The organism is Luteimonas sp. TWI662, from assembly GCF_039673825.1.
Classification (GTDB): Bacteria; Pseudomonadota; Gammaproteobacteria; order Xanthomonadales; family Xanthomonadaceae; genus Luteimonas.
In genome coordinates, this window is record NZ_JBDJMI010000013.1 from 1 (window position 1) to 57,671 (window position 57,671).

Here is a 57,671-nt window from a genome sequence, read left to right on the forward strand (position 1 = left end):
ACCAACCGCACCTGAAGTGCCATCAGAGGTAGGTCACGCACCCGCCGCGCAGTCGTCTCATGCACCTGCCGGCACCGACTGCCGCAGTGCTGGCAGTACATCATGCGGGCGCTGGGCTTGAGGTAGATCGTCACGGTCCGGCTGCCGCCCTCGGGCCATGCGATGCGCTCCACCCGATAGCCTTCCCACCCGCCCAGCCTCTCGATCATCTTGCGGTCGAACATCCCCTCACCCTTGCGCCCTGGAATCAGGCCTCAAGCGTAACGGTGGCTGGCAAGGGACTCCCCGCTAATCTGCGAAGAACCTTTTTTTTGGTTCTTCGCCGGCGCCGGTCGATTCTGCGTCTTCCCGCAAAACTAAAACCGGGGGCAGAGTGCAATTTCTCAAGACGAAATTGCACTCTGCCCCCGGTTTGTTGCGGGGGAGAGCGGCGTCCGGCTGGTAGGCTGCTGCCCATCCGAAGTGGAACGCCCATTCCGGCGTCCTGTTTCGCACCGACGGCCGCTGTCATGATGGCGGGATGACCGACGATCCACGTACAGCGCTTGATGCGCATGTCGCCCGCCTGTTGGCCCGCCTGCCCGACGATGTGCACGCCGCCCCCGCGGCGATGGCGCGGCTGCATCCGGTCGCGGTCGCCAGCGACGTCGCGATCGACGTGCTGCAGCGCCAGCCCGACCTGCTCGCAGAGCTGCTGGCCGACGACGGCGATACGCCGCCCGCACCGCCGCAGTTGGACGCCGGCAATCGCAGCGACTGGCCGATGCTGCTGCGGCGCTATCGCCTGGCCTGTTCGACCCGGCTGATCTGGCGCGACGTGCATGGGCTGGACGATGTCGAAACGACGCTCGCCGGCAGCACCCAGTTGGCCGAGACCTGCCTGCAGGTCGCACTTGACGCCCTCGAACAGGCTTTCGCCGATCGCCACGGCGTCGTGCGCGACGGCGAGGGCCGCGCGGTGCGGTTGGTCGTGTTCGGGCTCGGCAAGCTCGGCGGTGGCGAACTGAACTTCAGTTCCGATATCGATCTGGTCTACGGCTTCGAAGCGGCCGGCGAGAGCGACGGCGCGCGGCCGTTGGCGGCCGAGGACTACTTCACCCGGCTGGGCCAGCAACTGGCGCGGCTGCTCGACGAGATCACCGGCGACGGCTTCTGCCATCGCGTCGACCTGCGCCTGCGGCCGTTCGGCAACGCCGGCCGGATCGCGTTGAGCTTTGCGGCGATGGAGCAGTACTTCCAGCGCGAGGGACGCGATTGGGAGCGCTATGCCTGGCAAAAAGCACGGCCCGTGGCCGGCGACCTCGCCGCAGGCGCGCGTTTCCTCGACCTGCTGCGCCCGTTCGTCTACCGCCGTTATCTCGACTTCGGCGCGCTCGACGGCCTGCGGCAGATGAAGGACATGATCGCGGCCGAAGTCGCGCGCCGGGAGCTGGCCGACGACATCAAGCGCGGCGATGGCGGCATCCGCGAAGTCGAGTTCCTGGCCCAGGCGCTGCAGCTGATCCGGGGCGGGCGCGAACCGGCGCTGCGCGAGCGACGGCTGCTGCCGGCACTGCGCGCGCTGCATGCGGCAGGGCAACTGGCCGACGAGGCGCTGGCGCGGCTGCAGGCGGCCTACCTGTTCCTGCGCCGCGTCGAGAACCGGCTGCAGATGCTGCGCGATGCGCAAACCCATCTGCTGCCGGCCGATCCGCTCGACCGGCTGCGGATCGCGTCCGGTCTGGGGTACGCCCATTGGGCGGCGCTTGAGACCGAGCTGCGGCGCGAGCGCGGCCACGTTGCGCACGAGTTCGATGCGCTGCTGGCGGTCCGCAGCCAGCAGCGCAGCGTCGACACCGACAGCGATCTGGCGACCTGGTGGCGCGCGCTGCCCGACGGCGGCGATGCGCAGACACTGGCCGAGGCCGGATTTGCCGATGCGCGCGAGGTCGCCGAGGCACTGCGCGACTTCGCGCGCTCGCCGAGCGTGCGCGATCTGTCGGACAATGCCCGCGCGCGGCTCGACCGGCTGATGCCGGTGCTGCTGCAAGCCTCTGCGCCGGCGGATCGGCCGCTGCAGGCGGTGCGCCGCCTGCTGGCGCTGCTGCACAACATCCTGCGGCGTGCGAGCTACCTGGCCTTGCTCGACGAGCAACCGGCTGCGCTGGCGCGGCTGGTGGAGGCGGTGACCCGTAGCGCCTTCCTCGCCGAGCGCCTCGCCGCGCATCCCCTGCTACTCGACGAACTGCTCGACGCCCGGGTCGAAGGGCCATTGCCCGAGCGCGATGGTTTGGCGACCGAGTGCAGCCGTGCGCTGCAGCAGCGCGATCTGGAAGCGGCGCTGCTCGCGCTCAACGAGATCCGCCAGCAATTGAGCTTCCGGATCGCACTGGCCACGCTTGACCGCCGGCTCGATCCGCCGACGGCGACCCGGCAACTGGCCTGGCTGGCCGACGCGGTGGTCGAGGTGGTGCTCGCACTGGCGATGCGCGAACTCGAGCGCGCCCATGGCCGGTTGCCCGATGCCCGTTTCGTGGTGGTCGGCTACGGTAGCCTGGGCGGCGAGGAACTGGGCTTCGGGTCGGACCTCGACCTGGTCTTCCTCTACGACGCGCCCGCCGATGCCCAGTCCGACGGCGCGCGGCCGCTCGATGCCCAGCGTTGGGCGGCGCGTCTTGCGCAGAAGATCGTCGCCCTGCTGGGGACGGTCACCGGCGGCGGCCGGCTCTACGACGTCGACGTGCGTCTGCGCCCGGACGGCGGCAAGGGGCTGCTGGTGTCGTCGCTGGCCAGCTACGCGGAGTACCAGCGCGAGCGCGCATGGACCTGGGAACACCAGGCGCTGGTGCGCGCGCGCGTGGTCGCGGGCGATGCGCCGATGCGCGAGGCGTTCGAATCCGTCCGCAGCGACACACTGGCCCGGCCTCGTGACCCGGCGGCGCTGCGCGAGGAGATCGCCGCGATGCGCCGACGCATGCGCGGCGAACTCGACCGTTCGACGGCCGACCGATTCGACCTCAAGCAGGGCGAGGGTGGGCTGGTGGATCTGGAGTTCCTGGCCCAGTCGCTGGTGCTGCAGGCGGCGGCGACGCACCCCGGACTGCTCGCGCCCAGGGCCACGCCGGCGTTGCTCGAGGCCGCGGCCACGGCGGGTCTGTTGCCGGCCGCCCAGTGTCAGGCGCTCCGCCAGGGCCATGCCTGCCTGTTGGAGGCGGCCTTGACCTGCATGCTCGACCGCCGGCCGCGCATCGCACCGCTCTCGCCGGCGCTGGCGTCGGCGCGGGAGACAATTGCAGGCATCGCCGGCTGGGCCTGATCTTCATCGTGGATTCGCCCGCCTAGGTGCAGGATCGAGTTCCTGAGACGGCTGGCAGCAGTGCCGCGGGCTGTCTCGCTTCTGTGAATGATCCCTGTCCAGGAAGTGCTGGACGTTCCGTAAACGGAACGCTCGGGAACTTCCAGCGGCCTTAGCAGTCATATCTGGAGACTGCTACCATCCCTTTCATGAGCACGCAGACCATGACCCACGCCCTGGTTGCCAACAGCCTGCCGATCCCCAGCCCGCTCGGTTCGCTCGATGCCTATATCGGCGCCGTGCACCAGATTCCGGTGCTGACGGTCGAAGAGGAGCAGGCGCTGGCGCAGAGGTATCGCGATCACGACGATCTCGATGCCGCGCGCGAGCTGGTCCATTCGCATCTGCGCTTCGTCGTCCATGTGGCCCGCGGTTACAACGGCTACGGGTTGCCGCTGGGCGATCTGATCCAGGAGGGCAATATCGGCCTGATGAAGGCCGTCAAGCGCTTCGATCCGGACGTCGGTGTGCGCCTGGTGAGCTTCGCCGTGCATTGGATCCGTGCCGAGATGCACGAGTTCATCCTCAAGAACTGGCGGATCGTGAAGGTCGCCACGACCAAGGCGCAGCGCAAGCTGTTCTTCAATCTGCGCAAGAGCAAGACCCGCCTGGGCTGGCTCAACGCCGAGGAAGTGCGCACCGTCGCCGCCGACCTCAACGTCTCGGAGCGCGAAGTGCTGGAGATGGAGTCGCGTCTGTCGGGCCGCGACATCGGGTTCGATGCGCCCGCGGGCGAGGACGACGACAATGCGCCGCCGGCGCCGGTCGCCTACCTCGTCGCACAGGACGAAGATCCGGCACAGGCGTACGAGCGCAGCGACAGCGAGGCCGACCAGCTCGAACTGCTGCGCGAAGGCATGGCCAAGCTCGACGCCCGCTCGCGCGACATCATCCGTCGCCGCTGGCTCGACGACGAGCACAAGGTGACGCTGCAGGAGCTGGCCGACGAGTACGGCGTGTCCGCCGAGCGGATCCGCCAGGTCGAGGCCAATGCGCTGAAGAAGATGAAGGCGTTGTTCGCGGCCTGAGTCCTGTTCGCCAATGCTGGACCCCGGACGGCCCGCGCAAGCGGGCCGTTTCTGTATGCGCGTTCGCATGCTCTGCAACGCAGGGCCACAAACCCGCCCCCACCCTTCTGAATGCGCAGTGCTTTTTAACCCGACCGTTCGTCGGAAAGTCAATAGATCAGCAGGTCTTTTTGTTGCATTTCTGTTAATTATTAGACTAGCTTCTGCCTTGGTTTTGTTTTTGTTCATGAATGCGCGCAGGCCATGCCGGCGCATCAACCTGAGGAGAAGCAATGAACAAGTGCCACAATCGCGCCAAACCGGTGTTTCGACGTGCCGCATTGAGCATCGCGCTGCTGACCTGTATCGGGGTGGCGACGGCGCAAAGTACTTCGGGAGACATCCTGGGCAGCAATGGTGGCGATCCGGGGAGCCGCGTCCAGGTTCGGAGTCTTGCTTCGGGCGCGACCCGAGAGGCGGTGGTCGGCAATGACGGCCGGTTCCGCATTTCGGCGCTGCCTCCCGGGCAGTATGAGCTGACGGTGTCTGGCAGGACCACTCGGGTCACGGTCATTGCTGGTCAAGCGGTCACGACCTCCCTGGCCGCGGACGCGACCAGCCTGGACACGGTCCGCGTGCGTGGACTGGGGGGCGTCAACAACATCGACCTGACCAGCATCGAAACCCGAACCACATTTACCGCCGAACAGCTCAATACCTTGCCCGTCGCGCGCAACGTCACCGCCGTGTCCTTGCTGACCCCTGGCACCGCGTCGAGCAGCGAGTACTTCGGTAATGCATCTTTTGGTGGTGCTTCAGCAGCCGAGAACAGCTACTACATCAACGGATTCAACGTCACTAACCTGTACGACAACCTTTCGTTCACAGAGGTGCCTTACCAGGCCATCGAGCAGTTGGATGTGCAGACCGGTGGTTACGGTGCCCGATACGGCTTCTCCACTGGCGGCGTGACGAGCGTGGTGGTCAAGCGCGGCAGCAACGAACTCAAGGGAGGGGTGAGTTACACGTTCGCCCCCAACTCGTTGCGGGAGCAGCCTGACCCGGTCACTCTCAAGGACGGCACGATCTGGCGCTCTTATGATCGCAATGAGTCCTCCTCCGACAATCTGAGCTTCTGGACCAGTGGCGCGCTGGTTGAAGACCGGCTGTTCTTCTTTGCGCTAGGGTCATTCAGCAACTGGGATGCGGCCTCCTATGGCGTGCGCGGTAGCGGCTATTCGTCCTCGCCGACCGGCGCCTACACCAGCGCGCTCGGCACGACCGCATACGACTACAAGTCCGAGCAGCCGTACTGGATGGTCAAGTTGGACTGGTACCTCAACGACAACAATCATCTCGAGTACACCGGCTTCGACAATACCCGCAAGCAGACTTACACCAACTACATCGCTGCTTTTGACAGCACCGCGGCAAATGCGCAGGCGAGCAAGACCGATTACACCGGCAAGGAATTCAGGGAGAACGGTGGCGATACCCACATTCTGAAGTGGACCAGCTACCTGAACGACGATCTCACGCTGTCGCTGCAGTACGGGCGAATGCAGAACACGAATTCCAACTACACCGTCAATGCCGATGGTGTGGAGAACAAGTACTACGGCGATGTCGAGAGCTCGCCGCCTTGCCCCTATGTGCTGGATTATCGACCCGACAGCCCGCGCTTCGGCCAAAACATCGGCTGCGCCACGGTGAGCAGCGTCGATGTATTCAACGGTTCCAATGAGCGTAACGCTGGTCGCATCGATCTCGAATGGCGACTGGGGGATCACCGGTTCTCGTTCGGCTACAGCGACGAGCGCTGGAAGTCCTTTCAGGGCACGATCCAGGACCTCCAGTACATCACCACGTCCGATTACTGGCTTGATGCCGACGAGTCTGTCGATATCGTCGATCGCATCAAGTATGCGACCGGCGGTAGTGTCGAAATCGACCAGAAGTCCTGGTACGTCGAGGACAACTGGAACATCACCGACAACTTCATGTTGTATCTGGGCGTGCGCAACGACTCGTTCGAGAACAAGAACAGCACAGGCGTGACGTTCGTCAAGCAGGACAACATCTGGCAGCCTCGTGTGGGCTTCACCTGGGATGTGACCGGCAACGGCGATAGCAAGCTCTACGCTTCAGTGGGCCGCTACTCGCTTCCGATCGCCGCCAATGTGGCGCTTCGTGCGGCATCTGCCTCGTACTACGTGGAGAACTTCTATACCTACTCCGGCGGCCTGGATCCGGTCACTGGCACCCCGGTCAACATTACCGGACCCTATGATGGTGGCTCTCAGGATCGGATCTACAACGGCGAGGACGGGAGCGTGCCCGATCCGCGCGCGGTCGCATCGCGCGATCTCGATCCCTACACCCAGGACGAGGCCATCCTCGGCTACCAGCACCGGCTTGTGTCCGACAACGCCTTCCTTGACGGCTGGACGCTGGGAGTGAAAGGCACCTATCGCCGTGTCGACACCGCGATCGACGACACTTGCGATGCGCGTGCCCTCTACCGGGCCGGCATCGAGGCAGGTTACGACCTTTCGAACTGGGCGGACGAGTGGACGGTGCCGGGTGGCATCCCGGGCTGCTACCTCTACAACCCGGGCAAGGATCTGACCATCACCACCGACATCAACGTCGATGGCAATCCGGTCACACTGACCGTTCCTGCCGACGCCCTCGGCCCGGAGGCCAAGCGCAACTACAAGGCCGTCACGCTGAGCGCGGACAAGGCGACCGAGAACTGGTACCTGAGCGGTTCGTACACATGGTCCAAGCTGACGGGCAATCTCGAGGGCCTGGTCAAGAGCACCAATGGCCAGGACGACACCGGCACCACGTCTGACTTCGATTTCTCGGAGATCATGATTGGCGCCGATGGTTATCTGTTCAACGATCATCGCCACAGCCTGAAGATCTTCGGCAGTTACGCGCTGAGCGAGCAATGGGAGATCGGCTTCAACCTGCTGGCGCAGTCCGGCTCGCCCATCTCCTGCCTTGGCGGTGGTTACGGCAGCTTCGGCACCCAGTATGGCTATACCGGCGTATTCCACGTATGTGATACCGGCGACATCACCACGGGCTCCAACATCGATCGAGCTGAGGACGATGTGGTCAGTCCTGTTGGCTCTGCCGGCCGGACGCCATGGATCATCACGCTCAGCCCGAGCTTGGTCTACAAGCCCAGCTGGCTCGAGGGGTTGCGGGTGAATGTCGACGTGATCAACGCCTTCAACAACATCAAGCCCGTCCAGGTGTACGAGACCAACTTCGCTTATAACGGCCCCAGCGGCTATCGCAATTACTACAACTACGGTCAGGCGAAGTACTTCTCCGATCCTCGCTACGTCCGGTTCCAGATTCAATACGACTTCTAGTATTGCGGTTCGACCGGCATCGCCGGCTTGCGGTCTCGGCCCGCCTCGTTACGAGGCGGGCCTTTTCATGTACGTATACAGCGGTCCTCAGTGCGCGGCGTCTCGAGTGGCAGCACAAGGAATCCGGCGACGGCACTGGGCGTCACGATCGCGACTTGGACATCACCACTTGAACAGCACCAGGCTCAACGCCAGTGCGGCCATGCCGGCGACCAGGCCGTAGACGGTTTCGTGGCCCTTGGCGTAGCGCTTGGCGGCGGGCAGCAATTCGTCGAGTGCGAGGAAGACCATGACGCCGGCAATGAGCCCGAAGACGGCGCCGAACACCGGTTCGGACAGGAACGGGCGCAGCAGCGCGTATCCGATCAGTGCGCCCAGCGGCTCGGCCAGGCCCGACAGCAGGCAGGCCAGGAAGGCGTAGGTCTTGTTGTTGGTAGCGAAGTACACCGGGACCGCGATCGCGATGCCCTCGGGGATGTTGTGGATTGCGATGGCGAACGCCAACGGCAGGCCGACGCCTGGGTTCTCGATCGTGGCGAAGAACGTCGCCAGGCCTTCCGGGAAGTTGTGCGCGGTGATCGCGACCGCCGTCAGCAGACCGACGCGTTTGACGTAGCTGGCGTTGTGCTCGCGGAAGTACGGGTCGTCGACCTCCAGCCGCTCGTGCGGGTTGGGCACCAGGCGGTCGATGGTGACGATGAACAGCACGCCGCCCAGAAACGCCAGCGTGCCCCAGGTGAAGCCGAGCTGCTCGCCGTAGGCGTCCGTGAAGGCGAGAATCGACTTGTCGAGGATCTCGGTCAGCGACACGTACACCATCGCGCCAGCCGCGAATGCGAGCCCGAACGCGAGCAGGCGTGCGTTGGGCTGCTTGGCGAAGATCACCAGCAGGCTGCCCAGGCCTGTGGCCAGGCCGGCCGCGGTCGTGACCGCGAGCGCGATCAAGAAGTTGTGCGTGGAGATATCGAGCATCGTCAGTGCATCAGATCGGGGGAGGCTCAGTCCGGCGCGGCGTCGGGCGCCGGCGGGTGAGCAGCCATGCTATCGGAAGCCTGCAGCGATCGGTCGCGAACCGCTGCATCGGGTCCGACCTCGGGCGCGGGCCCGAAGATGATCCGCGCCGCGCGCCGGTGGGTCCAGTACGCGAGCGTCCAGTTGAGCAGCACCACGACGCGGTTGCGGAAGCCGATCAGGAAGAACACGTGGGCGACCAGCCAGAACCACCACGCAGGCGCGCCCGAGAGCTTGATGCGCCCCAGATGCGCGACGCCGGCCATGCGGCCGATCGTGGCGAGGTTGCCGTAGTCGCGGTAGACGAACGGCGTCCTGGGCTGGCCGCGCAGGTCGGCGAGCAGGTTGGCGGCCGCGTGCTCGCCCATCTGCTTGGCGGCGGGAGCCACGCCCGGGACCGGGCGCCCGCCGCTCTCGACCGCGACCATGTCGCCGATGGCGTAGATCTCGGGATGGCCGGGCACGGTGAGGTCGGTGGCCACCTGCACACGGCCGGCGCGATCGCGCGGCACATCCAGCAGCGCGCCCAGCGGTGAGGCCGCGACGCCGGCAGCCCAGATCACGGTTCGGGCGGCGATGCGACGCTCGCCGATCCGGTAGCCGTCGGCATCGATCTGGGCGACCGGTTCGCCGGTGAGCACCTCCACCCCGAGCTTTTCCAGCTGGCGGCGCGCCTTGGCCGAGAGGTCCTCGGGGAACGAGGCGAGCACGCGCGGGCCGGCTTCGATCAGCCGGACCTTGGCCAGCGCCGGGTCGATATGCCGGAACTCGCTGCGCAGGGTGTGGCGCGCGATCTCGGCCAGCGTCCCGGCCAGCTCGACACCGGTCGGACCGCCGCCGACGATCGCGAAGCTCAGCCACGCGGCGCGGGCCTCGGGATCAGTCTCGGCCTCGGCGCGCTCGAAGGCGAGCAGCATGCGGCGGCGCAGGTGCAGCGCATCGTCGAGCGTCTTCAGTCCCGGCGCGTGCGGTGCCCAGCGGTCGTTGCCGAAATAGGCGTGGGTGGCGCCGGCGGCGAGCACCAGGCGGTCGTAGCCCAAGGTCATGCCGCCATCGAGGGTGAGCGTGCGAGTCTCGGGCTCGATGCCCTCGACCTCGGCCATGCGGACCTCGACATTGCGCTGGCGTCGCAGGATGTGACGCAACGGCGCGGCGATGTCCGGCGCCGACAGGCCGGCTGTGGCGACCTGGTAAAGCAGCGGCTGGAACAGGTGATGGTTGCCGCGGTCGATCAGGGTGATGCGCACCGGGGCGCTGGCCAGAGCGCGCGTGGCCCAGAGCCCGGCGAAGCCGCCGCCGACGATGACGACGCGAGGAAGGTCGGAAGCGGCGGGCATCGCGGCCTCTCGAAGCGGGGACGTTTCGATTCTAGGTCGAACGCCGTGCACACACGCAAAACCGGGGTCAGAGTCGAATTTTCAAGAAACCGGGGTCAGCGTCCAATTGATTCGCCGCGGCCTGATGGATGCGGCGAATAATCGACTCTGACCCCGGTGTTGATCGCGTGAGCGCTACGTGGTCACAGCCGGGCGCGTTGTGCGGCGAGGGCATCGCGTTGTGCGGTCCAGTCGGCCAGGCGTTGACGCTCCTGTTCGACGACTGTCATCGGCGCGTTATTGACGAAGGTCTCGTTCGACAGCTTGCCGTGGCACTTGGCCAGTTCGCCTTCGACGCGCTTGAGCTCCTTGTCCAGGCGCGCGCGCTCGGCATCGAGGTCGACCAGACCCTCGAGCGGGACGTACAGCGCGAATTCGCCGACCAGGGCGGTCGCCGCCGGTGGCGGGTCGCCTTCGAGGCGGTCGATGCGCGCCAGGCGGACCAGGGAACACAGCTGCGAGTCGAAGCGGCGCAACCGCTCGGTCGACAGCGGGTGGTCCTCGCGGGTCAGCAGCACGATCTGGCGCGACGGCGACACGCCCAGTTCGCTGCGGATGCGGCGCAGTGCGCTGACCATCTGCTTGAGCCATTCGACATCGGCATCGGCCTTCGAGTACGCGGCCACGGCTTGCGCGTCGGCCTGCGGATAGGGACGCAGCGAGATCGTCGTGTCGTCGATGCCCAGCCGCGGCGCGACCTGACGCCACAGTTCCTCGGTGACGAACGGGATCAGCGGATGCAGCAGCCGCAGCAGCGATTCGAGCACGTGCAGCAATGTGCGGCGGGTGCTGTCGGCGGCTGCTTGGTCGGTGCCCAACAGCGCCGGCTTGGCCAGTTCGACGAACCAGTCGCAGAACTGGTTCCAGGCGAATTCGTAGAGCGTCTGCGCGAGCAGGTCGAAGCGGTAGCTCTCGAAGTGCGTGCGGGCCTCGTTGGCGGCCTGGTCGAGGCGCGACAGGATCCACTTCTCGGTGTCGGTCACCGGCCAGGCGGTCTCGGCCGGGGCGGCGTCGAAGCCCTCGGTGTTCATCAGCACGAAGCGCGTGGCGTTCCACAGCTTGTTGCAGAAGTTCTTGTAGCCTTCCGCGCGGCCCAGATCGAACTTGATGTCGCGACCGGGGCCGGCGAGCGCGGCCATCGTGAAGCGCAACGGGTCGGCGCCGTGCGCGGCGATGCCTTCGGGGAACTCCTTGCGGGTGGCCTTCTCGATCTTCGGCGCATCCTTGGGCTTCATCAGTCCGGCCGTGCGCTTGGCGACGAGGTCCTCGATCGCGATGCCGTCGATGATGTCCAGCGGGTCGAGCACATTGCCCTTGGACTTGGACATCTTCTGGCCGTCCTTGTCGCGGACCAGGCCGGTCATGTAGACGTCGCGGAACGGCACCTGGCCGACCAGGTGGTCGGTCAGCATGATCATCCGCGCGACCCAGAAGAAGATGATGTCGAAGCCGGTGACGAGCACGCTCGAGGGCACGAAGTGCGCGAAGCCGCGCGCGTCCATCGCCGTCGCGTCCGGCCAGCCCATCGTGCCGATGGGCCACAGCCCCGACGAGAACCAGGTCTCGAGCACGTCGCTGTCCTGGGTCAGCGCCACGTCAGGCCCCAGGCCCGCTTGCTCGCGTGCCTCGGCTTCGGTGCGGGCGACATAGATGTTGCCCGCGGCGTCGTACCACGCCGGGATGCGGTGGCCCCACCACAGCTGGCGGCTGATGCACCAGTCCTGGATGTTCTCCATCCAGTGGCGATAGGTGTTGGTCCAATTGGGCGGGACGAACTTGACGGCGCCGCTTTCCACGAGCGCCAGGCCGCGTTGGGCCAGGCCGTCCATCGCGACGAACCACTGGTCGGTGAGATAAGGCTCGATGACCTGGCCGGTGCGGTCGCCGCGCGGCACCTGCAGCTTGTGCGGGCGCGCCTGCAGCATCAGCCCCTCGGCCTCGAGTTCGGCGAGCACCGCCTTGCGCGCCTCGAAGCGATCCAGGCCCCGGAAGCGCTCGGGCGCCGCGTCGTTGAGCGCGGCGTCGGGGGTGAACAGGTTGATCGTCGGCAGACCATGGCGCTGGCCGACCTGGTAGTCGTTGAAGTCGTGCGCCGGCGTCACCTTGACCACGCCGGTGCCGAATGCACGGTCGACGTAGGCGTCGCCGATCACAGGGATCGTCCGGCCGGTCAACGGCAGCGCCACGGTCTTGCCGATCAGGGCTGCGTAGCGCGGGTCCTCGGGGTGCACCATCACGGCGGTGTCGCCGAGCATCGTTTCCGGGCGCGTGGTCGCCACGACCAGGTGGTCGCGCGTCTCACGCAGCGTCTCGTTGCCGTCGGCGTCGATCTCGATATGCTCGTAGGTCGCGCCGTCGGCCAGCGGATAGCGGATTTCCCACAGGAAGCCGTCTTCCTCTTCGCTGACGACCTCCAGGTCGGAGATCGCGGTCTTGAGCACCGGATCCCAGTTGACCAGACGCTGGCCACGATAGATCAGGCCTTGTTCGTGCAGGCGCACAAAGGCCTCGACCACCGCCTGCGAGGGGTGCGGGTCCATCGTGAACGTCGTGCGCGACCAGTCGCCCGAGGCGCCCAGTCGGCGCATCTGGCGCTCGATCGTGCCGCCCGACTCGGCCTTCCATTCCCAGACCTTCTCGATGAAGCGCTCGCGCCCCAGCGAATCGCGGGTCTCAGTGCTGCCGGCAAGCTTGAGGTTGCGCGAGACCACCATCTCGGTCGCGATACCGGCATGGTCGGTGCCCATCTGCCACAGCGTGCGATAGCCGCGCATCCGGTGATAGCGCACCAGGGCGTCTTGCAGCGTGTGCTGGAACGCGTGGCCCATGTGCAGCGTGCCGGTGACGTTGGGCGGCGGCAGCAGGATCGTGTAGGCCGGGCCGTCACCCTGCGGGGCGAACACACCGCCAGCCTCCCACTCGGCATACAGGCGGGCTTCGAAGGAACCGGGGTCGTAGCTGGGGGAGAGGGGCATGGTGGGAGCGCCGTGATTCGTGATGGGTGATTCGTGATGTGAAGGCGAGTGTCTGGAGCGGAAGTGCATTGCTCGAACCCCCGGGTCCTGGCGTCCGGCCTTCCGTTCACATGTCGTGCTTGGATACCTCGAGCCCGGCCGCCTTGTAGTGGCGCCAGCGCTCGCGCAGCGGGTCGCGGGCCGAATCGTCGGCAGGGACGACTTCGAGCACGCGTTCAAAGCCGCCGTCGACTGCGGCGTCGCGCAGGTTGATGACCAATGCGCGCATCGGGGTGTCGGTGTCGGGGGCTGCGATCAGCACCGGGGCCTGATCGTCCTCGTCGTCGGTCCCGGCGATCTGGTGCGGGATGTAGTCGTCCTCGCCCATGTCCCAGAGCATGTCGTCGAGCAGCTCGGCCTGCGCCATGTCACGTGCCAGCACCAGCGTCCATTGCTGCGCGGCATAGGCCTTGCGCACCAGTTCGCAGACCAGCCGAAGCGGCTCGTCGCGGAAACGGGGCTTGGCGATCAAATAGAAGTCGGCGCGCATGGAAGAGGCAAGGAGATGTCGTCTTAAGCAGGGATCAAGCGAGCGGGCTAAACCGGGGTCAGAGTGCAATTTCGAACGAGGGGCCAGAGTGCGAACTTCGCCTTGCAAAATTGCACTCTGACCCCGGTTCTCCCGGTTTCAGGCCGTGGTGCGGTCGAGCAGCCACTGCGACAGCAGGCCGACGGGGCGGCCGGTGGCATAGGCCATCTTGCCGCTGCCGCTGGCGCTGCCGGCGATGTCCAGGTGGGCCCAGCGCTGTCCTTCGGTGAAGCGCGAGAGGAAGCAGCCGGCCGTGATCGCGCCGCCCCAGCGGCCGCCGATGTTGTAGACGTCGGCGAAGTTGGAATCGAGCATCGACTGGTACTCGTCCCACAGCGGCAGGCGCCAGGCGCGGTCGAAGACGTGCTCGCCGGCGGCCAGCAGTTCGGCGGCCAGGTCGTCGTGCTTGCTCATCAGGCCGGTGGCCTGCGTGCCGAGTGCGACCATGCACGCGCCGGTCAGCGTGGCGACGTCGACCAGGGCGGCCGGCTCGAAACGCTCGGCGTAGGTCAGCGCGTCGCACAGGATCAGCCGGCCTTCGGCGTCGGTGTTGCCGACCTCGATCGTCTTGCCCGACATGCTGGTGAGGACGTCGGACGGGCGATAGCTGTTGCCGTCGACCGCGTTCTCGACCGCCGGCACCACCACATGCAGGTTGATCGGCAGGTCCAGGCCGACCGCGGACACGAACGTGCCCATGACCGTCGCCGCGCCGCACATGTCGAACTTCATCTCTTCGATGCCGCCCTGCGTCTTGAGGTTGACGCCGCCGGTGTCGAAGGTGATGCCCTTGCCGACCAGGACGTAGGGCTTGGCGTCGCCGCCGTTCTTCCAGCTCAGCACGACCAGACGGGGGCGGTTGGCCGAGCCGCGGGCGACGGCCAGCAGTGAGCCCATGCCCAGTGCTTCCATCTGCGCTTCTTCGAGCACTTCGCACGAGGCCTTGTCGAAACGGTCGGCGAACGTACGCGCCTGCTCGGCCAGGTAGGCTGGGTTGCAGACGTTCGGCGGCAGGTTGCCCAGTTCGCGCGCGAACTTCACGCCTGCGGCAATCGCCTTGCCCTGCGCCAGCGCCTGCTCGTCGTCGCCGACGATGGCGATCGAGGTCAACTTCGCCGGCTCGCGCTTCTTGTTGCGCGCGCCCAGCGTGGCGACGTAGCGATAGGCGGCGTGGTCGGCGGCGATCGCCGCCTGGCGGATCTTCCACGCCGTGTCGTGGCCGGCGACCTCGAGGTCGGCCAATGCCAATGCGGCGCTGGCGACCGTGCCGTCCTTGAGGGCGCGGATCGCATCGCCGACGGCGCGCAGGTACTGGGGCGCACCGAACTTGGTGCGCTCGCCCAGGCCGACCGCCAGCACGCGCGGGGCGGTCACGCCAGGCAGGTCGTGCAGCAGAGTGGTGCGCCCGGGCTTGCCGGGCAGGTCGCCGCGCTGGGCGAGCGCCGACAGGCGACCGCCACTGGCGGTGTCGATGGCGGCGGCCGCGCCCGACAGCGGACCGTCGGCAAAGACACCGACGACCAGGCAATCGCTCGACAAAGTGGGGGGCGCGTCGCGGTTCAGGGAGAATTCGAGGGTCATCAACCAGATTCCATGGGGTGATCGGTACACTTCACGGTCCAGCGGGCGTGGCCTGTGACAGGCTGCGCCATCGCAGATGCGTCGTGAAGGCGCGGCTGGACGAACCCCTAAGTCTAAAGCAAAGCCCCCGCGCCCGATGCCGAAGCTCGACCGCTACCTGTTCCGCGAATTTGCCCAGGCGACCTTCGCGGCGCTGGTGGTGCTGATGATCGTCAGCCTCGGCGGGGTGTTTGCCGACGTGCTCGGCGACATCGCGCGCGGCCGGGTGCCGGCCGGCCTGATGCTGGCCCAGTTGGGCCTGCAGGTCGTCAACTACCTGCCCTTGATCCTGCCGCTGGGCCTGATGCTCGGTCTGATGCTGGCGTTCGGGCGGCTGTATCGCGATTCTGAGATGCCGGTACTGACCTCGGTCGGCGTCGGTCCGGTGCGCCTGCTGCGGCCGCTGGCGCTGGTCGTGGTGCCGATGACGTTGTTCATCGGTGCCTGCTCGCTGTGGCTGGGGCCGTGGGCCCGCGCCTACTCGCAGCAGATGATCGAGGCCGGCCAGCGCAGCCTGCTGGTGTCGGGGCTGGAAGCCGGCCGGTTCGTCGAGTTCCCAGGCGGCAACGGCGTGGTCTACGTCAATGCGATGTCCGACGACGGCAGTCGTCTGGGCCGGGTGTTCGTCTATCGCCAGGACGACGGACGCATGGACGTGACCACCGCCCTGAGCGGCGAGTTGAGCGTCGAGGCGGCGGGGCGGTTTCTGCGCCTCGACGAGGGCTTTCGCGTCGAGGGGCCACTCGATGCCGGGCTCGATTACCGGCTGATGCGCTATGCCAGCAACGAAATCCGGCTGCCGGCGGCCGACCTGGGCGCCGATGCCGACGACCCGACCCTGCAGTCCACGCTGACGCTGCTGGGCGACGACCGGCGTGAGGCCCGCGCGCAGCTGCATTTCCGCCTGGCGCCGCCGCTGCTGGCGCTGGCCTTTGCGCTGCTCGCGGTGCCGCTGGCCCGCAGTCCGCCGCGCCAGGCCCGCTACGGCCGGATGATGATGGGCTTTTTGGCCTACGTCATGGGCATGAACCTGATGATGCTGGGCGCCGACTGGGTCGGCGAGGGCCGGATTCCGGTCGCCCTGGGCTTGTGGTGGCTGGTGCTGCCGTTGCTGGGCTTTGGCGCGTGGCTGTACTTCCGCGATGGCCATGTGGTCGCGCCCAAGTGGAGGCGTGCGCGATGAGGCCGTTGGTGCGGATCCATGATCTCTACGTCGCCCGCATGGTCATCATCGCGGTGTTCGCGACCTGGGTGGTGCTGGTCGGGTTGGATGCGCTGATGGCCGGCGTCAACGAGATCGGCGCCGTTGGGCAGGGCAACTACACCTATATGTCGGCAGTGGCGTACATCCTGCAGACGCTGCCGCGCCGCGCCTATGTGATGTTCCCGACGGCGGCCGTGATCGGGTCGCTGATGGGACTGGGCCAGCTCGCCGCGACCTCGGAGCTGATCGCCATGCGCGCGCTGGGGCTGTCGCGGACACGTCTGGCCATTTCGGTCGCCCTGCCGCTGCTGGTGCTCACCGCACTGATGGTGGTCAACGCCGAGACCCTGGGGCCGATCGCCCAGCGCAGCGCCGACAGCATGAAGTCGGCCCAGCGCTCCAACAATATGGTGGTCGGCCGGTACTCGGGGCTGTGGGCGCGCGAGGGCGACACCTTCCTCAATGCGCAGAACGGCAGCGAGGTCGACGAGGCGGGCGGCAGCCGGATCCAGTTGCAGGACGTGCGCCTGTTCGAGTTCGCGAGCGACGGCCGCCTGGAGTCGGTCGCGCATGCCAAGACCGCCGAGCATGGCGCTGACGGCTGGCTGCTGCGCGACGTGCAGCGCACCTGGTTCGAGCCGCGCGCGGTGACCCGGACCGAAGCGCTGGAGGAGCATTGGGCCTCGCAGCTCGACGCCTCCACGCTGGCAGCCAGCGCCAGCAGCATCTGGCGGCCGCGCTACATGCCGGCCAGCGAACTGCGCGCGGGCATCGAGTATCGCAAGCGCAACCAGCTCGATGCCGGCGAGTTCGAGGAGCATTACTGGGGGCGCTGGTTCTATCCTCTCAATGTGCTCGCGCTGTGCCTGGCGGCGATTCCGTTCGCGTTCGGCTCTCTGCGCAGCGGCAATGCCGGCAAGCGGCTCTTCATCGGCGTGGTGTTCGCGCTCGGCTTCTGGCTCATGCAGATGCAGGTGGTGAAGTTCGCCGCCGTCTACCGGATCGATTTCCGCCTGGCCTATCTGCTGCCGCCCAGCGTGATGCTGCTGGTGTCCTGGCTGCTGTTCCGCCGACGCGGCGCCTGACGGGCGCCGCTGTCGCGTTCGTGAGCCGGCGGGGGCGCATGGCCATGCGTCGTCGTGGGTGCGTTGGGCTGAGCCCGGCGCGTGCCAACTGCTGCAGATCGTCCTAGTGCGTCGACCGCTTGGGGTCGCGCACGATCCGGGTGCCGCTTGCCCGGTCGTGCCAGGTCAGGCGGTCGCGGTCGAGCCAGGCCCACCAGAACCCCAGGCCGCCAGCCAGCAGCGACACCGTTCCGATCGCGAAACGCAGCCACAGCGCGCGCGACGAGGGCTGGCCGCCGTCGCGTCCGCGCACCCGGATGCGCCAGGGCCGCATGCCCAGGGTCTGGCCGCCATGGCGCCAGCTCACCACCGCATAGCCGCCGGTTGCGAGCCAGCAGCACAGCCACAGCAGCCACTGCAGCGCGCTCATCGGCGCGATGTTCTCGTGGGGGTCGTGATGCCCGGCGAAGGTGTAGCCCGCGGTGAACAGGGCCGACAGCAGCAGCCATAACGCAAGTGCCGGCCACAGGTCGTAGACCAGCGCCAGCAGCCGCCAGCCGATCCAGGGGCGGGCAGGGGCGGCGCTACATGAAGGCGATGCGGACATCGCGACAGGATAGCGGCAGCGCTGCCGAAGCGCGCCGCAGTCGCCTGCGTTTCGACGGGCCGACGGTGCCGGGCCGGCCGCCAGGCTCTAAGCTGCGTACGATGACGCCTGCCACCGCCACGCCCGCCGAACGCCGCGCCCTCGTGGTCGGCCTGCCGCCACTGCGCGACGACGATCGCCACGCGATCGAGGGCTTTCTCGACGCGTTCTGGGCGGAGACCGGGATCGCCGCGCAGACCGGTACGGCCTACCGGCGCGACCTCGAAGGACTCGCGCGCTGGCGCGACGGCCGCGATGGCGGTATCGCGAATGCCGACCGCGCCGCGCTGTTCGATTACCTGGCATGGCGCACGCGCCATGGCTGGTCGCCGCGCAGCAATGCGCGGCTGTTGTCGGCGCTGCGTGCGTTCTATGCCGACCGGCAGCGGCGGCATGGCCGCGCCGACGATCCCACCGCCCTGCTCGAGCCACCGAAGCTGCCGCGCCCGCTGCCCAAGGCCCTGGGCGAATCGCAGATCGAGGCCTTGCTCACCGCGCCGGATGTGACCGCAGCCGATGGTCTGCGCGACCGCACGATGCTCGAGCTGATGTACGCCTGCGGTCTGCGGGTCAGCGAGCTGACCGGCCTGCCGGCCAATGGCGTCAACCTGCGCCAGGGCGCGCTGCGGGTCACCGGCAAGGGCGAACGCACCCGCTTGGTGCCACTGGGCGAGGAGGCGCAGCACTGGCTGCAGCGATATTTGGCCCAGGCGCGCCCGGTGCTGGCCGGTGGCAAGCCGCTACCGGCCGACGCGCAGGGCGGCACGCCCCTGTTCCTGACCGCGCGTCGGCTGCCACTGACGCGACAGCAGTTCTGGGGCCTGGTCAAACGCTACGCCGCGATCGCAGGCATCGACCCGGCCCGCATCAGCCCGCACGGCCTGCGCCACAGCTTCGCCACCCATCTGCTCAACCACGGCGCCGACCTGCGCGCGCTGCAGATGCTGCTTGGCCACAGTTCCCTGTCGACGACCCAGATCTACACCCTCGTCGCCCGCGAACAGCTCAAACGCCTCCACGCCACCCACCACCCGAGGGGGTGAGCCCCCGTCGCCCACGCGGCATGCCGCGTGACGGGGGCGAACGCCTCGCGTGCTTCGCGAGGCCGGACGTGCGCCGAAGTGAATAGCCGATCGCAATTCGACGCCGACCGCGCATGCGCGAACGCCCGGCCAAGGATGGCCGGGCTGGGCGTTCGTCAAGCGACTATGCTCCGCCATGGATGGCGGCGGGAGGTACAACTCCGAGGCGGCATGCCGCGTGACGGGGGCGAACGCCTCGCGTGCTTCGCGAGGCCGGACGTGCGCCGAAGTGAATAGCCGATCGCAATTCGACGCCGACCGCGCATGCGCAAACGCCCGGCCAAGGGTGAGACAAGGGCGCTGCGAGGCACCGCCTCGCGCCCTGGGCGAACGCCCCGCGTGCTGTGCGGGGCCGGCCAGCCGGGCCGGGCGTTCATCGAGCGACGAGGTCCGCCATGGACGGCGGTAGGAAGTATCGACGCCGTGGCGGCACTGCCGCGGGGGCTTGGCGAACGCCTCGCGTGCTTCGCGAGGCCGGACGTGCGCCGAAGTGAATAGCCGATCGCAATTCGACGCCGACCGCGCATGCGCGAACGCCCGGCCAAGGGTGAGACAAGGGCGCTGCGAGGCACCGCCTCGCGCCCTGGGCGAACACCCCGCGTGCTGTGCGGGGCCGGCCAGCCGGGCCGGGCGTTCATCGAGCGACGAGGTCCGCCATGGACGGCGGTGAGAGGTATCGACGCCGTGGCGGCACTGCCGCGCGGGCGCCGTGAACGAGAGCGGGGCCGTCAAGGCGCCCGTGGCGCCCGGGTCCCGGCTTCGTGCCAGAATCGGCGCTTCTGGAGTTTCTCCGTCCGCGGTAGCCCGATGCGATGAAGCGATACCTGTTCGCCCTGTTGAGTGCCTTCAGCCTGTCCGCCTGTGCCCAGGGCACGAGCGCCCCCGATGCGACGGGCGCACCGGCCGCGCCGGCTTCGGCCGCGAGTGCCGCTGCCGACGTGGCGCCGCCGCCGGGCACGCCGGCCGCGAGTGCGCGCAACGCGATCCTGTCGATCAACCCGCAGGTCTCGATCGAGAGCATCCACGACGCGCCGCTGCCCGGTTTCCAGGAAGTGATCGTCGCCGGGCAGGTGCTCTACGTCAGCAACGATGGCCGCTACGTCATGCAGGGCAGCCTGTTCGACGCGCAGGAGAAGCGCGACCTGAGCCAGTCCGGCCTGTCGCAGTTGCGCAAGCGCTTGCTGTCGGAGGTGCCCGAGGAGCAACGCATCATCTTCGCGCCCGCCAACCCCAAGTACACCGTGTCGGTCTTCACCGACGTCGAGTGCGGCTACTGCCGCCGTCTGCACGACGACATCGCCGAGTACAACAAGCGCGGCATCGCCATCGAGTACCTGGCCTATCCGCGCATGGGACCGGACAGTGAGGATTTCCGGTTGATGGAGTCGGTGTGGTGCGCGGCCGATCGTCGCAAGGCCTTGACCGATGCCAAGGCCGGGCGTCGGGTGACCTCCCAGCCCTGCGCCAATCCAGTGGCCGCGCATTACGCGCTGGGCCAGCGCGTGGGCCTGACCGGCACCCCGATGATCGTGGCCGAAGACGGCACCCAGATGCCCGGCTACATGCCCCCGGACCAGTTGCTCGCCGCCCTGCAGCGTCTGGCCGGTGCGGCTGGCGGTCGCTGAGCCGGCAATCAGGACGTAACCGGGCGGCAGGCCCGCCCATTGGCTACAATGGGCGGCCCTGAATCACGGTTTGCCCGGACATGATCGTCCTCGAGGGCCAGCAGGCCCTGTCGCCGTTCCGACGCGAGCGGCTTGAAGCGCGTCTGCAAGCGGTCTCGCCGGCGCTGCGCGTCGCCGACGCCTGGCACGTCTACTTCGTCGAGGCCGAACCGGGCCGCACGCCGGACGACGCCACCCTGCGTCGCCTGCTCGAAGTCGACGCCGGTCCCGGGCCGGCGCGTGCACCGGATGCGGTGTCGCGCATCGTCTCGCCTCGGTTGGGCACGATGTCGCCCTGGGCGAGCAAGGCTGGTGAATTGCTGCGCGGCGCCGGGCTGCCGATCCACCGCGTCGAGCGCGGCCTGCGCATCGATCTGCTCGGCGGGTCCGGTTCGGCCGCAGAGCGCGCCGCGGTGGACAAGCTGCTCCACGACCCGATGACCGAGTCGTTGCTCGACGACGTCGACGCGGCGCAGGCGCTGTTCGCCGTGCCGCAGCGTGGCGTGCTCGAGCGCATCCCGCTCGACGCGCTCGAGGCGGCGAATGCACGGCTCGGCCTGGCGCTGGCCGACGACGAGATCGCCTACCTGCGCGAGCGCTTCGGCGTGCTCGGGCGTGCGCCCTCGGATGTCGAACTGATGATGTTCGCGCAGGCCAACTCGGAGCATTGCCGGCACAAGATCTTCAATGCGACCTGGACCATCGACGGCGAGGCGCAGCCGCAGTCGCTGTTCCGCATGATCCGCCATACGCACGCGCAGACGCCCGAGCACACGCTGTCGGCCTACAGCGACAACGCCGCGGTCGTGGAAGGCTATCCGGCGCGTCGCTTCCGGCCCGACCCGGTGTCGTTCGAGTACCGCAGCGAGCCGTTGCTCGACAGCGCGTTCTGCATCAAGGTCGAGACCCACAATCACCCGACGGCGATCTCGCCGTTCGCCGGTGCGGCGACCGGTGCGGGCGGCGAGATCCGCGACGAGGGCGCGACCGGACGCGGCGGCAAGCCCAAGGCCGGCCTGACCGGCTTCACCGTCTCGCACCTGCGCATCCCGACATTGCCGCAGCCCTGGGAGGGCGCGCGCGCGCTCAACCCGCGCATGGCGCCGGCGCTGGAGATCATGCTCGACGGCCCGCTCGGCGGCGCGGCGTTCAACAACGAGTTCGGGCGGCCCAATCTGCTCGGCTATTTCCGCAGTTTCGAACTGGCCGAGGGCGACGACGGGCTGCAGCGCGGCTACGACAAGCCGATCATGCTGGCCGGCGGCCTGGGCGCGATCGACCGCTCGATGGTTGAAAAGAAACGCCTGTCGCCCGGCGATGCGGTCGTGGTGCTGGGCGGGCCGGCGATGCTGATCGGGCTGGGCGGCGGCGCCGCCAGTTCCGTGGCCTCGGGCGAGAGCGCCGAGGACCTGGATTTCGCCTCGGTGCAGCGCGACAACCCCGAGATGGAACGGCGCTGCCAGGAAGTGATCGACCGCTGCGTCGCGTTGGGCGAGCGCAATCCGATCCTGTGGTTCCACGATGTCGGCGCCGGCGGCTTGTCGAACGCGATTCCCGAGCTGCTGCATGACTCGGGCGTGGGGGGCATCATCGATCTGGACCGGGTGCCCAGCGACGATCCGTCGCTGTCGCCGATGCAGCTGTGGTGCAACGAGTCGCAGGAGCGTTACGTCCTGGGCATTCCGCAGGACCGGGTCGACGAGTTCACCGCGATCTGCGCGCGCGAGCGCTGCCCGTTCGCGGTCGTCGGCGTGGCGACCGCCGAAGAGCACCTGACCGTCGGTTATGGCGTCCTGCCGCAATTGCTTTCCCCGCATGCGGGGGAAGGTGCCCGAAGGGCGGAAGGGGGCGAGGCCGCAAGCGGCGGCAGTGAGTGGCAGCACCCGATCGACCTGCCGATGGACGTGCTGTTCGGCAAGGCGCCGAAGATGCATCGCGACAGCGCACGGCTGGCGCCGCACCGCTGGCCGGCCGTCGATACCCGCAGCATCGACCTGCACGAGGCCGGCCTGCGTGTGCTCGCGCATCCGACCGTCGCAGCCAAGCAGTTCCTGGTCACGATCGGCGACCGCTCGGTCGGCGGGCTGACTGCACGCGACCAGATGGTCGGCCCGTGGCAGCTGCCGGTGGCCGACTGTGCGATCACGCTGTCGGATTTCGATGGTTTCACCGGTGAGGCGATGGCGATCGGCGAGCGCACGCCGCTGGCGCTGATCGACGCCGCCGCCGCGGCGCGCATGGCCGTCGGCGAGGCGATCACCAATCTGTGCGCGGCACCGGTGGAGACGCTGCACCGGGTCAAGCTGTCGGCCAACTGGATGGCCGCCGCCGGTCACCCCGGCGAAGACGCCCGGCTGTTCGATGCCGTGCGTGCGGTTGCGATGGAACTGTGTCCTGCGCTCGACCTGTCGATCCCGGTCGGCAAGGACTCGCTGTCGATGCAGGCGCAGTGGCAGGACGCTGCCAGCGCTTCCGCGTTGTCGAGCGATCCCTCGCAGATCGCCAACAACGTGACCCACAAAGTCGTCTCGCCGGTCTCGCTGATCGTCAGCGCGTTCGCGCCGGTGCCGGACGTGCGCACGCAGCTGACACCGTTGCTGGCACGCGCGCCGGGCAGCGAGCTGTGGTTGATCGGCCTGGGCGCGGGCAAGCAGCGGCTCGGTGGGTCGGTGCTGGCGCAGTGCTTCGACGCGTTCGGCGGGCCGTGCCCGGACGTCGACGATCCGGCCCGGCTGAAGGCGTTTTTCGAATTGATCAGCGAGGCCCGCGAGGCCGGCCTGCTGTTGGCCTACCACGACCGCTCCGATGGCGGCGCGTTCGCTGCCCTGTGCGAGATGGCGTTCTGCTCGCGGCAGGGGCTGGAGATCGACCTGGAAGGCTGGGGCGAGGCGCGCCAGCGCGATGCCGTGCGCACGCTGTTCTCTGAGGAACTGGGTGCGGTGGTGCAGATCGCGTCCGAGGACCGGGCCGAGTTCGCCGACCTGGTCGAGCGGCACGGGTTGATCGAGTGCGCGCAGCGCATCGCCCGGCCGACCTCCTCGCCGACGATTCGCGTCCTCGACGGCGAAGACCCGTTGGCCGAATGGAAATGGGAAGCGCTGTTCGACGCGTGGTGGTCGGTGACCCATGCGATGCAGTCGCTGCGCGACAATCCCGAGTGCGCGGACGAGGAGCGTGCTTGCGCACGCGATTTCGCCACGCCTGGCCTGCGTCCGGTGCTCACGTTCGATCCGGCCTCGGCGCCGTACGTCGCCACCGGCGCACGTCCGCGCGTGGCGATCCTGCGCGAGCAGGGGGTCAACGGCCAGATCGAGATGGCCGCGGCCTTCGATCGTGCGGGCTTTGCCGCGATCGATGTGCACATGAGCGACCTCATTGAGGGACGTGTGGACCTGGCGACCATGCAGGGCCTGGCGGCCTGTGGCGGCTTCAGCTACGGAGACGTGCTCGGCGCAGGACGTGGCTGGGCCACCTCGGTGCTCGAGCGGGCGCAACTGCGCGACGCGTTCGCGGCGTTCTTCGAACGTGGCGATACCTTCTCGCTGGGCGTGTGCAATGGATGCCAGATGCTGTCCCAGCTCAAAGCGATCATCCCGGGCACCGAGCACTGGCCGCGGCTGTTGCGCAACCGCAGCGAGCGCTTCGAGGGCCGTGTCGGCCTGCTCGAGGTCGTCGAGTCGCCGTCGCTGTTTTTTGCCGGCATGACCGGATCGCGTATTCCCGTCGCGATCTCGCATGGCGAAGGGCGGGTGCAGTTCGACGATGCGAAGGCGCGCTCCGCGGCGCGGGTCGCGTTGCGCTACATCGAGGGCGATGGCACGCCCGCGGTGCGCTATCCGGCCAATCCCAACGGCTCGCAGGACGCGATCGCCGGGCTGTGCTCGGACGATGGGCGCGTGACGATCCTGATGCCGCACCCCGAGCGCACCCCGCGCGCCGTCAACTTCAGTTGGGCCCCGGCCGATTGGTCGGACATCAGCCCGTGGATGCGGATGTTCGACAACGTGCGCAGGTCCGTGGCCTGAACTGACGCGATTCGTCACTTTCGCGCAAACCTGTCCAGATCGGGACCCGGCCTATTGGCCGGGTCCCGTCGTCATGCACGCGCGTTCTCCTGTTGCCCACACCGGAGGTACGGTTCTAGAGCAGCCGTGCGCGGTGGAAAATGCCCATGAATTCAGTGTGTTGACGGTCCTGGCCGTTTCGGCTCGACGTCGACTGTAAAACGACCGCGAGGCGCCCCCTTCGTCACCCAACTGACCTCCTGCGGCAGTGCCCCTTGACGCGACGCGTCAGTCTGGGGAGAGTCGGCATCCGGTCGGTCGTTTGGGGACGATTCAAGTTGCGTACACTCGCCATTCATGAAGTTCGCGCTGCAAGGCGCAGTTCCGCGCCAGGCGCGGGTTCCCAGCCCCACTGAATTCCATCGCAAAGCCGCTCGGTCGATCGTCGACCTGCGGCTTTTTTTTCGCCCGTATTCCATCAGACCAACAAGCACTCCGAGGGGAAGCCGTATGAACCGGATCTATCGCAAGGTGTGGAACAAGTCGCTCGGCCAGATCGTCGTCGCCTCCGAACTGGCGACCGGCGACGGCGTCGGTGCGACCATCGCCGTCGGTCGGAGCGCACGGCCCGCGCTGCTGGCGCTGGCGCTGATGGCTGCCATGCCTGCTGCCTGGGCACAGGTCGCCATCGGCGAGCTCGCCGAGTGCACGGTTGGCGGCGTGACCTATGAATGCATCGTGCCGGGGGGCGCGAGTGCTGCGGTGGGGGCGGTCGCCATTGGTGGTGCAGCGCAGGCGGGCGGTGTGACGTCCACCGCCGTGGGCACGCAGACGGTCGCCACCGGGTTCGCCTCGGGTGCCTTCGGCGCGTCGGCGCGCGCCACGGCCCTCCAGGCGCTCGCACTCGGTGCGAATGCACGCGCGATCGCCGCCGACAGTGTCGCGCTGGGTGCCAATTCGCGCGCGAACCGCGCCAATACGGTGTCCGTAGGTGCCGAAGGCGAGGAGCGCCAGATCGTCAACGTGGCCGCGGGCGTAGAGGCCACCGATGCCGTCAACCGCGCGCAGCTCGATGCCGTTGCCGCCGTCGCGGATGTGACTGCGCAGTACGTCGCGGGGACCGGCGAAGGTGCGGCGGCTGCCGACGGCGATGTCGCCTTCGCCGCCGGCTCGGATGCGACGGCCGGCGGTGATGGCAGCGTTGCCGTCGGCGCGGGCAGCAGCGCATCCGGGATCGAAGCCACGGCGGCGGGCTATGGCAGCGATGCGTCGGGCGAACTCGCGAGCGCGATCGGTGCCGAAAGCATTGCCAGCGGCGGCATGTCGGCCGCACTCGGCTTCCAGGCGGCGGCCGAGGGCGAGTGGTCGACCGCAGTCGGCGCGCTGGCGTCTGCGAGTGCACAGGAAGCCACGGCGCTCGGCAATGGCAGCGCGGCCAGTGGTGTCGCCTCGACCGCCGTCGGCACTGGCGCTGTGGCGTCGGCCGACAACAGCGTCGCGCTGGGCGCCAACTCGGTGGCCGATCGCGAAGACAGCGTCTCGGTGGGCTCTGAAGGTGCTGAGCGCCAGATCACCAATGTCGCCGATGGCGAGAACGTCACCGACGCCGTGAACCTGGGCCAGTTGCAGGAGGCGACGGCCTACAACCAGTACTTCCGCGCGACCGGCGACGGCGAGGCCTCCGCCGACGGCGAAGACGCAACCGCGTCGGGCTCGAATGCGATCGCCGAGGCGGATTATTCGACTGCGGTCGGTTCGACGACCTATGCATCCGGCATTGGGTCTTCGGCCTTCGGCAGCGGCGCGAGCGCCAGCGGCCAGTACGCGACGGCGTCGGGCTACAACGCGGTCGCCGAGGGCGACTCGAGCACGGCCGTCGGCGGTTGGCTGTACTACGAGGATGAGAACGGCAACGTGTTGCTGGACCAGACCACGACGGCCAGCGAAGTCGGCGCGTCGGCGCTGGGCGCCGGTGCGCAGGCACTCGGTGCGTTCAGTACGGCCACTGGTGCGGCGGCGAACGCGACGGGCACGCAGTCGACGGCGCTCGGCTACAGCAGCAGTGCGGTCACCGACGGATCGAGTGCGTTGGGTGCGTTCTCTGAAGCAACCGGCGGCTTCGCCACCGCGGTGGGCTACGGCAGCGTCGCCAGCGGCGACTACGGCCTGGCGGTCGGTGGCATCGCGGACTACGGCGACCTGCTGATCGGCTTCCCCGGTTTGATCCTGCAGGCGACCGAGGCCAGCGGCGTGGCATCGACCGCGCTGGGCAACGGCGCACTGGCAACCGACCTCGGCGCGACCGCTGTTGGTACGTTGGCCGAGGCGACCGGGGTGCAGGCGACATCGTTGGGCACACTGGCGTATGCGACCGCGGACGGCGCGTCGGCTCTGGGCAGCGGCAGTTCGGCCAGTGGAGTGGATTCGACGGCGATCGGCTTCCTGGCCGGTGCGTCGGCCGACAACAGCGTGGCCTTGGGTGCGAGCTCGGTGGCCGATCGCGAGAACAGCGTGTCGGTCGGTGCGGCGGGCAGCGAGCGGCAGATCACCAATGTCGCGGCGGGCGCCGAGGCGACTGACGCGGTCAACGTCGCGCAACTCGAGGAAGCGACCCAATACAACAAGTACTTCGCCGCGTCGGGTGGTGAGGACAGCGATAACGCCGCATATGCGGACGGCGACTACGCCACCGCGGCGGGCGAATCGGCCCTGGCTTCGGCGCAGGGCGCTTCGGCGTTCGGCAGCGGCGCGTTCGCGCTCGGGGAGAATGCGACAGCGGTCGGCTTCAACGCCGTGGCCGATGGGCAGAACAGTGCGGCGTTCGGCGCAGGCGCCGAGGCGCATGGTGCGGCGAGCGTGGCGGTGGGGGGCAATGCTGTCGACGAGAATGGCGAGCCGCTGCTGACGCTCGGTGGGCAGCCGGTCGAGACCTCGGCCACGAGCGCAGGCGTGGCCGGCACTGCGGTTGGCGCAAGTGCGGAGGCCGCCGGCTTCGCATCGTCGGCCTATGGCGTGGGCGCGTCGGCGCTGGGCGCGCAGTCGTCTGCGTTCGGTGCGATCGCCACGGCTTCGGCGGACTATGCAACGGCGGTCGGCACGCAGGCGATCGCCAGTGGTGCGAGCAGCGTCGCCGTCGGTGGGCCGGCGGATCTGATCCCCGGCCTGGGTCTGCTGGTCTCGACCCGGGCTTCGGGCGACGGCGCGGCCGCGTTCGGCAGCGGCGCGATCGCCTCGGGAACCAACGGCACCGCGGTCGGCACCCTCACCGAGGCCGAAGGCGAAGGTAGCGTCGCGCTGGGCTACTTCGCCTATGCGCCCGGCACCAATGCCGCCGCGTTGGGCGCCGAGTCGTGGGCCAGCGGCGAGAACAGCACGGCGGTGGGCTTCTACAGCACGGCCTTGGCCGATAACAGCGTGGCGCTGGGCGCCAACTCCACGGCTGATCGCGACAACACGGTGTCGGTCGGTTCGGCAGGTGAGGAACGACAGATCACCAACGTCGCCGAAGGTACCGAGACGACCGACGCCGTGAACCTGGGCCAGCTGCAGGAAGCCACGGCTTACAACCAGTACTTCCGTGCGACCGGCGACGGCGAAGCCTCCGCCGAGGGCGAAGACGCAACCGCGTCGGGCTCGAATGCGATCGCCGAGGCGGATTATTCGACCGCGATCGGCTCGACGACCTACGCCTCGGGCGTCGGGTCGTCGGCCTTCGGCAGCGGCGCGAGCGCCAGCGGCCAGTACGCGACGGCGTCGGGCTACAACGCGCTGGCTGAAGGCGACTCGAGCACGGCGGTTGGTGGCTGGCTGTACTACGAGGATGAGAACGGCAACGTGTTGCTGGACCAGACCACGACGGCCAGCGAAGTCGGCGCGTCGGCGCTGGGCGCCGGTGCGCAGGCACTCGGTGCGTTCAGTACGGCCACTGGTGCGGCGGCGAACGCGACGGGCACGCAGTCGACGGCGCTCGGCTACAGCAGCAGTGCGGTCACCGACGGATCGAGTGCGTTGGGTGCGTTCTCTGAAGCAACCGGCGGCTTCGCCACCGCGGTGGGCTACGGCAGCGTCGCCAGCGGCGACTACGGCCTGGCGGTCGGTGGCATCGCGGACTACGGCGACCTGCTGATCGGCTTCCCCGGTTTGATCCTGCAGGCGACCGAGGCCAGCGGCGTGGCATCGACCGCGCTGGGCAACGGCGCACTGGCAACCGACCTCGGCGCGACCGCAGTCGGTACGTTGGCCGAGGCGACCGGGGTGCAGGCGACATCGTTGGGCACACTGGCGTATGCGACCGCGGACGGCGCGTCGGCGCTGGGCAGCGGTAGTTCGGCCAGTGGAGTGGATTCGACGGCGGTCGGCTTCCTGGCCGGCGCATCGGCCGACAACAGCGTGGCGCTGGGTGCGAGTTCGGTCGCCGACCGGGAGGACAGCGTGTCGGTCGGTTCGGCGGGCAACGAGCGGCAGATCACCAATGTCGCCGAAGGCACCGAGACGACCGACGCCGTGAACCTGGGCCAGTTGCAGGAGGCGACCGCCTACAACCAGTACTTCCGTGCGACCGGCGACGGCGAAGCCTCCGCCGAGGGCGAAGACGCAACCGCGTCGGGCTCGAATGCGATCGCCGAAGCGGATTACTCGACCGCAGTCGGTTCGACCACCTACGCCTCGGGCGTTGGGTCGTCGGCGTTCGGCAGTGGCGCGAGTGCGAGTGGTCAGTACGCGACGGCGTCGGGCTACAACGCGGTGGCCGACGGCGACTCGAGCACCGCGGTTGGTGGCTGGTTGTACTACGAGGATGAAAACGGCGGCGTCGTGCTCGACAAGACGACAATGGCCATTGAAGTCGGCGATTCGGCATTCGGTGCAGGCGCGCAGGCGACTGGCGGATTCAGCACGGCCACTGGCGCAGCCTCGAGCGCGAGCGGTCTGCAATCCACGGCGACTGGCTACTCGAGTGAGGCTGCGGGCGACTACAGCGTCGCGAACGGTGGCTTCAGCGTCGCGAGCGGTCGAGGTGCCACTGCACTCGGATATGCGACAGAGGCATCGAACCAGTACGCCACGGCGGTCGGCTGGGGCGCGGTGGCCAGCGGTGCGGGCAGTACGGCGGTTGGCGGTATGGGAGATCTGGTGCCTGGCTTGGGCTTCCTGGTCCCAGCCGAAGCGGCTGGCACGGCTGCTTCCGCGTTTGGCTCGGGATCGGGTGCATGGAGCAACTACACCACTGCGATCGGCGCCCTGGCGCAGGCCGACGGGGTGGGCGCGACGGCGCTGGGCTACTTCGCCTATGCCCAGGCCGAGACTTCGACTGCGGTGGGTGCGCGGTCCTGGGGCAGCGGCGATCGTGCCACTGCGGTGGGCTACTACACCACTGCTGAAGGCGACGACAGCACTGCATTGGGCGTCAACGCGTTCGCATCGGCCGACAACAGCGTCGCGTTGGGCGCGAATTCGGTCGCCGACCGAGTGGACAGCGTGTCGGTCGGTTCGGAAGGCAACGAGCGTCAGATCACCAATGTCGCGGCGGGCACCGAGGACACCGATGCGGTGAATCTGGCGCAGCTCAATGCTGCCGCGGATGGCGCCCTGCTCGCGGGCCGCTACTTCCGTGCCACCGGCGACGGCGAGGCCTATGTCGAAGGTGAGGACGCGATCGCAGCAGGCTCGAATGCGATTGCCGAAGCGGACTATGCGACCGCGATGGGTTCGACGACCTATGCCTCGGGTGTCGGTTCGTCGGCCTTCGGCAGCGGCGCGAGCGCAAGCGGTCAGTACGCGACGGCATCGGGCTACAACGCGGTCGCCGAGGGCGACTCGAGCACGGCCGTTGGCGGTTGGCTGTACTACGAGAACGAGGATGGCGAGGTGGTGCTCGACCAGACGACGACCGCCAGCGAAGTCGGCGCGTCTGCCTTTGGCGCCGGTGCGCAGGCACTCGGTGCGTTCAGTACGGCCACTGGTGCGGCGGCCAGCGCGACGGGTGCGCAGTCGACGGCGCTCGGCTACAGCAGCAGTGCGATCACCGACGGATCGAGTGCGTTGGGTGCGTTCTCTGAAGCAACCGGCGGCTTCGCCACCGCGGTGGGCTACGGCAGCGTCGCCAGCGGCGACTACGGCCTGGCGGTCGGCGGCATCGCGGACTACGGCGACCTGCTGATCGGCTTCCCGGGCTTGATCCTGCAGACGACCGAGGCCAGCGGTGTGGCGTCGACTGCGCTGGGCAACGGCGCCTGGGCGACTGACGTCGGCGCGACTGCTGTCGGTACGTTGGCCGAGGCGACGGGTGTGCAGACAACGTCCGTCGGCGCGTTGGCCTACGCAACCGCGGATGGTGCCTCGGCGCTGGGCAGCGGCAGTTCGGCCAGCGGCGTCGACTCGACCGCAATCGGCTTCCTGGCCGACGCGTCGGCCGACAACAGCGTGGCGCTGGGTGCGAACTCGGTGGCCGACCGGGCGGATAGTGTGTCGATCGGCGCGGAAGGCAGCGAGCGGCAGATCACCAACGTCGCGGCGGGTACGCAGGCGACCGATGCGGTCAATGTTTCGCAACTCGAGCAGGCGACCCAGTACAACAAGTACTTCGCCGCGTCGGGCGGTGAGGACAGCGAAGGCGCCGCCCATGCGGATGGCGATTACGCGACGGCGGCAGGTGAGTCGGCGCTCGCGTCGGCGCTGGGGGCCTCGGCGTTCGGTAGTGGTGCACACGCGTCTGCAGCGAACAGTGTGGCCATTGGCTTCAACAGCTTCGCCGCAGCGGAGGGCGCGGTCGCAATCGGCGGCCTTGGCCAGGCTTACGACGAGTTCAACAGTCCGATCATGGAAGACGGCGAGGCTGTGCTGGTATCGACACAGGCTGAGGCGGGTGGCACTGCTGTCGGCTCGGGCGCGCTTGCGACGGGACAGAATGCCACCGCGTTGGGCAATGGTGCCCAGGCGCTGGGTGACAACAGCTATGCCGGCGGCGTGAAGTCGCGGGCCACCGGTAACTGGAGCACAGCCGTCGGTAGCAATGCTTGGGCCAGTGGCGACGATGCCACCGCGACCGGCGCTTACGCTTGGGCGACCGCCAACGGTGCCACGGCATACGGTACGTCCGCATGGGCGACGTCGGCGAATGCCTCGGCGTTCGGCTATGGCGCCTGGGCCGACGGATCAGGCGCGACCGCGTTAGGCATGGACACATGGGCCGATGGCGTCAACGCCATTGCTGTGGGACGTGGTGCGTTGAGCACTGCTGACCAGGCGATCGCGATCGGCGCGACGTCGCTCGCTGACGGCATTGGCGCGATCGTTGTGGGACGCGGCGCCTTAGGCCTTGCGGATGGCGGGGTAGCGCTGGGCTCCCGTGCCATGGTCGATGCCGAGGGCGGTCTCGCGCTCGGTGCCAACACCAGCGTCGTGTCCGAAGGTAGCGTTGCCCTCGGCGAAGGCGCACGCGCGGACCGGGCCGGCACAGTGTCAGTCGGTGCGTCGGCGGTGTGGACCGACGAGTACGGCGTCACGCATGAGGCGAGACAGCGTCAGATCACCAACGTCGCGGCCGGTACTGAAGACACCGACGCGGTGAATCTGGCGCAACTCAACAGCGTCGCCGACAGCGTCGGCAACCTGGCTGAGACTGCGTTGGTGTACGACGACGAGAGCAAAGCCCGAGTCACGCTGGGGGGGGGCGATGGCACGGTGATCGGTAATGTCGCGGCTGGCGAGGTCGCTGCCGACAGTTCCGAAGCCGTTAACGGCAGCCAGTTGTTCGAAACCAACGAGCGCGTCGGCATCGTGGAAGGTCGTGTTGACGCGCTCGACGGGCGTATCGGCGACATCGAAGGCGTCACTGCGAACGCGGTGACCTTCGACGACGCCGATCACGGCTCGATCACCTTGGCCGATGAAGGCACGGTGATCTCCAACGTCAAGAACGGCGACGTCTCGGCGACGAGCACCCAGGCGATCAACGGAAGCCAGCTTCACGGTGCGATGCAGTCGGCGGCCGACATCTTCGGCGGTGGTGTCACGATGACGGCCGCCGGCACGCTGAGCATGCCGAGCTACGCGATCCAGGGCGCCAGCTACACCTCGATCGGCGACACCTTCGCTGCACTCGACAACCAGATCACCGAGCTCAAGACGCGTGTGGGCCAGGTCGAGACGGTGATCGAGTCCGGCGCCGGCACCAATGACCAAGTGGCGGTGGGCGGCGATACGCCGGCGACGATCGCCGACGGCTCCAACGGTGTCGCGGTCGGTGACGGTGCCCAGACCGGGGGGCAGAATGGCGTGGCGGTGGGTGGCGATGCCTACGCGCATGGTCCCAACGACACCGCCATCGGCGGCAATGCCAAGGTGTACGCGGACGGCAGCACGGCGCTCGGTGCCAACACGACGATCACCGCCGAGGCGACCAACGCAGTGGCTGTCGGTGAGGGTGCGAGCGTGAGCGCGGCGTCGGGTACGGCGCTGGGACAGGGGGCGTCGGTCACTGCGGAGGGGGCGGTGGCGCTGGGACAGGGTTCGGTCGCCGACCGCGCCAACACCGTCTCGGTCGGCAGCGCGGGCAATGAGCGTCAGATCACCAACGTCGCGGCCGGTACCGCTGCGACCGACGCGGCCAATGTCGGCCAGGTCAACGCAGGGGTCAGCGAGGCGAAGGCCTATGCCGACACCACCGCGACGCAGGCGGTGGCCACGTCCAAGGCCTACACCGACCAGAAGTTTGCGACCTGGAACGACAGCTTCGAAACGTTCAAGGGCGATGTCGATCGCCGGTTCTACGACACCGAGCGTCGCATCGACCGTCAGGGCGCGATGGGGGCCGCGATGTTGAACATGGCCACCAGCGCCGCCGGCATCCGCACGCAGAACCGCGTCGGCGTCGGTGTCGGCTTCCAGGGCGGCGAGAGCGCGCTGTCGCTCGGCTACCAGCGCGCGATCAGCGAACGCGCCACGATCACCGTGGGCGGTGCGTTCAGCGGCGATGAGAAATCCGTGGGTGTGGGCGCCGGCTTCGGCTGGTAATCCCGCGGGGACCGGTGGGCTTTGCCCGCCGGTCCGCGGTTCGATGGCATCGGGGCCACCTGCTGCCATCCATGCGACGTCCGTCGGGGCGGCGGCCTTGTGCTGCCGTGCCGACGCTTCCGAGGTCCAAAACTTCAACGAGGGTCCAAAATGAAGAACAGCATCATCCCCAGCGCCCTGGCCATCGCGGTCGGTGCGGTGCTCGCCACCGGTGCCGTCCATGCGGGCAAGACCCAGCGCCCGTCCGACAAGGCGGGGGCCGAGGTGCCATTGCAGCAATCGGACGCGACCCCGATCCGACGCTTCATCGTCGAGTATCGGGATGGCGCGCGGGAGCGGCAGGACCAGCAGGCAGCGGTTGCGGGTGTGCGTACCGCGCTTGCCCGCTCGGGCATCGTGCGCGGTGCCACCAAGGCGAACAACGTGCAGTACCTGCGCACGCTCGCGACCGGGCATCAGGTGATGCGCCTGGCCCAGGGCGTGGACCGTGTCTCCGCCGAAGCCCTGATGCGCCAGATCGCCGCCGATCCGAACGTCAAGTCGGTCGCGCCAGACCGTCTGCGCCAGATCGCTGCCGCGCCGGTGCAGCCAGCCTACGTCCCCAACGATCCGGGGCTGGAATGGCAGTGGCACATGCTCGCGCCCGACGGCACCGTGACCGGCGATGGCGGCCCCAACCGCGGCGGCGTCAACGCGCCCGCCGCGTGGGACCTCACGGACGGCGACGGCATCACGATCGCGGTGCTCGACACCGGCATTACCGAACACCCCGACATCGACAGCTCGCTCGGCGATGCCGGCTACGACTTCATCTCCGACAAGCTCGTGTCTGGCCGCACCACCGATGACCGCGTGGCGGGCGGTTGGGACCTGGGTGACTGGACGATCGGCTACCCCGGCGCGGAGACCTGCCAACAGCGCAACAGCAGCTGGCACGGCACCCACGTCGCCGGGACCGCCGGTGCGCAGCGGACCGACAACGGTGTCGCGGTCGCCGGCGTTGCCTACGGCGCCAAGATCCTGCCGGTCCGCGTCCTTGGCCATTGCGGTGGCTACGATTCGGACATCGTCGACGCCATCATCTGGGCGGCGGGCGGAGACGTGGATGGCGTGCCGGCCAATGCCAACCCCGCGCATGTCATCAACCTGAGCCTGGGCGGCACCGGGGCCTGTTCGGCAGCCGAGGCCGACGCGATCGCGCAGGCGAATGCGCTGGGCGCGACCGTGGTGATCGCCGCGGGCAACAGCAATGCCGACGTGGCGAACTTCTCGCCGGCGAACTGCCCGGGCGCGATCGCCGTCGCGTCCAACGGCATCACCAGCCGCCGTGCGTACTACTCCAACTACGGCACGGGCATCGACATCTCGGCCCCGGGTGGCGGCGTCTACGCCAATGACAGTAGTTCGGGCACGCAGATCAATGACGGCTTCGTGTGGCAGGCCAAGAACCCGAGCACGACGACGCCCACGCCGCTGGCCAGCTTCACCAACGTCCCGACCGCTGGCACCGCCGGCACCTCGCAAGCCTCGCCGCACGTCGCCGGCGTGGTTGCGCTGATGCAGGGTGCGCGCCTGGCCGCTGAGCTGCCGCTGCTCACCCCGGAGGAAGTGCTCGATGTGCTCAAGCGCACCGTCACGCCCTTCACGGTGGCCCCGTCGACCAGCCAGCCGATCGGCCCGGGCATCGTCAATGCCGGCGCCGCGGTGCTCAAGGCCATCGAGCCGCCGTGCGATCCGGAAGTCGAGAGCTGCGCGCCGGATTCGACGCCGATCAGCAATGGCGTGCCCATGCGCAGTCTGGCGGGTACGGCGGGCAGCGAGACGCTGTACTCGATCGAAGTGCCGGCTGGCGTGACCGGCGCGCTGACGATCACCACCAGTGGTGGCAGCGGTGACGTCTCGCTCCATGTCAGCCTCGACGAGGCGCCGGCACAGACCGGGACCTGGAACTCGACGCGTCCGGGTAACACCGAGACTGTCCGGATCAATCGGCCAGCCGCGGGCATCTACTACATCAAGCTGGCCGGCACGCGCGCCTACAGCAACGTGACTCTGCAGGCGAAGTTCACGGCGCCGGCTCCGGTGGTTTAAGACCGCCGCCGCACCCGCAAGGACGCGGGTGCGGTCCACCATTCGAGCCCGCGGCCAGCCGCGGGCTTTTTGCGGCGCTTTTCCCGAATCAAGGCGGGCGTTGGCGTTCACTTCGGATGAGTGGCGCAGGGGCCGCCCACCCGAAAAACCGGGGTCAGAGTGCAAATTAGCCTGGGGAAATTGCACTCTGACCCCGGTTCTGGACGCGTGCGGCCCGACTTCGGGCGGATGCGGAGTCGCCCACGGAAGGCGTCGCGCACGGTCGGCCTCTCTCTGTGCGTGTAGCGGGCGGGCCCGAGCGGTACAGGCCGCATCTGGGATACTGTCGCGCCAGGTTCCCGCCCAGATCGCCATGTCCAAACCTTCCGGTCCGCGCCGTTCCCCGGTCGAGAAAGCCGCCCGCCGCGCGCAGGGCACGCCGATCCATGCGCAGCTGCGCGACGGCGATGGTCGCGTGTTGGCCGGTGCGACGCTGGAAGACGGCGAGTGGACGATGGTGCTCGCCGGTCGCCCGGTGGCGAGTACGCCGAGCGCCGCGATGCTGCTGGCGATGCTGCGCCACACCGCCGCGGTGCAGGGGCGGGCCGGTGTGCGGACCCGGCTGTCGGTTTCCAAAGTCCTCGACGCCGCCGCGTGCGCGGAGGCGCAGGCGGCCGGTCGTACGCTCGCCGCGCACCTGGACTGGCTCGAGGCCGAGCGGCGGACGCGCAACGACCCGGCGCCGGCCGTGCATTGAACGCGAGCGCCCGGCACGGCCTGCTGAACGATGAACCGTGCAGGCGATGTCGAGGGCGCCGGCGGTCGTCGTCGCTATCATCCGCGGCTCGTCCGTTCGGTACGCCTGCGATGGTTCGCTTCCGTCTGTTGCCCGCCCTGGTGTCGTTGCCTGTCGCCGTCGTGTTGCTGGCCGGCTGTGGGCGCAACGTGCGCGAGGACGTGCCATTCATGGGCGAATCGTTCGATGCCGACGATATCTACTCGCGCACCTACGCCCTGCCGCCGGCCCAGGCGTGCAGCGCGGCCCGGTTGGCATTGCTCGGGCAGGGCTACGCGGTCGGCAAGGCAGGAGATGACGCGGTCGAAGCGACCAAGAACTTCCAGCCCGAGGACGAGGTGCACACGCAACTGTCTGTGCGCGTGTCGTGCGTGCCGCGCGGCAGCGACCGGACGTTGCTGTTCGTCAGCGCGCTGCTCGACCGCTACGTGCTGCGCAAGAGTTCGAACTCGGCGAGCCTGGGCGTCGGTGCGCTCGGCTCGTTGTCGGTGCCGATCGGCAGTCGCGAGGATTCGCTGGTGCGCGTGGCCAGCAGCACCGTGCAGGATGCCGGCTTCTACCGCCGGTTCTTCGAGCGGGTGGGCTACTACGTCCCGAGCCCGGCGAACGAGGACCGCCGCCCGCCAGCGGCCCAGGACGGTGAGGATCCGCCCCCCGACGATCTGCACCGCCCGGCACGGGACGACGCGCCGCGCTGAGCCCCGGCTACGACCGAACTGCTACAGTCGCCCGGTCCATCGCCGCTGGGGTCGTGTCTGGTGAATGCCGTGCTGGAGGGGTCCGAGGCGTCGTCCGCTGCGCCGGAGCTGCGGGTCATCGCGCGGCTGCGCGACAACGGCCGGCTCAAGGACGTCGATCTCGCCCGCGCGCAACGCTTGCACGCCGAGGCGGGGGGCAGCCTGCTGGGGCTGTTGGCCCGGCTGGGCCTGGTGTCCGAGCGCGACCATGCTGAAGCCTGCGCTGCGGAGTTCGACTTGCCGCTGTTGGCCGGCCGCGAGTTGCCCGACGAGCCGCCCGAGCTGGCAGAAGGCGCGACGCCGCTGTCGGTGCGCTTCCTGCGCCAGTTCCACGTGCTGCCGATCGGCGAGCAGGATGGCCGCCTGCGTCTGTGGATGTCCGACCCCTTTGATGCTTACGCACGCGATGCGGTGCGCCTGGCGACCGGGCGCGAGCCGGTGCCGGCGGTGGGCCTGCGTTCGGAAATCGACGATGCGATCGAGCGCTGGCACGGCCAGGGGCGCAGTGCGATGGGCACGATCGTCGAGTCGGCCGACGGCGAGGGCGGCGGCGATGTCGACGATGTCGAGCACCTGCGCGACCTGGCGTCCGAAGCGCCGGTGATCCGGCTGGTCAACCTGGTGATCCAGCGCGCGGTCGAGCTGCGCGCCTCCGACATCCACATCGAGCCGTTCGAGAGCCGGCTCAAGGTCCGCTACCGCGTCGATGGCGTGCTGATCGATGGCGAGAGCCCGCCGGTCAATCTGACCGCCGCGGTCATCAGCCGCATCAAGATCATGGCCCGGCTCAACATCGCCGAGCGTCGCCTGCCGCAGGACGGACGCATCATGCTGCGCGTGCAGGGCAAGGAGCTCGACCTGCGCGTGAGCAGCGTGCCGACCGCGCACGGCGAGAGCGTGGTGATGCGTCTGCTCGACCGCGAGACGGTGGTGTTCGACTTCCAGCGGCTGGGCTTCGACGGCGAATTCCTGCCGCAGTTCCAGAAGGTGCTCGACCAACCACATGGCATCCTGCTGGTGACAGGTCCGACCGGCTCGGGCAAGACGACGACGCTCTACACCGCGCTGTCCCAGCTCAATACGCCGGACGTGAAGATCATCACCGTCGAGGACCCAGTCGAGTACCAGATCGAGGGCATCAACCAGATCCAGGCCAAGCCGCAGATCGGCCTGGACTTCGCCAATGCGCTGCGCTCGATCGTGCGCCAGGATCCGGACATCATCATGATCGGCGAAATGCGCGACCTGGAGACCGCGCGCATCGCGATCCAGTCGGCACTGACCGGCCACCTAGTGCTCAGCACGCTGCACACCAACAACGCGGCCGGCGGCATCACCCGCATGCTCGACATGGGCGTGGAGGACTACCTGCTCACGTCCACGGTCAACGGCATCCTGGCCCAGCGCCTGGTGCGCCGGCTCGAACCGACACACGCGGTGCGCTATGCGGCCTCGCCCGAGGAGATCGAGCGCTTCGAGCTGCGCCGCCATCAGCCCGAGGGCGAGATCCACCTCTACCGACCGGGCCCGTCGGCCGCGGCGCCGACCGGCTACCTGGGACGCACGACGATCGTCGAGTTCCTGGTCATGAACGACGAGATCCGGCGCGCGGTGATGCGCCATGCGGGCATGGGCGAGCTCGAAGACCTCGCGCGCCGCGCTGGCATGCGCACGATGTACGAAGACGGCATCGCCAAGGCCTTGCGCGGGCTGACGACGATCGAGGAAGTGCTGCGGGTGACGGAGGAAGCCTGATGCCGTACGAATCGCACAGCACCGACCGCCATACACCCAGCACGATGCGATGACCCTCTATCGCTACAAGGCCCTCAACGCCCGCGGCGAAGTGCTCGACGGCACCATGGATGCCGCCAGCGAGGCCGAGGTCGCGCTGCGGTTGCAGGAGCAGGGCCACCTGCCGGTGGAGGCGCGTCCGGCGAGCGAAGCACGCGGACTCGGCGACTGGCGAGCGGCGTTCAAGCCCAAGCCGTTCTCCGGGCAGCGGCTGGTGCAGTTCACCCAGCAGCTGGCAACGTTGCTGCATGCCGGGCAGCCACTCGACCGCGCTCTGACGATCCTGCTCGATCTGCCTGAGGAACCGGAGGCCAAGCGCACGATCACCGAACTGCGCGATGCGGTCCGCGGTGGCGTGTCGCTGTCGACCGCACTCGAGCGCCAGCACGGCACGTTCTCGCGGCTGTACGTGAACATGGTGCGCGCCGGTGAGGCCGGCGGCAGCCTGGAGGACACGCTGCAGCGGCTGGCCGACTATCTCGAGCGTGCGCGCGCCTTGCGGGGCCGGGTGGTCAACGCGCTGATCTATCCTGCGATCCTGATCGTCATGGTCGGCGCCTCGCTGATGTTCCTGCTGGGCTACGTCGTGCCGCAGTTCGCGGCGATGTACGACAGCCTCGATGCCGAGCTGCCGGTGTTCACGCGTTTGGTGCTCGGCGTCGGCAGCTTCGTGCGCGACTGGTGGATCGTGCTGTTGATCGTGCCGGTGGTCGCGGCCTACGCCTTCGCGCTGAAGCTGCGCGACGCCCGGTTTCGCGCGCGCTTCGATGCCTGGCTGCTCGAGCGCCGCTTGGCCGGTCCGCTGGCCGCGCGCATCGAGACCGCACGGCTGGCGCGGACGCTGGGCACACTGCTGCGCAACGGCGTGCCGCTGATCACGGCGCTGGGCATCGGCCGCAACGTGCTGGGCAACCTGGCGCTGGCGGCCGATGTCGAGGCGGCGGCTGCGGAGGTCAAGAACGGCGTCGGGCTGTCGTCGGCACTCGCGCGCGGCGGCCGGTTCCCGCGATTGGCGATCCAGATGGTCCAGGTCGGCGAGGAATCGGGTGCCCTCGATGCGATGCTGATGCGCACCGCCGACACCTTCGATCAACAGACCGGGCAGTCGCTCGACCGCATGCTCGCGGCCTTGGTGCCCGCGATCACGATGCTGCTCGCCCTGGTGGTGATGGTGGTGATCCTGGCGGTGCTGGTGCCGATCTACGACCTGACCAGTGTGATCGGGTGAAACGCCGCCCCTCGTGATGGGGATTGGGTGATTGGAAGCAGCGGATCATCTCTGCACACGTTGCAACGACGGATCACGCGGTGTCGATCACCGCGTGCTGCGCGGCCGCGCAGCACGCGCAGGCTCACGCCAGCGCAGCCACAACAGCACGGTCGCGGCGCCTGCGCTCGCCACGCCCCACAGGCCGACGGCGCCTTGCGCCGGGCCCCAGAGATGTACGCACAACGCGGCGGCGAGCGTGAGTGCGAATGCACCTGCCCCGCGCAATGCGCGCCGCCGCGCAGGCGCGAGCGGGCCGCCGAGCACCGCAGCGTGGTGGCGGTCCATCGCCAGCGCCAGCGCCGTGAAGCCGGCAGCTGCGAGCAAGATGGCCAGCACGACCTGTGCGCCGTTCATGCCGGCACCTGCGCATCGCCGACGCGCGCGCGCCGTGGCGGTCGTACGGGGGCGCGGCGCGCGTGGCGATCGACTGCCCAAGCCATCCAGCCCAATATCGCGCCAAGGACCAGGAGGCCGATGTCCATCGTCGCCATCGCCGTGTCGCCAGCGGCGAGATTGGCGAACAGCCCGTGGCGTGTTGCGATCAGGTTGTAGACCGGCAGCGCTGCGAACAGCAGGGCGCCGACCGCCAGTTGCTCGCGCCAGGCCGCGACCGGCCGGCGCACGCAGGCGTGCAGCACGCACGCCAGCCAGAACAGGAAGAACAAGTGGATCTCCCATTGCGCACGCTCGGCCATGCCGAAGGGCAGCAGCCGGTTGGCCCAGAAGAACACCGCCATCGCGGCCGGCAGGCCGGCGACGAAGCCGATGTTGAGCGATTCGACCAACCGGAAGCCGACGTGCGGGCGTGCCGGGTCGGGCAACTGCGCGCGCCGTTTCACCGTCCACAGCACCAGCCCGCTGGCGACCATCAGCGTGCCGGCCAGGCTCGACAGGAAGAACAGCCAGCGCATGGTCATCGGTGCGAAGCGCGCCGCATGCAGCCCGACCATGCCGTCGCGGGTGTCGGCCGCCGCGCCTTGCGGCGGTGTGCGCCAGACGAGCTCGCCGCTGGTGCCCGAGAATGCGATCGATTCGAAGTCATAGATGATGCGCGAATCGGTACTGCGCGAGGCCACGACCTGCGCGGCGGCATCGCCGGGCAGGTCGATGCGTAGTGTGTCGACGCGGTCGGGCTGCCAGTCGGCGGCCGCGCGGACGCGCATCGCCTCGACGTCGCCCAGCGGCGCCGGCGTGCCGCTGCGCTCGACAGTCGGTGCCTGCGGGAACAGTTCGGCGTAGAACGCCTGCTCGTCGGCGTAGCGGGCATCGACGCCGAACGGCATGTACAGCGCCATCAGCGTGATCAGGCCGGTGTAGGTAATCATCAGGTGGAACGGCAGCGCCAGCACCGCCAGCGCGTTGTGGCCGTCGAGCCAGCTGCGCTGGCCCTTGCCGCGGCGGAAGGTGAAGAAGTCGGCGAAGATCTTGCGGTGGGTGACCACGCCGCTGACGATCGCCACCAGCATGAACATCGCGCAGATGCCGGCCAGCCAGCGTCCCCACAGCACCGGCATGTAATGCATGTCGAAATGCAGCCGGTAGAAGAAATCGCCGCCGCGGGTGTCGCGGACCGCGACCGCGTGGCCATCGGCATCCAGCCAGGTGCGCGAGGCGTAGGCCTCGCGGAACGACTGCCCCGGCATGCGCCACGATACCTGGGTGCCGGTGGTGCGCGGCCCGGGCAACTGCACGGTCCACGCGTCCGCGCCCTGGGCGTGCGTTTCCAGCCAGGCCAGCGCCTGGCGAGTGGCGGTCGCGGCCTCGACCGGCGCGCCCAGTTCGGGCGTCATCCAGCGGGTGATTTCCTCGCGCCAGTACGCGCTGGTGCCGGTCAGGAACATCGCATAGAGCACCCAGCCCACCAGCAGGCCGCTCCAGGTGTGTAGCCAGGCCTGCGACTGGCGAAAGCCGCGGCTCATGCCGGTGCCCCGGTCAGCGCCACGACCGTGCCCGCCACGGCCGCGATACCGGCCAGCCACAGGCCGGCGCGCAAGCCGTCGCGCGCAGCGAACGTGGCCATCACACCGGCCGCGAACAGCACGAACGACAGCAGCGTCGCCGTCACCGCGGCCGACAGCGCGCTGCCGGGCCACAGTCGCGCGATCGCCACGACCAGCAACGCGGTGGCCGCGTAGTTGCCGGGTACTGCGACCAGGACGCGGCACAGCACATCCAGGCGGACGGCGATCGGCGTCCGGTCACGTTGGGCGCGGGCGGTCGGGGAAGCGGGGGTGGGCATTGAAGGTGTCGAGCTGGGCGGCGATGGTGATGATATCAAATGCGAATCATTTGCAACTAGGCGGGCGAGCAAGGCGGTGGCCCCGATCGCGCCGATGCCGGCTTCCCGGTCGGTCGTCCGTGCGGCATACAATCCGGACTCGATCCCAAGACGAGGCAGCGTCCCATGCACCACTCCCTCCGATCGCGTCGCGGGGTCCGCAAGACGCAACAGGGCGGTTTCAGCCTGATCGAGATCATCTTGGTCGTCGTGCTGATCGGCGGCATCGTCGCCTTCGCCGCGAGCCGGATCCTGGGCGGCGGCGACCGCGCCCGGGTCAATCTGGCCAAGGCCCAGGTGCAGACCCTGGCCGAGAAGGTCCACCAGTTCGAGATGGACACCGGCCGCTTGCCCAACGCCCTGAACGACCTGGTCGTCCAGCCCGGCGATGCCGGTGGCTGGCTCGGGCCGTACGCGAAGGAAGGCGAGCTCCGCGACCCCTGGAACACGCCCTACGAATTCCGCGCGCCGGGCGACGGCCAGCCCTTCGAGATCGTCAGCTTCGGCGCCGACCGCAAGCCTGGCGGCGACAGCGTCAACGCCGATATCCGCTACGAATGATCCCGCGGCGGCCGCGACCGCCGACGCCGCATCCGCCTTCGGGCCGGGCGGTGCCGGGACGCCAGCGCGGCTTCTCGCTGCTGGAGGTCCTGCTGGTCGTGGGCCTGATCGCGGTGACCGGCGTGCTCGCCGCGGCCGCGATGAGCGGTGGCTTCGACCGCATCGCGCTGCAGTCGACCGCCAAGCAACTGGCCGCGCAGTTGCGCTACACGCGGACCCAGGCGATCGCGACCGGCGAGCCGCAGCGCTTCGTGCTCGATCCCCAGGCGCGCACCTGGCAGGCGCCCAACGGCCGGCATGGCGAGATTCCGGCCAAGCTCGATGTCGAATTCACCGGCGCGCGCGAACTACAGACCTCGCAGAGCGAGGGCGCGATCGTATTTTTCGCCGACGGCGCGGCCACCGGCGGCCGGATCCGGGTGATGCTGCGCGGCGCGGTCTGGCAGGTCGATGTCGCCTGGCTGACCGGCGAGGTCCGGCTGGGCAGGGGCGAGCAGTGAACCGGCCGGGCGCAGGACGCGGCCAGGCCGGTTACACGCTGATCGAGGTCATCGTGGCCTTCGCCGTGCTGGGGTTGGGCCTGATGCTGTTGCTGGGCACGCTGTCCAACGGCACCCGGCAGGTCCGCTGGTCGGCCGATGCCGGGCGCGCCGCGCTGCACGCGCGTTCGCTGCTCGACGGCGTCGGCCTGTCGATCCCGGTCGCGCCGGGCCAGCGCACGGGCAGCTTCGAGGACGGCCGCTACCGCTGGACGCTCGCAATCGCGCCGTACGTCGACCCCGACCTGCCGCCCGCAGCCCCGCTCGCGCAGGGCGGACCGCAGTTGTACGAACTGACGCTGGCAATGGACTGGGGCGAGGCCGGCCCACGCGAGCGCCTGCAACTGCGCACACTGCGGCTGCATGCTCCCGATGCGGCCGGTCCGCCCACGCCATGAACCGCAGCGTCCGCGGCTTTACGCTGATCGAAGTGCTGGTGGCGACCGCGTTGCTGGCCGCCGGGCTCGCGCTCGCGCTGACCACGCTGCGCGCGGCCACCGCGACCGTCGAGCGCGGCGAGACGCTGGCCCAGCGCAGCGAGCGCATGCGCGCGGTCGAAGGCTTCCTGCGCCGCCGGACCGCCTCGGCGCTGCCGATCGGCTTCGATGTCGACGAGACCACCGGCCAGCCGCTGCGCTTTATCGGCGAATCGCAACGGCTGCGCTTCGTCGCCGACCTGCCGGACTACCTGGGGCAGGGCGGGCCGCACCTGCATGACCTCGCGGTCGACGATGACGGTAAGCCGCAGCGCCTGACCGCAGCGTTCGCGATGGTGCTGGGGGGGCGGACGGTGGAGGACGCCGCGCCGCGCCCGCCCGAGCCGCTGATCGACGATCTGACTGCACTGCGCCTGCGTTATCGCGGTTTCGACACCACCGGCGAACTCGGCGAATGGGGCGAGCGCTGGGGGCCGGCGACCCTGCCATTGCAGGTCGAGATCGCGATCGAGACCGAGCGCGACGGCGCCTGGCCGCTGCTGGTCGTCACCTTGCCGCAGGGCAGCGGCCAGCCTGAGCAGGAGGCTTTGCCATGAGCCGGAGCCGGGGCGCGGCCCTGCTGCTGGTGCTGTGGCTGATCGTGCTGCTGTCGGCGTTGGTCGGCGCCTTCGCGCTGAGCGCACGCATCGAGAACCAGCAGGGGCGCGTGCTGGCACGTGGCACCGTGGGCGATGCCGCCGCGCGGGCGGGCCTGGAGTACGCGTTGATGCGGCTTGCGTTGCCGGACCCGACCCTGCGCTGGCAGCCCGACGGGCGGCCCTACGCCTGGCAGTTCCACGATATGCCCGTGGACATCCGGATCGTCGACGAGACGGGAAAGGTCGATCTGAACGCGGCCGGCAGCGACTTGCTGACTGCGCTGCTGCACGCGGTGGGCGCCGAGCCCGACGTGGCGGCCCAGGTGGCCGGCGCGATCGTCGACTGGCGCGACGAGGACGACCTGGTGCAGCCGGTGGGCGGCGCCGAGCGCGCCGAGTACGCGGCCCAAGGGCGCGCGTACGGCGCCAAGAACGCGCCGTTCGAAACGGTGGCCGAGGTCCAGCAGGTGCTCGGGATGACGCCCGCGTTGTTCGAGGCGGTGGCGCCGCACCTGACGGTGTACGGCCGTCTGCCTTCGCCCGATCCGCAATTCGCCGATGCGGTGGTGCTGCAGGCGATGGGCGTTGACGCCGATCCGATTCTGGCCGCACGCGCGGCCACCGGCGCACTGCTTGCCGAGGCAGTGCTGGGCGGCGGCAGCGGCACGTATAGTATCGACAGCCGTGCGCAGCTCGAAGGGGGGCGGAGCGCGCGATTGCGGGCAGTGGTCAGGACCGGCGCTGGCGCCGTACCGGGCACGGCATACAGCGTGCTGCGTTGGGAGGAGGGAGCTTCACCGCGATGATGTCCGCAACACCTGCATCCCCGGGCGCGTCGGCGCCGCCGCGCCGTGGCTGGCGCCCGGACGGGCGAACATGGGCCCGCGTCCGCAGTGCGTTGGCGTGGTGGCGCACCGCCCTCGCGACCTGGTTGCCGCCGCGCGTGCGCGATCTGTTCGGGCTGTCCGGCCGTCGTCTCTTGCTGCAGCCGCAGGGCGATGGCCTGCGACTGGTCCTGCACGAAGCGCGCGAGACCCGCGACCTGGCGCAGGTGCCGCTTGCTGAACTGGCGGGCCGTGCCGGCGATCCGTTGGCGGCGCTGCTCGGCGAGCGCCTGGCCGGGACGCCGCGCTGGCTGCTGCTGCCCGCCCAGGCGGGATTGCGCAGGCGCATGCTGCTGCCCGAAGCCGCCGCCGATCGCCTGCACGATGTGCTGGGCTTCGAGATCGACCGGCAGACGCCGTTCGCCGCCGGCGACGTGCGTCATGGGCACCGCCTGCTGGGGCGCCGCGGCGACGGCCAGCTCGAGGTCGAACTGGTGGTGGTACCGCGGGCGACGATCGAAGCGGAGCTCGCGGCGCTCGGTGCCTTGGCGCCGACGCTGGCCGGTATCGATCTGGCCGAGGGTGACCGCCCGCTCGGCGTCGACCTGATCGACGCCGAGCGCCGGCGCCGACGCGAAGATCCCCAGCGTCGTCTGCAATGGCTGCTCGCGGCGGTCGCCGTGCTGCTGACGATGGCCGGCCTGTGGCAGATGCGCGAGAACCGCGCCGCCGCGGCCGATGCCTTGCAGGCGAAGGTCGAAGCCGAGGCGATCCGTGCGCGCGCGGCGTCCGCGCAGCGCCAGCAACTGGCCGACCTGCGCGAGGGCATGGCGTTTCTTCAGGCCCAGCGGGCTGCGCGGCCGACCACGGTGGCCGTCCTCGACGAACTGAGCCGGCGGCTGCCCGACAGCACCTCGCTGGAGAAGGCGGCGATCGAGGGGAACCGGATTCTGCTGATCGGCCTGAGCACCGAGGCCTCGGCGCTGGTCGGGCAACTGGAGGGGTCGCCCCTGTGGCATTCGCCGGCGCTCGCCGGGGCGTTGCAGAACGACCCGCGGACGCGCTCGGATCGCTTCACCTTGACCGCCGAACTTGCGCCGCCGCCCGCGCCCGCCGCGCCGCCACCGCAGGAGGCCGCCCGTGCCGACGATGCCCGATAGTCCGGTGCCGGCGCGCGACCGTTGGCTGGCGCTGGGCCTGCTCCTGGGCGCGCTGTTGCTTGGTTACCTGGTGCTGCTGCACCCGTGGTGGACGCAGCCGATGCGCGAGCTGGGCGCGCGTATCGATTCGCTGCAGGAGCGCGAACTGCGCATCCGCCGCGAACTGGAGCAGGCACCGCAGGTGCGCGCCGAACTCGAGCGCGCGCGCGAGGCGATGGCGGCGGCGCCCGGCTTCATGCCGCAGGCGAGCGTCGAACTGGCGACGGCGGCCTTGGTGCAGCGGCTCGAGAACGCGGTGCTCGAAGCCAGTCCGGGCAACCGCAGTTGCGCGATCAGCAACCGCTCGCCGTTGGCTGGCGGTCGTAACGACCGCTACCCGCGTGCGACCGTGCAGGTGCGGCTGCGCTGCGGCATGCCCGAGCTCGCCGCGGTGCTGCATTCGCTGGAAGCGGGCACGCCCCGGCTGTTCGTCGACAATCTCAACATTCTCAGCCAGCGGCACACGCTGGCTGCCGGGGCCACCAGCGGCGGCGTCGACGTGAGCTTCGACCTGTCGGGCTATGTGCTGCCCGGTCCGTCCGCACCCGCGGCGGCGCCTGGCGCGGAGGCGGCGACCGATGCGGGTTGATCGGCTCAATCCCCGGACCTGGCTGATCGGCGCCGTGGCGGCGTGGGCCTTGCTGTTCCTGGTGCTGACCCTGGCCGGTTTGGGCGGGCGCATCGGCCAGCGCGAGGACGACGGTGACCCGTCGGCGGCGACCGCGTCGGCGATGCCGGACGTGGTCCCCCAGCCACCGCTGTCGCAGTACGGAGAGATCGCGGCGCGACCGCTGTTCTCGGCCGACCGCAAGCCTCATCCGTTCTTCATCGACCCGCAGGACGAAGGCGGCGAGGCCGCGTCGGGCTTCGACTTCGTGCTGACCAGCGTGTTGCTGACGCCCGATTTCGCGATGGCGATCCTGCAGCCCAGCGGGGGCGGCGAATCGATCCGCCTGCGCATCGGCGAGGCGCCGCCGACGACGCCCGGCTGGGTGCTCGGCAGCGTGGAATCGCGCAGCGCAGTCTTCAACGGTCCCGAGGGTCCACGCACGCTGGAGCTGCGCGTGTTCGACGGCACCGGCGGCCAGCCGCCGACGCCGATGACCACGCCGGTCGCCCAGGACCGCGCGGTGCAGATGCCGCTGCGTCGGCCGCCGCCCGCGACCGATCCGCCGCCCCCGGACATCCCGCAGTCCGGCGATGCCGGACGTGGCCAGCGCGGCGCAGGCGGGCGCAATCGCGCACCGCCGGGCGCTGCGCAGGCGGCCAGCAACGACGTGGCCGCGACGGCGGAAGCGCAGGTCGAGGAGATCCGTCGCCGGATCGAGGCGCGACGCGCGCGCCTGCGCCAGGAACAACAGCAGCAACAACCACCCTCCCGGCCGTCGCCCTCGCCGCAGCCGTCGCCCACCCCCGTCCAGGATCCGTAGACTCCAGTCGATGAAGCCTCTTTCGATGACTCCCGCCCTTCCGTCCAGGACGCTCGCGATCGGCATCTGCATCGCGTTGCTCGCCGGCTGCGCCACGGCGCCGCCGCCGACCGTTCGACGCGACGCCGATCTACGCCAGGGGGTGGAGGCCGATGCCACGGGCGTGGCCGACGGGCCGCGTGTGCAGTCGCTGGTCGACGACGACGACCGGCCGCGTCCGCAGATCCGTCGCGGCAGCGGCACGGTGATCAATCGCGGCGCCGCGGCCGCGCCACCGCCGACACTCGGCGGCACCACCACCGGGCAGGCCTCGTTCAATTTCGAGGGCGAGTCCGTGCATGCGGTCGCCAAGGCGATCCTCGGTGACATGCTCGGCCAGAACTACGTCATCGCGCCCGAAGTGCAGGGCACAGTCACGCTGGCCACGCCCAAACCGGTGAGCGCGGCACAGGCGCTGAGCCTGCTGGAGATGGTGCTGGGCTGGAACAACGCCCGGATGATCTACAGCGACGGCCGCTACAACATCGTGCCGGCCGACACCGCACTCGCCACTGGCACCGTGGCCCCGCGCACCGGCGGGACCGGTGCGGCACGCGGCTTCGAAGTGCGCACGGTACCGCTGCGCTACATCTCGGCGACCGAGATGGAGAAGGTGCTCGAGCCCTACGCGCGCCCGAACGCGATCGTCGGCGCCGACAACGCGCGCAACGTCATCACGATCTCAGGCAGCCGCTCCGAACTCGACAACTACCTGCGCACGATCGAGATCTTCGACGTCGACTGGCTCTCGGGCATGTCGGTCGGCGTGTTCCCGTTGCAGTCGGGCAAGGCCACCCAGGTAGTCGCCGATCTGGAGAAGGTGTTCGGACAGGACAGCGAGTCGCCGGTCGCGGGCATGTTCCGCTTCATGCCGCTCGAAGGCGCGAACGCGGTGCTGGTGATCACACCGCAGGCCGATTACCTGGGCGAGATCCAGCAGTGGCTCGAGCGCATCGACAACGCCGGCCAGGAGCCGCGATTGTTCTCGCTCGAACTGAAATTCATCAAGGCACGCGAGCTCGCCCAGCGGCTGTCGGAGGTGTTCGGCGGCAGCGGTGGCAGCAGCGGCCAGGACAGCGCCTCGCTGATGCCTGGGCTGAGCGGCAACACCTTGCGCAGCGGCGGCATGGACGGCAGCACGTCGGGCGGCCGCGGCGGCCTCGATTCGTCGTCGGGCAGCCTGGGCAGCAACTCCGGGATGGGCGGCGGCCGTGGTGGCCGCGGTGGCATGCGGAGCGGTGGTGGCGGGGACATCGGCCAGATGCAGCTCGACGAGCGCCAGGACGGCCCCAGCAGCGTGACGCTGGAGGTCGGCGGCGACCGCGTCGGCGTGTCGGCGGTCGACGAGACCAATACGCTGCTCGTGCGCACCACGCCGGCTGCGTGGCGGTCGATTCGCGACGTCGTCGAACGGCTCGACGTGATGCCCGCGCAGGTGCACATCGAGGCGCAGGTGGTGGAGGTGACGCTGAGCGGTGATCTGCGCTATGGGGTCAATTGGTACATCGAGAATGCAGCGTCCTTGGCTGGACTGCCGAGTCTCTCGTTACGTGACAATCCCGCCCTCCCGCGCAAGTGGAGCACGTTGGGCGGAGCAATCGACATCCGTGGTGACGACCCAAGCGTCTCGTGGACGTTGTTCAAGAATGACGCCGCCGCCGTTATCAGTGCGCTGGATAAAGTGACGGACGTCCAGATCCTGCAGTCGCCTTCGGTCTTTGTACGCAACAATGCGATGGCCGAGTTCAACGTCGGTGCGAGCATTCCGATCTCCACGACCAGCGTCAATCCGATCCTCGGCGACAACAGCTATACCAACGTGCAGTACCTGGAGACCGGCACGATCCTGAAAGTCCGCCCTCGCGTGACCCGCGATGGCATGGTGTTCCTCGATATCGTGCAGGAAGTCAGTTCGCCGGGACCGCAAAGCACTGCGGATGCACAAGGCAACGTGCGCATCGATACACGACGGCTGAAGACCGAAGCCGCTGTGCAGGCTGGCGACACCGTCATGCTTGCCGGGTTGATTCGAGACGAGGTCGGCAAGTCTTCGACAGGATTGCCAGGCCTGAGCCGTATTCCTGTCATCGGAGGACTCTTTGGGCAGCAGCGATCAGGCACGAGCCGCAGCGAAGTCATCGTGCTGCTGACGCCGACGATCGTGCGCAATCCGCAGGAAGCACGCGAGTTGACCGATGAATACGGGCGCCGCTTCCGCGCGTTGCAGCCGCTGCAGCCGCGCGACTGACATGATCGGGGACGCGCGCCGATGACGGCACTGCCGGTGGTGTTACTGCCGGTCGGGCACGACGACGATGCGCTCGACGCCTGCCTGGCTGCGCTCGACGCCGGCACGCCTGCCGGCACGCAGGTGTGGCTGGCTGACGATGCGCGTATCGGGCCGCGCGGCGCGCAGATCGTGCAGCGCTGGCTGGCACAGACCCCGTTGCAGGCCGACTACACCTGCCGCCAGCGTGGGGTCGGCGAAGTCGCGCACCTGGACGATGTGCTGCGCGCCTGCGGTGATGCCGATGTCGTCGTGCTCGCGCCCGATGCGGTACCGCTGCCCGGCTGGCTGGTCGAGTTGGCCGCGTGCTTCGCGCGCGACGCCTCGATCGCGACCGCGACCCCCTGGTGCAACGCTGGCGAGGCGGCCTCGTGGCCCCGCATCGGCGAGATCGCGCCGGTGCCAGACGATCCGCTGCGCCTCGCACGCGCCTGCCAGCAGTTGCCGCCACTGCATCCCGAACTGCCGGCCGCGATCGACCACGCGGTGCTGCTGCGCGGCAATGCCCGGCGCAAGGCCGGCGGGCTGGATGGCGCGAGCTACAGATCCTGGTATGCCGCATTGATCGACCTGTCGCTGCGGATGGCCGGCCTGGGCTGGCGCAACGCGCTGTGCGAGACCGCGTTCGTCGCGCGCGGCGGCGAGGGCGGTCCGCGCGAGGGCGACATGGACGCGCTCGCGGTCCGCTGGCCGGGGTGGCATGCGCGGTTGGCGACGTATCTGATGGATGACCCGCTGCACGCCTGTCGCGCGCAGTTGCAGCGCCGCTATGCAGCGCTCGAAAACGCACCGACGCAACATGGGTTGTTTGCGTCGCATGACCTCGCTGATGCGGGCGATGGACATGCAGGCGACGACGCGACCTCAAGCCGGCATGCCGCATCCGGGGACCCGGACGACAGGCCTTTGCCCGAGGACGCAGCGACCGGACAGACCGAGGCCGAGACCTCCCCGCGATGAGTGCAACGTCGCCCCCGACACCTGCGGCCGATGTGGTCGCCGTCGTCGTCACCCACCAGAGCGCGAGCACGATCGACGCCTGCCTGCGCCACCTGCGTGAGGCCGCTGGCGTGGCGCAGATCCGAATCGTCGACAACGGGTCGATCGACGAGACTCTGGCGATCGTGCAGCGGCACGCCTCGCTCGATCCGCGCGTGCATTTCATCGGCAATCCCGACAATCCTGGTTTCGCGGTCGCCTGCAACCAGGGTGCCCGCGATGCCGACGCGCCGTGGATCGCCTTCGTCAATCCCGATTGCCTGGTCGAGCTGGACACGCTGACGCGGCTTCGCGCGCATGCCGACGCGCTTGGCAAGGCGTGTCTGCTGGGCAGCGAACTGCTCGGCGAGGACGGCGTGGCCGATCCGGCCGCCCGGCGGCGGGATCCCGATTTCGTCGCGATGCTGCGCACCGCATCCGCGCGCGATCTCTCGCTGCCGCGCGATGCGGCGCAGCCGCTGCAACGCGTCGATGCGGTCTCCGGCGCACTGATGCTGCTGCCGCGCACGCTGTTCGATCGCATCGACGGCTTCGACACCGGCTATCGGCTGCATGCGGAGGATCTCGACCTGTGCCGCCGCGCCCGCGAGGCGGGCGCCACGGTTGCGATTGCCAACGACGTCGCGGTGCTGCACGTCCGCGGCGTTTCCAGCCGCGCGCGGCCGCTGTTCGTCGAGTGGCACAAGCACCGGGGGCTGTGGCGCTACTTCAACCGCTTCGAGGCGCCGCACCGGAGCGCCGCGCAGCGGGTCGGTGTGTGGCTGGCGATCTGGCTGCGCTTCCCGCTGGCCGTGCTGCGCCGGCTATAGACCTGGACCGAAGCGTTCTGCCGCCGCTGCTCGGTGCAGACGCCGGCGCCATCGCCCACGCGCTAGGCTAGCCGGGCTTTCTTTGGCGGACCTCCCCCATGGCGATCATCCAGTCCCTGCTCGACACCGACCTGTACAAGTTCACGATGATGCAGGCGGTGCTACACCAGCACCCCGGTGCCCACGTCGAGTACCGGTTCAAGTGCAGAACGCCGGGCATCGACCTGGCGCGTTACCTCGGTGAGATCGACGAGGAGATCGACGCACTGTGCGCGCTGCGCTTCACCGACGACGAGCTGGCTTACGTGCGTGGCCTGCGCTTCATCAAGCCCGACTTCGCTGATTTCCTTGGCCTGTTCCGGCTCGATCGCAAGTACATCGAGCTGCGGCCGTCGGCATCGGTGCCGGGCGAGATCGAACTCGACATCCGCGGCCCCTGGCTACACACGATCCTGTTCGAAGTGCCGCTGCTGGCGATCGTCAACGAGGTCTGGTTCCGCAACACCTCGGCGCCGGATTTCGCCGAGGGCGAGCGCCGGCTGCAGGCGAAGGCGGCGCTGCTGCGCGATACGCCCGGCTTCGACGATTGCAAGGTCGCCGATTACGGCACGCGGCGGCGCTACTCGCGGCAGTGGCATGGGCACATGCTGCCGTTGCTGCGCGAGGCATTGGGCGCGCAGTTCGTCGGCACCAGCAATGTCGATTTCGCGCGCCGCTACGGCATGACGCCGCTGGGCACGATGGCGCACGAGTACCTTCAGGCGTTCCAGGCGCTCGGGCCGCGTTTGCGCGACTCGCAGGTCGCCGCGTTGGAGGCCTGGGCCCACGAGTATCGCGGTGACCTGGGCATCGCGCTGTCGGACGTGGTCGGCCTGGACGCGTTCCTGCGCGATTTCGACATGTACTTCTGCAAGCTGTTCGACGGTGTGCGCCACGATTCGGGCGACCCGTTCGTCTGGGGCGACCGCATGCTCGCGCATTTCCAGCACAACCGCGTCGATCCGGCGAGCAAGACCCTGGTCTTCAGCGACGGCCTGGATTTCGCCAAGGTGATGCGGCTCCACGACCACTTCCGCGGCCGCTGCCAGGTCGCGTTCGGGGTCGGCACGCACCTGACCAACGATCTCGGTCCGACGCCGCTCAACATCGTCATCAAGATGGTCCGCTGCAACGGTCAGCCGGTGGCCAAGCTCAGCGATTCGCCGGGCAAGAGCATGTGCGACGACCCCGGTTACCTGAGCTATCTGCGCCAGGTATTTGGCGTTCCGCCGGAACAGGCAGCCTGACCGGCGACGCGTGTGTGGCCGGACGCGTCAGCGATGGCGGTTGATCGTGTCGCGCAGTTCGCGCGCCGCCGTGGCCGCAGCCTCGGCGTAATCGTCGCCGTTGGATGCGTAGAGGATCGCGCGCGAGGAACTGACCATCAGGCCGGTGCCGTCGGCGGTCCTGGCGTGGCTCACGACCGCCTCGACATCGCCACCCTGCGCGCCGACGCCTGGCACCAGGAACGGCAGATCGCCGACGATCGCCCGGACCTCGCGCAACTGCGCCGGCCAGGTCGCGCCGACGACCAGGGCGCAGTTGCCGTGCGCGTTCCAGTCACGCGCGATCGTCTCGGCGACATGCTGGTACAGCGGGCGCGTGGCGCCGCCCTGCGCGACCGGCAGATCCTGCAGATCGGTGGCGCCGGGATTGGAGGTGCGGCACAGGATCACCACACCCTTGTCTTCGCGGTCGAGGAATGGCTGCACCGAGTCGCGGCCCATATACGGATTCACCGTGACCGCGTCGGCGGCGTAGCGCTCGAAGGCCTCGCCCACGTACTGCTGGGCGGTGCTGCCGATATCGCCGCGCTTGGCATCCAGGATCACCGGCACGTCCGGGTGCTGGGCATGCAGGTGCGCGATCAGCCGCTGCAGCGCATCCTCGGCGCCGAGCGCGGCGAAGTGCGCGATTTGCGGCTTGAACGCGCAGGCGTACTCGGCCGTCGCATCGGCAATGTCGCGACAGAAGGCGAAAACCGCATCCCGATTGCCGGACAACCGGGCGGGAAACTTCGCAGGCTCGGGGTCCAGTCCCACGCAGACCAGCGTATCGGCGGCCTGCCAGCGCGCGCGCAGCGCCTGCATGAAGGAGCGGGGCATGGTGGTCCTCAGGTCACGATGATTGGGGTGTCGTGGGTGACCACGACCGTGTGCTCGAACTGCGCGCCGACGCCCTTGGGGCACACCAGCGACCAGCCGTCGTCGAGCGGGTCGGTACGTGTGCTGTGCGTGGCCAGGAACGGCTCGACCGTGATCACCATGCCAGCGTGCAAGCGGCGGGTGTCGCGCCGGTCGTAGTAGCCCGGAATCGAGCCCGGTGCCTCGTGCAGCGCGCGCCCGACCCCGTGGCTCTGCAGGTCGCGGATGACCCGGAAGCCGCGACGCGCGGCAACCGTCTCGATGGTCCGGCCGATGCTGTTGATCAGCCCGCCCGCGCGCAACTGGGCGATGGCCGCATCGCGGGCCTCGCGGGTCGCATCGAGCAGGCGCTGCTGCGCCGCATTGGCGGTGCCGACGACAAAGCTCGCCCCAGTGTCGGCGAAGAAGCCGTCGAGTTCGGCCGAGACATCGATGTTGACCAGGTCGCCGTCGCACAGCGGCGTCTCGTTCGGGATGCCGTGCGCGACCACCCGGTTGACGCTGATGCAGGTCGCCGCGGGAAAGCCGTAGGTCAGCACTGGCGCCGACTGTGCGCCGGCTTCGCGCAGCATCCCGGCGCCGATTGCATCGAGCGCGCGCGGCGTGACACCGGCGATCGCCTGATCGCGCATCGCGGACAGGATGCCGGCCACCAGCGCGCCTGCGCGCCGAAGGCCTTCGAGCTCATCAGGCGTCTGGATCGTCATGGAAAACCGGGGTCAGAGTCGAATTTCATGGCAGTGTGCGCCGAGGGGGGAGGACGGGGTCAGGGAAAAATCGACTCTGACCCCGGTTTTTGGAGGCGGGCGATGATGGCATCGACCAGCGCCGGGGGCGGGGGGCTGCTGTCGAGCGTCAGGACTGGGCAATGCAGGGTCTGCCGCCAGCGGTCGTGCATCGCCCGGCTGCGGATCTCCGGCCCGCCCGTCTCGTACTGCGCAGCCCAATCCATGAAAGCGCGGTGGTGCTCGACCATGTCGCCACCGGGCGCGATCCGGTCGCCGTAGCGAGCGTGTTCGCGCGCGTGCAGGCGGCGCATGCGTTCGGTGTCGTCGAGCGAGAGGAAGACTGCCAGCGTGCACCGCGCAACGAGGCTGCTGCCCCAGCTCACCAGCGAGCCGGTCAGAATCCACGCGTCGTGACCGGCGAGGCGCTGTTCGATCGCTGCGATGCGCTCGCTTGGCGTGGTCTTCTCGGTGTAGGGCGGGTCGCTCGGCTTCCAGTAGACCTCGTCGACATCCACGTGCGGCAGCGCCAGACGTGCAGCCAGTGCGGCGCCCAGCGTGGTGGTGCCGCTGCCGGACGCGCCGAAGATGTGGAGGCGATGGGTCGGGATCATGGCCGGGCCGAGGCCCCGGGGTGAGCGGGGCCTCGTGGGGTCACTTCAGGGCCTTGAACCGCAGGCGCTTGGGACCGGCGTCGTCGCCGAGGCGACGCTTCTTGTCTTCCTCGTACTCGCGGTAGTTGCCCTGGAAGAACTCGACGTGGCTGTCGCCCTCGAACGCGAGGATGTGCGTGGCGATGCGGTCGAGGAACCAGCGATCGTGCGAAATCACGAACGTGTTGCCCGGGAACTCGAGCAGGGCGTCTTCCAGCGCGCGCAGCGTTTCGATGTCCAGGTCGTTCGACGGTTCGTCGAGCAGCAGCACGTTGCCGCCCTGCAGCAGCGTCTTGGCCATGTGCAGGCGACCGCGCTCACCACCGGACAGCGAGCCCACCAGCTTCTGCTGATCCTGACCCTTGAAGTTGAAGCGGCCGATGTAGGCGCGCGACTGGATCTCCACGCCGTTGATGTTGAGGATGTCCAGGCCGCCGGCGATCTCCTGGAAGACGTTGTGGTTGCCTTCGAGCTTGTCGCGGCTCTGGTCGACGTACGACAGCTGCACGGTCGGCCCGATGACGATCTCGCCCGAGTCCGGCTTCTCCTGCCCGGTGATCATCTTGAACAGCGTCGACTTGCCGGCGCCGTTGGGGCCGATGATGCCCACGATCGCGCCCGGCGGCACGATCATCGACAGGTTGTCGATCAGCAGCCGGTCACCGAACTTCTTGCTGACGTTCTTGAACTCCATCACCGAGTTGCCCAGGCGCTCGCCCGGCGGAATGAAGATCTCGTTGGTCTCGTTGCGCTTCTGGTAGTCCTGCGACTGCAGTTCCTCCAGCCGGGCCAGGCGCGCCTTGCCCTTGGAGCGGCCGCCCTTGGCGTTCTGCCGCGACCATTCGAGTTCCTTCTGGATCGCCTTCTGGCGCGCCTTTTCCTGGCTCTCTTCCTGCTTCAGGCGCTCGTCCTTCTGCGTCAGCCATTCGGTGTAGTTGCCCTTCCACGGGATACCGCGGCCACGGTCGAGCTCGAGGATCCACTCGGCGGCGTTGTCGAGGAAGTAGCGATCATGGGTGACGGCCACGACGGTGCCGGTATAGCGGGCGAGGAACTGCTCCAGCCACTCCACCGACTCGGCGTCGAGGTGGTTGGTCGGTTCGTCGAGCAGCAGCATGTCGGGCTTCTGCAACAGCAGCCGGCACAGCGCCACGCGGCGCTTTTCACCACCCGACAGCTTGCCAATCTTCGCGTCCCACGGCGGCAGACGCAGCGCATCGGCGGCGACGTCGAGCTGGTTCTCCAGCGTATGCGCGTCCCCGGCGGCCAGGATCGCCTCCAGGCGTTCCTGTTCCTTGGCGAGCGCGTCGAAGTCGGCGCCCTCCTCGGCGTAGGCGGCGTAGACCGCCTCGAGCGCGGCCTGGGCCTGCAGCACCTCACCGACGCCTTCCTCGACGGCCTCACGGACCGTCTGTTCCGGATTCAGACGCGGCTCCTGCTCCAGGTA

General features: G+C 68.9%; 39 protein-coding genes and 1 pseudogene (1 of these 40 running past the window's edge). 26 read left to right on the forward strand and 14 right to left on the reverse strand.

The genetic code is table 11. From position 1 onward, the window contains the following. A partial coding sequence (locus ABE488_RS10405; protein WP_346448253.1) for a transposase family protein occupies nt 1–224 on the reverse strand: 224 nt, incomplete at its 3' end. 296 nt (nt 225–520) lie between these two features. Between ABE488_RS10405 and glnE the strand changes: the two genes are divergently transcribed. The 3 genes from glnE (at nt 521) to ABE488_RS10420 (ending at nt 7,730) form a co-directional block, all read left to right on the forward strand. After that, nucleotides 521–3,295, forward strand: coding sequence for a bifunctional [glutamate--ammonia ligase]-adenylyl-L-tyrosine phosphorylase/[glutamate--ammonia-ligase] adenylyltransferase (gene glnE / locus ABE488_RS10410; RefSeq protein ID WP_346448255.1), 2,775 nt, complete (start codon nt 521–523; stop codon nt 3,293–3,295). A 188-nt stretch (nt 3,296–3,483) separates the two neighbouring features. Continuing rightward, complete coding sequence (rpoH, locus tag ABE488_RS10415) at nt 3,484–4,362, forward strand: RNA polymerase sigma factor RpoH (RefSeq protein ID WP_337244027.1); 879 nt, start codon at nt 3,484–3,486, stop codon at nt 4,360–4,362. A 272-nt stretch (nt 4,363–4,634) separates the two neighbouring features. Continuing rightward, the gene (locus ABE488_RS10420; RefSeq protein WP_346448256.1) at nt 4,635–7,730 is read left to right on the forward strand and encodes a TonB-dependent receptor; all 3,096 of its coding nucleotides are present in this window, start codon (nt 4,635–4,637) and stop codon (nt 7,728–7,730) included. A 162-nt stretch (nt 7,731–7,892) separates the two neighbouring features. On the opposite strand, the gene zupT is transcribed toward ABE488_RS10420, so the two are convergent. The 5 genes from zupT to ABE488_RS10445 form a co-directional block, all read right to left on the reverse strand. Beyond that, nucleotides 7,893–8,702, reverse strand: a complete 810-nt coding sequence (zupT, locus tag ABE488_RS10425) for a zinc transporter ZupT (RefSeq protein ID WP_346448257.1) — start codon at nt 8,700–8,702, stop codon at nt 7,893–7,895. A 26-nt stretch (nt 8,703–8,728) separates the two neighbouring features. Further along, nucleotides 8,729–10,078 (reverse strand): NAD(P)/FAD-dependent oxidoreductase, encoded by a 1,350-nt coding sequence (locus ABE488_RS10430; RefSeq protein ID WP_346442922.1) that lies wholly within the window; start codon nt 10,076–10,078, stop codon nt 8,729–8,731. Nucleotides 10,079–10,260: 182 nt separating this feature from the next. Beyond that, nucleotides 10,261–13,092 (reverse strand): valine--tRNA ligase, encoded by a 2,832-nt coding sequence (locus ABE488_RS10435; RefSeq protein WP_346448259.1) that lies wholly within the window; start codon nt 13,090–13,092, stop codon nt 10,261–10,263. 106 nt (nt 13,093–13,198) lie between these two features. Further along, nucleotides 13,199–13,621 (reverse strand): DNA polymerase III subunit chi, encoded by a 423-nt coding sequence (locus tag ABE488_RS10440; protein WP_346442926.1) that lies wholly within the window; start codon nt 13,619–13,621, stop codon nt 13,199–13,201. A gap of 138 nt (nt 13,622–13,759) precedes the next feature. Continuing rightward, a complete protein-coding gene (locus ABE488_RS10445; RefSeq protein WP_346442928.1) occupies nt 13,760–15,241 on the reverse strand; it encodes a leucyl aminopeptidase in 1,482 nt (493 codons plus the stop codon). 136 nt (nt 15,242–15,377) lie between these two features. On the opposite strand from ABE488_RS10445, the gene lptF reads away from it, so the two are divergent. Next, nucleotides 15,378–16,463 carry an LPS export ABC transporter permease LptF gene (gene lptF / locus ABE488_RS10450; RefSeq protein ID WP_346442929.1) on the forward strand — a complete coding sequence of 362 codons (1,086 nt, stop codon included), beginning with the start codon at nt 15,378–15,380 and terminating at the stop codon, nt 16,461–16,463. After that, entirely contained in the window at nt 16,460–17,569 is a 1,110-nt protein-coding gene (lptG, locus tag ABE488_RS10455) for an LPS export ABC transporter permease LptG (protein ID WP_346442931.1), read from the forward strand. Before lptF ends, lptG begins: the two co-directional genes overlap by 4 nt. Nucleotides 17,570–17,672: 103 nt before the next feature. On the opposite strand, the gene ABE488_RS10460 is transcribed toward lptG, so the two are convergent. Further along, nucleotides 17,673–18,155, reverse strand: a complete 483-nt coding sequence (locus ABE488_RS10460; protein WP_346448261.1) for an RDD family protein — start codon at nt 18,153–18,155, stop codon at nt 17,673–17,675. 101 nt (nt 18,156–18,256) lie between these two features. Here ABE488_RS10460 and xerD point away from each other — a divergent pair, with 101 nt between their 5' ends. The 9 genes from xerD (at nt 18,257) to ABE488_RS10505 (ending at nt 40,581) form a co-directional block, all read left to right on the forward strand. Further along, the gene (xerD, locus tag ABE488_RS10465; protein ID WP_346448262.1) at nt 18,257–19,237 is read left to right on the forward strand and encodes a site-specific tyrosine recombinase XerD; all 981 of its coding nucleotides are present in this window, start codon (nt 18,257–18,259) and stop codon (nt 19,235–19,237) included. Nucleotides 19,238–20,088: 851 nt separating this feature from the next. Further along, a complete protein-coding gene (locus ABE488_RS10470) occupies nt 20,089–20,901 on the forward strand; it encodes a DsbC family protein (RefSeq protein WP_346442936.1) in 813 nt (270 codons plus the stop codon). An 80-nt stretch (nt 20,902–20,981) separates the two neighbouring features. Further along, nucleotides 20,982–24,965: a phosphoribosylformylglycinamidine synthase gene (gene purL / locus ABE488_RS10475; protein WP_346448264.1), complete on the forward strand. Its 3,984-nt coding sequence runs from the start codon at nt 20,982–20,984 to the stop codon at nt 24,963–24,965. A gap of 489 nt (nt 24,966–25,454) precedes the next feature. Then, nucleotides 25,455–33,956 (forward strand): ESPR-type extended signal peptide-containing protein, encoded by an 8,502-nt coding sequence (locus tag ABE488_RS10480; protein ID WP_346448266.1) that lies wholly within the window; start codon nt 25,455–25,457, stop codon nt 33,954–33,956. A gap of 150 nt (nt 33,957–34,106) precedes the next feature. Further along, entirely contained in the window at nt 34,107–36,047 is a 1,941-nt protein-coding gene (locus ABE488_RS10485) for a S8 family serine peptidase (RefSeq protein WP_346448267.1), read from the forward strand. A gap of 352 nt (nt 36,048–36,399) precedes the next feature. Continuing rightward, on the forward strand, nt 36,400–36,783 hold the full coding sequence (locus ABE488_RS10490) for a hypothetical protein (protein WP_346445716.1): 384 nt from the start codon (nt 36,400–36,402) through the stop codon (nt 36,781–36,783). A 110-nt stretch (nt 36,784–36,893) separates the two neighbouring features. Then, nucleotides 36,894–37,520, forward strand: coding sequence for a DUF2242 domain-containing protein (locus ABE488_RS10495; protein WP_346448268.1), 627 nt, complete (start codon nt 36,894–36,896; stop codon nt 37,518–37,520). Between the two features lie 60 nt (nt 37,521–37,580). After that, on the forward strand, nt 37,581–39,314 hold the full coding sequence (gene gspE, locus ABE488_RS10500; protein ID WP_346445713.1) for a type II secretion system ATPase GspE: 1,734 nt from the start codon (nt 37,581–37,583) through the stop codon (nt 39,312–39,314). A gap of 49 nt (nt 39,315–39,363) precedes the next feature. Further along, complete coding sequence (locus tag ABE488_RS10505) at nt 39,364–40,581, forward strand: type II secretion system F family protein (RefSeq protein ID WP_346448270.1); 1,218 nt, start codon at nt 39,364–39,366, stop codon at nt 40,579–40,581. 87 nt (nt 40,582–40,668) lie between these two features. Here ABE488_RS10505 and ABE488_RS10510 read toward each other — a convergent pair whose 3' ends face one another. From ABE488_RS10510 to ABE488_RS10520, 3 genes are read right to left on the reverse strand one after another with little or no spacing between them, the layout of a single operon-like run. Next, nucleotides 40,669–40,977 (reverse strand): DUF3325 domain-containing protein, encoded by a 309-nt coding sequence (locus ABE488_RS10510; RefSeq protein ID WP_346445710.1) that lies wholly within the window; start codon nt 40,975–40,977, stop codon nt 40,669–40,671. Beyond that, the gene (locus ABE488_RS10515) at nt 40,974–42,542 is read right to left on the reverse strand and encodes a PepSY-associated TM helix domain-containing protein (protein WP_346448271.1); all 1,569 of its coding nucleotides are present in this window, start codon (nt 42,540–42,542) and stop codon (nt 40,974–40,976) included. The genes ABE488_RS10510 and ABE488_RS10515 overlap by 4 nt, the downstream gene beginning before the upstream one ends. Continuing rightward, the gene (locus tag ABE488_RS10520; RefSeq protein ID WP_346448272.1) at nt 42,539–42,862 is read right to left on the reverse strand and encodes a hypothetical protein; all 324 of its coding nucleotides are present in this window, start codon (nt 42,860–42,862) and stop codon (nt 42,539–42,541) included. Before ABE488_RS10520 ends, ABE488_RS10515 begins: the two co-directional genes overlap by 4 nt. Nucleotides 42,863–43,027: 165 nt before the next feature. On the opposite strand from ABE488_RS10520, the gene gspG reads away from it, so the two are divergent. From gspG to pncB, 12 genes and pseudogenes are all read left to right on the forward strand, one after another. After that, the gene (gene gspG, locus ABE488_RS10525) at nt 43,028–43,462 is read left to right on the forward strand and encodes a type II secretion system major pseudopilin GspG (RefSeq protein WP_337244049.1); all 435 of its coding nucleotides are present in this window, start codon (nt 43,028–43,030) and stop codon (nt 43,460–43,462) included. Beyond that, complete coding sequence (locus ABE488_RS10530) at nt 43,459–43,962, forward strand: GspH/FimT family pseudopilin (RefSeq protein ID WP_346448274.1); 504 nt, start codon at nt 43,459–43,461, stop codon at nt 43,960–43,962. The genes gspG and ABE488_RS10530 overlap by 4 nt, the downstream gene beginning before the upstream one ends. Continuing rightward, on the forward strand, nt 43,959–44,399 hold the full coding sequence (locus ABE488_RS10535; protein WP_346448276.1) for a prepilin-type N-terminal cleavage/methylation domain-containing protein: 441 nt from the start codon (nt 43,959–43,961) through the stop codon (nt 44,397–44,399). The genes ABE488_RS10530 and ABE488_RS10535 overlap by 4 nt, the downstream gene beginning before the upstream one ends. Continuing rightward, nucleotides 44,396–45,034: a prepilin-type N-terminal cleavage/methylation domain-containing protein gene (locus tag ABE488_RS10540; protein WP_346448278.1), complete on the forward strand. Its 639-nt coding sequence runs from the start codon at nt 44,396–44,398 to the stop codon at nt 45,032–45,034. The genes ABE488_RS10535 and ABE488_RS10540 overlap by 4 nt, the downstream gene beginning before the upstream one ends. Further along, the gene (locus ABE488_RS10545; RefSeq protein WP_346445699.1) at nt 45,031–45,882 is read left to right on the forward strand and encodes a type II secretion system minor pseudopilin GspK; all 852 of its coding nucleotides are present in this window, start codon (nt 45,031–45,033) and stop codon (nt 45,880–45,882) included. The genes ABE488_RS10540 and ABE488_RS10545 overlap by 4 nt, the downstream gene beginning before the upstream one ends. Before the next feature lie 137 nt (nt 45,883–46,019). Next, nucleotides 46,020–47,060 carry a PilN domain-containing protein gene (locus ABE488_RS10550; RefSeq protein WP_346448279.1) on the forward strand — a complete coding sequence of 347 codons (1,041 nt, stop codon included), beginning with the start codon at nt 46,020–46,022 and terminating at the stop codon, nt 47,058–47,060. Then, nucleotides 47,050–47,688: a type II secretion system protein GspM gene (gene gspM / locus ABE488_RS10555; RefSeq protein WP_346448281.1), complete on the forward strand. Its 639-nt coding sequence runs from the start codon at nt 47,050–47,052 to the stop codon at nt 47,686–47,688. Before ABE488_RS10550 ends, gspM begins: the two co-directional genes overlap by 11 nt. Then, complete coding sequence (locus ABE488_RS10560) at nt 47,678–48,529, forward strand: hypothetical protein (protein ID WP_346448283.1); 852 nt, start codon at nt 47,678–47,680, stop codon at nt 48,527–48,529. Before gspM ends, ABE488_RS10560 begins: the two co-directional genes overlap by 11 nt. 25 nt (nt 48,530–48,554) lie before the next feature. Continuing rightward, a complete protein-coding gene (gene gspD, locus ABE488_RS10565; protein WP_346448284.1) occupies nt 48,555–50,816 on the forward strand; it encodes a type II secretion system secretin GspD in 2,262 nt (753 codons plus the stop codon). Between the two features lie 21 nt (nt 50,817–50,837). Beyond that, nucleotides 50,838–51,620 (forward strand): annotated as a pseudogene (locus ABE488_RS10570) (glycosyltransferase); the annotation flags it as partial. Between the two features lie 191 nt (nt 51,621–51,811). Next, nucleotides 51,812–52,663, forward strand: a complete 852-nt coding sequence (locus tag ABE488_RS10575; RefSeq protein WP_346448286.1) for a glycosyltransferase family 2 protein — start codon at nt 51,812–51,814, stop codon at nt 52,661–52,663. Nucleotides 52,664–52,761: 98 nt separating this feature from the next. Next, the gene (gene pncB, locus ABE488_RS10580; protein ID WP_346445688.1) at nt 52,762–53,949 is read left to right on the forward strand and encodes a nicotinate phosphoribosyltransferase; all 1,188 of its coding nucleotides are present in this window, start codon (nt 52,762–52,764) and stop codon (nt 53,947–53,949) included. Nucleotides 53,950–53,976: 27 nt separating this feature from the next. Here pncB and pyrF read toward each other — a convergent pair whose 3' ends face one another. The 4 genes in view from pyrF to ettA are tightly spaced (at most 59 nt apart) and all read right to left on the reverse strand, a layout consistent with a single transcriptional unit that may run on beyond the window. Then, complete coding sequence (gene pyrF, locus ABE488_RS10585) at nt 53,977–54,807, reverse strand: orotidine-5'-phosphate decarboxylase (RefSeq protein WP_346448287.1); 831 nt, start codon at nt 54,805–54,807, stop codon at nt 53,977–53,979. Nucleotides 54,808–54,815: 8 nt separating this feature from the next. Continuing rightward, the gene (gene map / locus ABE488_RS10590) at nt 54,816–55,553 is read right to left on the reverse strand and encodes a type I methionyl aminopeptidase (protein WP_346448289.1); all 738 of its coding nucleotides are present in this window, start codon (nt 55,551–55,553) and stop codon (nt 54,816–54,818) included. Between the two features lie 59 nt (nt 55,554–55,612). Further along, nucleotides 55,613–56,185 (reverse strand): hypothetical protein, encoded by a 573-nt coding sequence (locus ABE488_RS10595; protein ID WP_346448290.1) that lies wholly within the window; start codon nt 56,183–56,185, stop codon nt 55,613–55,615. Nucleotides 56,186–56,225: 40 nt separating this feature from the next. Next, nucleotides 56,226–57,671, reverse strand: the 3' portion of a protein-coding gene (ettA, locus tag ABE488_RS10600; RefSeq protein WP_346448291.1) for an energy-dependent translational throttle protein EttA. The gene runs 219 nt beyond the window's last position; 1,446 of the gene's 1,665 nt are visible here — the last part of the coding sequence; its start codon lies beyond the right edge, outside the window — the gene reads right to left on this strand; its stop codon occupies nt 56,226–56,228.

Coding starts and splice junctions, on each gene's coding strand:
- lptF (WP_346442929.1), top strand. CDS start 15,378: ATGCCGAAGCTCGACCGCTACCTGTTCCGCGAATTTGCCCAGGCGACC.
- ABE488_RS10545 (WP_346445699.1), top strand. CDS start 45,031: ATGAGCCGGAGCCGGGGCGCGGCCCTGCTGCTGGTGCTGTGGCTGATC.
- ABE488_RS10445 (WP_346442928.1), bottom strand. CDS start 15,241: ATGACCCTCGAATTCTCCCTGAACCGCGACGCGCCCCCCACTTTGTCG.
- ABE488_RS10440 (WP_346442926.1), bottom strand. CDS start 13,621: ATGCGCGCCGACTTCTATTTGATCGCCAAGCCCCGTTTCCGCGACGAG.
- ABE488_RS10520 (WP_346448272.1), bottom strand. CDS start 42,862: ATGCCCACCCCCGCTTCCCCGACCGCCCGCGCCCAACGTGACCGGACG.
- ABE488_RS10490 (WP_346445716.1), top strand. CDS start 36,400: ATGTCCAAACCTTCCGGTCCGCGCCGTTCCCCGGTCGAGAAAGCCGCC.
- ABE488_RS10595 (WP_346448290.1), bottom strand. CDS start 56,185: ATGATCCCGACCCATCGCCTCCACATCTTCGGCGCGTCCGGCAGCGGC.
- ABE488_RS10430 (WP_346442922.1), bottom strand. CDS start 10,078: ATGCCCGCCGCTTCCGACCTTCCTCGCGTCGTCATCGTCGGCGGCGGC.
- pncB (WP_346445688.1), top strand. CDS start 52,762: ATGGCGATCATCCAGTCCCTGCTCGACACCGACCTGTACAAGTTCACG.
- gspD (WP_346448284.1), top strand. CDS start 48,555: ATGACTCCCGCCCTTCCGTCCAGGACGCTCGCGATCGGCATCTGCATC.
- ABE488_RS10460 (WP_346448261.1), bottom strand. CDS start 18,155: ATGTCCGCATCGCCTTCATGTAGCGCCGCCCCTGCCCGCCCCTGGATC.
- ABE488_RS10540 (WP_346448278.1), top strand. CDS start 44,396: ATGAACCGCAGCGTCCGCGGCTTTACGCTGATCGAAGTGCTGGTGGCG.
- ABE488_RS10575 (WP_346448286.1), top strand. CDS start 51,812: ATGAGTGCAACGTCGCCCCCGACACCTGCGGCCGATGTGGTCGCCGTC.
- purL (WP_346448264.1), top strand. CDS start 20,982: ATGATCGTCCTCGAGGGCCAGCAGGCCCTGTCGCCGTTCCGACGCGAG.
- gspM (WP_346448281.1), top strand. CDS start 47,050: ATGCCCGATAGTCCGGTGCCGGCGCGCGACCGTTGGCTGGCGCTGGGC.
- gspG (WP_337244049.1), top strand. CDS start 43,028: ATGCACCACTCCCTCCGATCGCGTCGCGGGGTCCGCAAGACGCAACAG.
- lptG (WP_346442931.1), top strand. CDS start 16,460: ATGAGGCCGTTGGTGCGGATCCATGATCTCTACGTCGCCCGCATGGTC.
- zupT (WP_346448257.1), bottom strand. CDS start 8,702: ATGCTCGATATCTCCACGCACAACTTCTTGATCGCGCTCGCGGTCACG.
- glnE (WP_346448255.1), top strand. CDS start 521: ATGACCGACGATCCACGTACAGCGCTTGATGCGCATGTCGCCCGCCTG.
- ABE488_RS10515 (WP_346448271.1), bottom strand. CDS start 42,542: ATGAGCCGCGGCTTTCGCCAGTCGCAGGCCTGGCTACACACCTGGAGC.
- ABE488_RS10420 (WP_346448256.1), top strand. CDS start 4,635: ATGAACAAGTGCCACAATCGCGCCAAACCGGTGTTTCGACGTGCCGCA.
- pyrF (WP_346448287.1), bottom strand. CDS start 54,807: ATGCCCCGCTCCTTCATGCAGGCGCTGCGCGCGCGCTGGCAGGCCGCC.
- ABE488_RS10435 (WP_346448259.1), bottom strand. CDS start 13,092: ATGCCCCTCTCCCCCAGCTACGACCCCGGTTCCTTCGAAGCCCGCCTG.
- ABE488_RS10495 (WP_346448268.1), top strand. CDS start 36,894: ATGGTTCGCTTCCGTCTGTTGCCCGCCCTGGTGTCGTTGCCTGTCGCC.
- ABE488_RS10510 (WP_346445710.1), bottom strand. CDS start 40,977: ATGAACGGCGCACAGGTCGTGCTGGCCATCTTGCTCGCAGCTGCCGGC.
- map (WP_346448289.1), bottom strand. CDS start 55,553: ATGACGATCCAGACGCCTGATGAGCTCGAAGGCCTTCGGCGCGCAGGC.
- xerD (WP_346448262.1), top strand. CDS start 18,257: ATGACGCCTGCCACCGCCACGCCCGCCGAACGCCGCGCCCTCGTGGTC.
- ABE488_RS10480 (WP_346448266.1), top strand. CDS start 25,455: ATGAACCGGATCTATCGCAAGGTGTGGAACAAGTCGCTCGGCCAGATC.
- ABE488_RS10560 (WP_346448283.1), top strand. CDS start 47,678: ATGCGGGTTGATCGGCTCAATCCCCGGACCTGGCTGATCGGCGCCGTG.
- ABE488_RS10485 (WP_346448267.1), top strand. CDS start 34,107: ATGAAGAACAGCATCATCCCCAGCGCCCTGGCCATCGCGGTCGGTGCG.
- ABE488_RS10470 (WP_346442936.1), top strand. CDS start 20,089: ATGAAGCGATACCTGTTCGCCCTGTTGAGTGCCTTCAGCCTGTCCGCC.
- ABE488_RS10530 (WP_346448274.1), top strand. CDS start 43,459: ATGATCCCGCGGCGGCCGCGACCGCCGACGCCGCATCCGCCTTCGGGC.
- rpoH (WP_337244027.1), top strand. CDS start 3,484: ATGAGCACGCAGACCATGACCCACGCCCTGGTTGCCAACAGCCTGCCG.
- ABE488_RS10505 (WP_346448270.1), top strand. CDS start 39,364: ATGACCCTCTATCGCTACAAGGCCCTCAACGCCCGCGGCGAAGTGCTC.